This window comes from Hymenobacter daeguensis, from assembly GCF_054780555.1.
Genome location: NZ_BAAGWC010000028.1, coordinates 1 through 56,511, shown reverse-complemented (window position 1 = coordinate 56,511; position 56,511 = coordinate 1). Strand labels below are relative to the sequence as shown.

The following is a 56,511-nucleotide window of genomic DNA, read 5'->3' as shown; positions in this document are numbered from 1 at the left end:
GTGCCCAGCGGCTCGCACATTACCCTGAACTACAGCGACCCCGCCGCGCCCGTGCTGGCCGTGAAGCTGCAGGAGCTGTTTGGCCTCACCGAAACGCCCACCGTGGCCGCCGGCCGCGTGCCGCTGCTGCTGCACCTGCTCTCGCCGGGCGGCCGGGCTGCGCAGGTCACGCGCGACCTGCGCAGCTTTTGGGAGAAAGGCTATTTCGACGTGCGGAAGGATTTGAAGGGCCGCTACCCCAAGCACCCCTGGCCCGACAAGCCGATGGAGCACATTCCCACCAAGCTCACCAAGAAGCGGTTGGGCCAGTAGCCCGGGCTGGCTGGCCAGCCCGGGCAGTCCAATGTTAAGTTTTGCTTTGCGGAGGTAACAATTACGTAATCTGGCCTACCGATTACGTAACTTCAGGGAGTGAAACACTTCTTCCCGCTGCTACTGCTCCTCGCTTCCTGCCTGGCCGCCCACGGCCAGGGCGGCGGCGCGCCCGTGGGCTGGCTCAAGCTCAGCGCCGACCTGCCCCTGCGCAACCGCTGGAGCCTGTATTCGGAAGTAGAAAGCCGCCAGGGCAATGCCCAGCTGGGCGGCCAGCAGCTGGGCCGCGTGGGCCTGCGCCTGCACGTAGCGCCCAGCTTCAGCCTCACTACCGGCTACGTGCTGGCCGCCAACGACTGCGGCCCGGCCAATGCGCCCAAAGCCCCCGAGCACCGCTTCTACCAGGAAGTGATGCTGACCGATGTGAGCGGGCCGGTGCGCGCCAGCCACCGCCTGCGGGCCGAGGAGCGGTGGCTCCGCCCCACGCCGGAAGCGGCCTTCCGGTTTGCACCGCGCCTGCGCTACCAGCTGCGGCTGGTGCTGCCGCTGCACGCGGGCGGCCGGCTGCCGGTGGGCGGCATCTACGCCGTGGCGGCCGATGAAGTATTTGCCGGCCTGGGCGTGCACAGCCGCAGCAGTTTTCTCGAAGAAAACCGGCTGAGCGCCGGGCTGGGCTACCGCGCCAGCCGCCGCACCACCGTGGAGCTGGCCTACCTGCACCAAAGCCAGGCCGGCACGGCCGGGTATGCGCTGGCTCGGAATGCGGTGCAGCTTGGCGTGGCGGTGGCGGCGCCCACCCGCGTGGCGCTGGTGCGGCGCCCGGCGGAGTAAGGTCCCGGCCCGGCCGGCCTTAACGCATCTCGTTGTCGTCCAGAAAGTTCTTGCCGTCGGTGCGGGGCGAGTAGTGGCGGTGCAGCCAGCGGCTGAGGCCCCCGAGCCCCGGCAGCAGCACCCGCTCCGTAATGTTGGCCTGGTCGAGCTTGTCGCGCACTTCCCACTTGAGCCGGGCCGGCAGCATGATGCGGAAGTAGAGGTCGGGCCGGTCGGCCAGCCAGTCGTGCAGCACGCTCTGGGCCGTGCTCATCAGCGAAAACAGCGCGTACTGGTGCACAATGCGGGCATCGAGGCTGGGCGGCTCCAGAAACAGCACGTAGGGCTCGGCTTGCAGCTCTTCCAGCTCGCGCAGGCTGCTGCTCACGGGCTGAAGCAGCTCGGAGGTGAAGACGTTGGAGCCTTCGGCCTGCAGGGCCTGGCGCAGGCGCTGGGGCAGGTGCTCGGCGGCCTTCACGTAGTTCAGGGCCCAGATAATGCCGTCTTCGTGGTAGGCCGACAGGTCGTCGGTAGCAAAATGCAGGGCCACGTAGGGCGAGTACGTCCAGTCGAGCAGGCGGGTGGGCAGGCCGTGGTGCTGGGCCAGGGCCAGCCAGTCCCAGGTGCTGGCCGTGGTGCCCGGCAGGCCGGTTTCGCGGGCATACTTGCGGAAGTTGCGCAGCAGGTGGTGCTCCAGCTTGTGGTATTCGCCCCCCAGGCGCTGCAAGCTGGTTTCGAGCTGGAAGTGGCGCGAGCGACCACCCCGGTACACAAACGGCGAGCGAAACCGCCCGATGCGCGCATCCCAGGTGTCCTGAAACAGCAACCGCTGCAGGTCTTCCCAGGAAGTGGCTTCGTAGTCGTTGGCTGAAAGTGGCATGGGGCGAAGATACGCCGGGCCGGCAGCAGCTGCGGTTTTAAGAATTCGTTAAAAAAGAACGGTCATACTGCGCGCAGTATGACCGTTCCGGGTCCGCTTAATCAAACCAACCGCTTACTCACCGGCCGGAAAATCGGCCGCGTCGCCCATGGCGGCGTATTGCTCCAGCTCTTTGCTGAGGGTGGCAAACTTCTCGCGCGCGCCTTTCACGGCGGCTTTGCCCAGGGGCAGGTGCAGGGGCGGGTTTTCCATCTGCACTACCTCGTACATGGCATGGGCGGCGCGCACGGGGTCGCCGGGCTGGCGGCCGCTGTAGCCCTCAATGCCGCGGATGTTTTCGCCCACCGTGGGCTGGTAGTCATCGATTTTGGTGTTGGCAATGGTGGCCGACTCGCCGGCCCATTTCGTGCGGAAGCCGCTGGGCTCGATGTTGGTCACCTTAATGCCCAGCGGGCCCACCTGCTGGCTCAGGCTCTCGCCAATGGCTTCCAGGGCAAACTTCGAGGCGTTGTAGATGCCCACGCCGGGGAAGGTTTTCAGCCCGCCGATGCTGGTGATGTTCAGCACGTGGCCCGAGCGCTGCCGGCGCAGCTGCGGCAGCACGGCCCGCAGCACGTGCAGCGCCCCAAACACGTTCACGTCGAACTGGCGCTGCACTTCCTCGGCGGGCACTTCTTCAATGCTGCCCATCGAGCCGTAGCCGGCGTTGTTCACCACCACATCGAGCTGGCCGAATCGGGCAATGGCATCGGCAATGGCGCTCTTGACGGTGGCCTCGTCGGTCACGTCGCACACCAGGCCGAGGGTGCGGCCATCGGCTTTTTTGGTAAAGGCATCGGCCTGCTCAGGCTTGCGGAACGTAGCGGCCACGCGGCCTCCTTTTTCGAGCACATAGTCGGCCAGGGCTTCGCCGAAGCCGGACGAAGCGCCGGTAATAAACCAGGTTTGGTTGGTGGAATCAGGCATAAAATTTCAAGCGGTAAAATGGGGAGTGCTTAAGACGGGCTGAGACGGCGAATTGTTTGCGCCGGCCCCTGTGACGGGCGCGGGCCAGAACCGGCGATTGATTTTTCTGGCCGCAACCCAATTCCCCGCCGTATCTTTGACTGGCAAAAGGCACCAAACCCCAACTCCTTTTGCCATGGCGGATTCCGCAACCCCCAAAATTGCCTTCGAGGCCCTCACCTACGACGACGTACTGCTGCTGCCCGCGTACTCCGAGGTTTTGCCCCGCGACTGCGACACCGGCACCCGCCTCACCCCCAACATCCGGCTGCAAACCCCGCTGATTTCGGCGGCCATGGACACCGTCACGGAGTCGGACATGGCCATTGCGCTGGCGCAGGAAGGCGGCCTGGGCATCATTCACAAGAACATGTCCATCAAGGCGCAGGCCGAGCAGGTGCGCCGCGTCAAGCGCAGCGAGTCGGCCCTGATTCAAGACCCCTTCACCCTGCCGCCTACCGCCACCCTGGCCGATGCCCGCCAGCTCATGCGCAAGCACAACATCGGCGGCATTCCGGTGGTGAACGGCGGCCACGTCCTCGAAGGCATCCTCACCAGCCGCGACCTGCGCTTCGAGAAAGACATGAACCAGCCCGTCACGACGGTGATGGTGCCCCTGGCCCGCCTCGTCACGGCTCCCGCCGGCATCACGCAGGCCGCCGCCGAGCAGCTGCTCACCGATAGCAAAGTCGATAAGCTGCCGCTGGTAGATGCCGAAGGCCGCCTCGCCGGCCTGATGACCTACAAGGACATCCGCAAGCGCCGCCGCGCGCCCAACGCCAGCAAAGACCACCTCGGGCGCCTGCGCGTAGGGGCCGCCGTGGGCGTCACCGCCGATTTGCTCCAGCGCGTAGCCGCCCTGGTCGAAGCCGGCGTGGACCTGGTGAGCCTCGACACCGCCCACGGCCACTCCAAAGGCGTGATGGACGCCGTGCGCGCCATCAAGGCGGCCCACCCCGGCCTCGACGTGATGGCCGGCAACGTGGCCACCGAAGCCGGTGCCCGCGCCCTGGCCGAAGCCGGCGCCGATGTGGTGAAGGTGGGCGTTGGCCCCGGCTCCATCTGCACCACGCGCATCATTGCCGGCATCGGCGTGCCGCAGCTCTCGGCCGTGCTGGAAGCCGCAAAAGGCCTGGCTGGCACCGGCGTGACGCTGGTGGCCGATGGGGGCATCAAATTCTCCGGCGATGTGGTGAAAGCCCTGGCCGGGGGTGCCGCCGCCGTCATGGTGGGCTCGCTCCTGGCCGGCACCGAGGAAGCCCCCGGCGACCTCATCATCTACGAAGGCCGCAAGTACAAGTCCTACCGCGGCATGGGCTCCGTCGAGGCCATGGAGGACGGCAGCAAGGACCGGTACTTCCAGGACGCCGAAGACGACGTGAAGAAGCTGGTGCCCGAAGGCATTGTGGGCCGCGTGCCCTTCAAGGGCAACGTGGCGGAAGTTATTTATCAGCTGGCGGGCGGGCTGCGCGCCGGCATGGGCTACGTAGGGGCCGCCAACATTGAGGCGCTGCAGGCTGCGCAGTTTGTCCGCATCACCGGGGCCGGCCTGCGCGAAAGCCACCCGCACGACGTGCAGATTACCCGCGAAGCGCCAAATTATTCGAGCCGCTAGTCTGGCCTTGGCAGGCGCTATTTTTCAGGCAGAAGCGTTGGCGCAGGCTGATGCTTCTGCTTAAAAACGGACAAAAGCCATTATTATTGGGTTTAGGCAAGGGATTGTATCTTGCAACCCAGTTGAGCGTTTGTAAAGACGCAACGGGCTGGTAGACTTGTGTTTTTCCTGGTTTTTGTCTGTGCGTCATCCGCTACTATATCTTGTTTTTCTGCTCGCGCTACTAAGCGGTGGCTTGGTGATGTTCAGCCTCTTAGGCGCTGCTGCGACCGGCCCACACGCCTGGACCGCCTGGCTGCTGCTGGCGGCCGACCTGGGCGTTGTGCTGCTGCTGGCCGCGCTTTTCTTCAGGGCCCCGGCCGGGCGGGCCGATAACTCGGCCTCGCTGCGCCAAAACGAGATTCAGAACCTGCAGCACCTGGTGCAAATCATCCAGCGCGGCCAGACCTCGGCCGATGTTTACCGCATCCTGCTCGAATCGGCGGTGGAAACCGTGCAGGCCGATGCCGCCTGGCTCGACCTCGAACCGGGCCACGCAGCCCCCGACGCCGGAGCCATTACCCAATACCACAACACGTCGGCCGAGTACACCGACGACCTGCGCGCCCGGCTGCAACGCCATAATTTGCCGGAAGGCGAGTTCATTACCAACGACCTCAATATCCGGTCCGGGTTCGAAGGCATCCCCCAGCGCTTTCGCTCGCTCATCCAGCTGCCGTTGCGCGGCCTGCATTTCAACTACGGCACGCTCTACCTGCTCAAGCTGGAGCCTCATAGGTTCAGCCAAGCCGATTTAAGCATTCTTCAAACCTTCACCAGCCAGGCGGTGCTCAGCATCGAAAACCTGGAACTGGTGCGCACCTCGCTCGATACGCAACGCACCCAGGAGGAACTGAAAATTTCCTTTCAGGTGCAGGACAGCCTCATCCCGAAGAACCTGCCAACGGACAACTGGTTCGAAATCAGCTCCCATTCGCTGGCGGCCCGCGAAGTAGGCGGCGACTTCTACGATTTTCTGCACCTGCCGGGCCGGCGGCTGGCCGTCATCATCGGCGATGTGAGCGGCAAGGGCGTAACCGCCGCCTTTCACATGGCCCAGATGAAGGGGATTTTCCACTCCCTGATGCAGGAAAACCCGCTGGCCAAGAATGAGCGCGACAAGTTCCCGGTGCCCAGCAAGTTCATGGCCCAGGCCAACATGGCCCTCGTCCACTGCCTCGAAAAGTCTTCTTTCATCACCTCCTCGCTCTACATCATTGACTACGAGCAGGGCGGCTTTGTGTTTGCTCGCGCCGGGCATTGCCACACGCTGTACTACCACGCCCTGCGCGAAGAGGTTTTCTACTTCGACTCAGCGGGCCTGGGCCTGGGCATTATTCGGAACGAGAGCTACGAGAAACACATCAAAAACCAGTTTTACGACTATAGCCCCGGCGATGTGATGGTGATTTACACCGACGGCATTGTGGAAGCCCGGGGCGGCAACGGCACCGACGAATACGGCGAGGACCGCCTGAAGCTGCGCCTCGAAGAAAGTTATTTCCAGAATGCCGAAGACATCAAAAGATACATCCTCGACGACCTCAACGCGTTTACTTCCGGCTTCCCCATTCACGACGACCAGACCCTGCTCGTCATTAAATTCAAGTCGGCCCAACCCCTGCCCGGGGCCTGACGTATCGCCCTCACTATGAAAGTTACCGCGCAACCCTCCGCTGATACGCTCACCCTCCTGCTCGACGGTGAGCTGGACGCTAGCTCTGCCATTGTTCTTGATACTGAGCTGGCTAAACCCGACATTCTGAATTTCCGCAAAGTCCTGATTGACTGCGCCAAGCTGAGCTACATCTCGTCGGCGGGCCTGGGCGTGTTCATCTCGCACCTGCAGCGCTTTCAGGATGCCAACGTAAAGCTCGTATTCTTCAACATGCAGGAAAAAGTATTCAACGTATTTGAGATTCTGGGGCTGGATGCGCTGATGACCATCGTGCCCAGCGCCACCGAAGCCGAAGCCGCCTAGTGAAGTGTTAAGTTTTGAATGCAGAGGGTTAAGTTGATGAATGGCCTATGCCCTTTTGCTCAATACCAACCACTCAAAACTTAACCCTCAACATTCAAAACTTCTACTTCTAAAGTGAAATCTGTCCTCCGCGTTGCCTGCTCGCGCACCCACCTGCAAGAGGTGCGTGATTTCGTGCGCAACTACCTCAGCAGCCGGCAGCTGTCGGATGTGACGGTGAACCAGGTGGTACTGGCCGTGGACGAAGTGGTGGCCAACTTCATCATTCACGCCAACGGCGAGGACGAAAACCAGTTTCTGGACCTCACGCTTGCCATCGACCAGCACGACCTGAACGTGGAGATTGCCGACAACGGCGACACCATTTTTCTGCCCGGCCCGCACCAGAGCCCCGATCTGCGTGCCTACATTCAGCAAGGCCGCAAGGGTGGAATGGGCATGGCCCTGGTGAACCGCCTGATGGACCGGGTGGAATTCTTCACCCGCGGCAACCACACGGTGTGCCACCTCAGCAAGCACCTGGCCTAACCAACAGCTTTCTTATGACAGCAGGCCGCCCTGCTGAGCCGGCCGAAGCCGCTCAGCAGGGCGGCCTGCTTTTTGCACACGGCCGGTCCGATGCCAATGCTGTTTCCGACCGGAAATTACTTAATTTCGCATCGGTAATTTTATGCCCGCTCCGCTGGCTTCCTGATAAGCCAGCTTTTTTGTCTCCTTTCTTTTAATATGCACAAACGCATTCTGTATGCCAGCGCGGCCGTTGCTACGCTGCTGGCTGGTTGCCAGGCTTCCAAGCCAGCGGCCTCGACCGCTACGGCGGCTACGGCTACCGGTCCTGCCGTCGAAACCCTGGGCACGTACCCGGTGCCAGCCAACGAGTTTGCCTACGTATATCGCAAGAACAACAGCTCGGCTCCCGATTATGGCACGCGCCAGAGCGTGACCGATTACCTGGACCTCTACACCAATTTCCGCCTTAAGGTACTGGAGGCCGAGCAGCGCGGCCTCGACACCACGCAGGCCTTCAAGCGCGAGTTGGACGGCTACCGCCAACAGCTGGCCCAGCCCTACCTCACCGAAAAAAGCGTGACCGACCAGCTGGTGCGCGAAGCCTACGACCGCATGGGCCAGGAGGTAAATGCTTCGCATATCCTCATTCGCGTAGCGCCCGATGCCACGCCGCAGGACACGCTGGCCGCTTACCAGAAGATTGAGAAAATTCGCCAGCAGGCGCAGTCGGGGGCCGATTTTGGCCAGCTGGCCCGCACCGAAAGCGAAGACCCTTCGGCGAAGGAAAACAGCGGCAAGCTGGGCTACTTCACGGCCATGCAGATGGTGTACCCGTTTGAAACGGCGGCCTACAAAACGCCGGTTGGGCAGGTGTCGCAGCCGGTGCGTACGCGCTTCGGCTACCACATCATCAAGGTGAACGACAAGCGCACGGCGCAGGGCGAAATCAAGGTGGCCCACCTCATGATTCGGTCCAATGCCAATGCGCCCAAAGCCGACTCGCTCACTGCCAAAAAGAAAATTGACGAGCTCTACAGCCGCCTGAAAAAGGGCGAGAACTGGGACAAGCTCGTGGCGCAGTTCTCGGAAGATGCCGGCTCAGCCGCCAACGGGGGCGAGCTACCGCCCTTCGGCACGGGCCGCATGATTCCGTCGTTTGAGGAAGTGGCGTTTAAGCTGCAAAAGCCCGGCGACATCTCGGCTCCGGTGCAAACGCCCTACGGCTGGCACGTCATCAAGCTGATTGAGAAGCAGCCGCTGACCAAGTTTACCGACCTGGAATCGGGCCTGAGAAGCAAGGTGGCCAAGGACTCGCGCTCGGAACTCAACAAAGCCGCCTTCCTGAAGCGGATTCGGCAGGAAGACCAGTTTTCGGAACTGGCTGTTGCCAAGGCCTACGCCTTCAGCAAAGCCGATACGGCGCTGGTGGCTGGCCGCTACAAGTATGTGGCTCCTACCACGATGGCCAAGGCTGCCAAAGGCACTGCCAACGACAATTCCACCCTGTTCACTATCAAGGGCAAGCCATATCTGGTGAAGGACTTCCTGGCTTACGTGCAGCAAAACCAGCGGCCCCGCACGGGTGCGCAGCCGGCTTTTGCCATGCAGCAGCTCTACGACCAGTACGTGGAGCAGTCGCTCACCGACTTTGAGAAAAACAGCCTCGACACCAAGTATGAGGACTACCGCATGCTGGTGAAGGAATACCGCGACGGCATCCTGCTCTTCCAGCTCATGGATGAGAAAGTGTGGAGCAAGGCCATTGAGGACACCGTGGGCCTGAAAAAATACTTCTCCGAGAATCAGGCCAAGTACCAGTGGGACCAGCGCGTGCAGGGCACGGTCATCAGCGCGGCCACGCCGGTACTGCTGGCCCGCGTGCAGAAAGAGCTGAAAGGCGGCCGGTTTGCCCTTACCAAAAATGTACCCAAGCAAATCGTGTTTGCAGGGGGCGCTTCGCTGCCGAAAGTGGGCACGATGGCCATCGATGACATTGCCAAGCGCATGGCGCAGGACCCCACGATGGCCGTGACCCTGACGGGCCGCGTGAAGAAGGGCGAAAAAGCCTCGCTGGCCAGCGCCCGCGCCGATACGGCCGCCATCAACCTGAAGCGCCGCGGCATTGAGGCCAGCCGTATTCGCAAGGTGGTGCAGAAAGCTCCGGCTGCCGAAGCGACTGTGCTGGTGGCCCTGACCAGCGGCAGCCCCGCCGCCATTGAGGCCGACCTGAACGAGCAAAATCCGCTGTCGGTGCAAATCAGCCAGCGCATCTTCCAGAAAGGCGACAACAAGGTGATGGACGACCTGATGAGCAAGGGCCCCGGTACCTACACCGTGCAGAAAGACGGCCGCTACTACGCTGCTACCATCGACAAAATTCTGCCGGCTGGGCCCAAAACCCTGGCCGAAGCCCGTGGCCAGGCTACCTCCGACTATCAGACCTACCTCGAAAAGGAGTGGATTGCCCAGATGCGCGCCGCCAAGCCCGTGAAGGTGAACGAGGCCGAAGTGAGCAAGCTGGTTACGAAGTAGCCAATGGGTGAATGAGCGAATGGCTGAATGGGTGAATGGCTCCTGAACATTCACCCATTCAGCCATTCGCTCATTCACCTGTTTACGAAACCCTGCAACCATCCGGCAGGCGCGCGGCTCCTTGTTTTTGTCTGCCGACGGATTTATCATGAAATTTGTGCGCCCGTTTGCGTGTTAGCTGCTCACGGCTATGGCGCTGGCACCTTGCCAACGGGCGTTAATTACTCTTCTATGCTTGTTAAAGTGAATCGCGCAGTGGCATCGGCCCTGCTTACGGTGGCGTTATTGCTGGGCCTCGCGCCCGCTTCCCAGGCGCAGCTGGGCATCAGCCGGCCCAAGGGCCAGCAGCTGCTCGACGGCATTATTGTGAAAGTGGATAACCAGATTGTGCTCCGCTCCGAAGTCGAGCTCATCTACGCACAGGAAGTGGCCCGCGCCGAAGGCAAGCCCCTGCCGCCGGATTTGAAATGCAAAATCCTGCAAAGCCTGGTGCTGAACAAGCTGATGCTGGCCCGCGCCGAGGTGGATTCCGTGACCGTGACCGACCAGCAGGTGAACAATGAAGTGGACCGCCGCATGGCCTACTTCGTGCAGCAGATTGGCTCCGAAAAACGCCTCGAAGAGCAGTACAACAAGCCCATCAAGGCGCTGAAAGACGACCTGCGGCCCCAGATTAAGGACCAGCTCACGCAGCAGAAAATGCAGGAAACCATCACGGGCAAAGTGGCCGTGACCCCGCGCGAGGTGTCGCAGTACTTCACCAAAGTGCCCAAAGACAGCCTGCCTTACTTCAGCACGGAGGTGGAGGTGGGCCAGATTGTGATTCCGGCCCAGGTGAACGAGAAGGCCAAGCAGGCCGCTATTGCCAAGCTGAACGACATTCGGGCGCAGGTGCTGGCCGGGGCCGACTTTGCCACGCTGGCCAAGCAATATTCCGAAGACCCGGGCTCGGCCAAGGAGGGCGGCTACCTGGGCTTCTTCAAGCCCGGCGAGCTGGTGCCCGAATACGAAGCGGCATCGAAAAAGCTGGAGCCGGGGCAGATGTCGCCGGTGGTGCAGTCGCAGTTTGGGTTTCACCTCATCCAGTTCATTGAGCGCAAGGGCACGTCTTATTCTACGCGCCATATTCTACTGAAGCCCGAAACCGGCACGGCCGACGCGGGCGCTTCGGCAGCCATGCTCACCAAGCTGCGCCGCCAGATTCTGAGCGACAGCATCAGCTTTGCCAAAGCGGCCAAGGACAACTCGTCGGACAAGAACAGCAGCGGCAACGGCGGCCTGATTCAGAACCGGCAGGATGGCAGCACGCGCCTGCCGCTCGACAAGCTCGACCCCGCCATCTTCTTCACCATCGACACCATGAAGGTGGGCCACATCACCCCGCCCCTGCCCTACCGCACCGACGACGGCAAGGACGCCATGCGGATTCTCTACCTGAAGTCGAACACCCCGCCCCACCAGGCCAACCTGCAGGACGACTACCAGAAAATTGCCGCCGCCGCCCTCAACGAGAAGAAAAACAAAGCCCTCGACGAGTGGTTCCTCAAAAACCGGGGCACGGTGTACCTGGAAATTGCGCCGGAGTACGCGCAGTGCAAGGTGCTGGACGTGGCGGAGAAGTAACTTAATTCCACATCTGTCATCCTGAGCGCAGCGAAGGACCTTCTCACGGAAGCGCGATGTGCAGTAACTACTGCCGCAAGCGTGACAAGGTCCTTCGCTGCGCTCAGGATGACAGCTTTTTTAGCTTAGCTCATTTCTATCAATGGCTCAATTCCAAAACGACAAAGAAGCCGCTGATGCCCTGGCCGCCTCCTTCCAGAAGCTGCGCCAGGAAATCGGCAAGGTCATCGTGGGGCAGGATGAAGTGGTGCGGCTGGTGCTCACGGCCGTGTTTTCGCAGGGCCACAGCCTGCTGGTGGGCGTGCCCGGCCTGGCCAAAACCCTGCTGATTCAGACCATTGCCGACTCGCTGGACCTGTCGTTCAACCGCATCCAGTTCACGCCCGATTTGATGCCCAGCGACATCGTGGGCTCGGAGACGATGAACCAGCAGCGGGATTTTCACTTCGTGAAAGGCCCCATTTTCGCCAACATCATTCTGGCCGACGAAATCAACCGGACCCCGCCCAAAACCCAGGCCGCTCTGCTCGAAAGCATGCAGGAGTATGCCGTGACCGTGGCCGGCCAGCGCTATCCGCTCAGCCGCCCGTTCTTTGTGCTGGCCACGCAAAACCCCATCGAGCAGGAAGGCACCTACCCCCTGCCCGAAGCGCAGCTCGACCGGTTCATGTTCAACATCGAGCTGGGCTACCCCAGCTACGCCGAGGAGCTGAACATCGTGAAGAATACGACTTCCAACATCAGGCACACGGTGAATAAAGTGCTCCACGCGGCCGATATTCAGGCCTTTCAGGAGCTGGTGCGCCGCGTGCCGGTGGCCGACAACGTGGTGGAATACGCCGTGGGCCTCGTGCACAAAACCCGCCCCAACACCGAGCGCGCCCACGCCCGCACCAACCAGCTGCTGGAATGGGGCGCCGGCCCCCGCGCCTCGCAGCACCTCATTGTGGGGGCCAAGTGCAACGCCCTGCTCAACGGAAAATATTCGCCCGACATTGAGGACGTACGCGCCGTGGCCGTGCCGATATTGCGCCACCGTCTCGTGCGCAACTTCAAAGCCGAAGCCGAAGGCATCGGCGTGGAGCAGATTGTGAAAGAACTTCTTTAGAAATGTTGAGTTTTGAATATTGAGGGTTGAATGCACCAAAACGCACCTCCCCAAACTCAAAACTCAACCCTCAACATTCAACACTTTAAAAGTGGAAGCCCAAGCCTACTATCAGCAATTTGAGCGCAATGTGCGCATCATCCTCGACGCCCTGGCCGCCGGCCTCGACCTGCGCACCACGGCCCTCGAAACCAGCCTGCCCATCGAAGTGTACGTGCTGTGCGAGGTGCTGAACCAGGGTGCCGGCGAGCATTTCACGCTCTCGGCCAGCGGCGTGGCCCGGCTGGCCGAATTTCAGCAGCAGTTCATGAAGCACGAGGGCCAGACGCTGGCCGCCATGCAGCACGTGCTGGCCGACAAGCGCAGCACCATGCGTACGCCCGAGGGCCGCGTGCTGACCAAGGAGATGCTCATCCGCCGCCTCGAATTCTTCAACGAAGCCGCCCGTCAGGTGAACGTGATGCGGACCCAGCAGGCGCTCGGCAGCCCCAGCCAGTACGTGGGCGTAAACAAGTAGCCGACCAGGCCATTCTGCGAAAGGCCGCTTCTGGGCTCAGAGGCGGCCTTTTTTATTTTTTTCCGCATTGAGCGGCTCTGTTTCGGGGCTTTCGCCGTATTTCGCTGCCATGCTGTCCCGCGCTCCGCTCCTCACTGCCCGCCTCTGCCTGCGCCCCTACGAGGCGGCCGATGCCGACGCCTTCTTCGCCCTGCTCCACGCCGACCGGCCCCGGTTTCAGCCCTCCTTTCCCGACCGGCTGCAGGCGGTGCGCTCCGTGGCCGACGCGCAGGTGGCCCTGCGCGCCTTCGCCGACGACTGGCGCACGGGCCGCTTCTACGTATTCGGCATCTGGCACCGCGCCACGGAGGCGTACATCGGCGATATCTGCATCATGCCCCAGCAAAAGGGCCAGGCCGAAATCGGCTACTACCTGGCTGCGGCGGCCGAGGGCCAGGGCTTCGCCCGTGAGGCACTGGCGGCCATCATCGACTTTGGTTTCGGGCCGCTGGGCAGCCAGCGCCTGCTGGTGCGCTGCTTCCTGAGCAACGAGCGGGGCCAGGCCGTGGCCCGCGCCGTGGGCTTTGTGCCCGAGCCCCCGCCCAAGCGCCCGCTCTGGTTCCGCAACGCCGATGCCATGAGCCGCATCTGCCGCCTGTGGCTGGAGCGTGTGTAGCACATGCGTATGCCACGTCTTATTGCCCGACTCGAAGGTGCCGCCTCACGTTGGCCAGCCACCATTCCTGCCGGAAATTTAAATATACTCCGAAGGAAAAATCTAGCAGCCGCGCGTTGAAATCGTAGAGCGGCTCGACGCGTACGGTGAGAGCGGCGGCATCCGAGATACGGAAGTCGCGCATGAGCCGCACCAGCAAAATCTGCCGGTTACGGTCGATAAAATCCGGGTTCGACACCGTGCGCGAGATACTCTGATACAGGTCACCCCCCAGCGGCGACACGAAACGCGAGCCCTGCCAGTAGCTCAGCATCACGTCGGCGTAGTGGGTTTCGAGCGTGCCGTTCAGGTACAGGCCCCGGCCGTAGCTGAACGGCAGTTGGCCGTTGGTAATGGAGTTGTCCTGGAAGCCGAGCACGTAGCCGTTGAAGCGAAAAGTCTGCACTTTGGCCCCCGTGACGGTGCGCCGGGCCTCAATCCCGATGGCTTCATTGAAGAGCGTCTGCAACGGCTTATTCAGCGTATCAATCTGCCCGCCGTGGTGCGTGGCCGTGAACTGGAACGGCACGGAAACCTGCCAGGGGCTGGTGGCCTGGCTCAGAGTGTAGCGACTGACGAGGCCACCGGCTATTTCCTCCTGATAGTCGCTGTAGCGGTACTGCTGGCGCTGCCAGTCCACCCACACTTCCAGGGCCAATTTATTAGTAACGTAGCGGTATTGCAGGCCTTCCTCCAGCGGATTGAGCATAACCCGCTCAAAATTGAACAGCGGCTCGATGTAGCCATGATTGAGCTGCGCCTTGATATTACCCAGAATAAACTGGTGGTACGCCTCATCTTTCCCCACCGTCCAGGTAGCCCGAAAAGTTGGGCGCACTTGCTTCAATTGCGGATTGCCAAAGTCCTTCCACAGAAAAACGCCGCCTTCCAGCCGAAAGCCCTGGGCCGGATAGTAAACCAGTTGCGGATTGAACTGCGTACCAAAAAGCGTGTACCCATCGACAATTTTATTGAAATACTCGTTGTCTTTGAAGAAAGTGAATGAGCTGGCTGAAAACCGGATATCGCCTGGATTATAGGAAAACAACTGCGAACGATGAAACGACACATCGGCCGCCAGCTGCGGAGGCTGCCAGGCGTGAGACGTGTCAGCAGGGGCATTTTGGGCATCTCGCTCCAACTGTCTGCGCCCTGGCTCGGGGCTGGTAAACGCCGAATTATCCAGCTGCGCCCGGGCATCTTCCACTCTAATTAGCACAGCCACAAGGCCAACTAAAATTTTTAGATAATTCCTCATATATTTCCGCTTTCTACGGCACGTTTCCGGTAGGCAGTGTGTTAGAAAAAGCCGCCGCAAAACGGCCCGATTAGGTCTTTTAACAAGAATAGATTTATTCGATTGCGACCCGGCCAAAACCGTTAACTTTACCAAACCTAACCCGTTTTTCTTAAACACCCCCACATGGCACTAGCTACCAAAGCGGCTCCGAAAGCCGAAAAAGCAGAGAAGGGCGAAGTGAACACCGCCGCCGAAAAAATGAAAGCCCTCCAGCTCACGCTGGACAAGCTGGATAAAGCCTATGGCAAAGGCACGGTGATGAAGCTCTCCGACAACAAGGTGGGCGACATTCCGAGCATCAGCACGGGTTCGCTTTCGCTGGATATTGCCCTCGGCATTGGCGGTGTGCCCCGCGGCCGCGTGATTGAAATCTACGGTCCGGAATCGTCGGGTAAGACCACCCTCACGATGCACATGATTGCCGAGGCGCAGAAGAAGGGCGGCATGGCCGCGTTCATCGACGCCGAGCACGCCTTCGACAAATCGTACGCCGAGAAGCTGGGCATCGACACCAGCAACCTGCTCATCGCCCAGCCCGACAACGGCGAGCAAGCCCTCGAAATCGCCGACCAGCTGATTTCCTCGGGTGCCATCGACATCATCGTGATTGACTCCGTGGCCGCCCTCGTGCCGAAAGGCGAACTCGAAGGAGACATGGGCGACTCGAAAGTGGGCCTGCACGCCCGCCTCATGAGCCAGGCCCTGCGCAAGCTCACCGGCACCATCAACAAAACCGGCTGCTGCTGCATTTTCATCAACCAGCTGCGCGAGAAAATCGGCGTGATGTTCGGTTCGCCCGAAACCACTACCGGCGGTAATGCCCTGAAATTCTACGCCTCGGTGCGCCTCGACATCCGTCGTATTGGCCAAATCAAAGAGGACAAGGACAACGTGACCGGCAACCGCACCAAGGTGAAGGTGGTGAAGAACAAAGTGGCGCCGCCCTTCAAGGTGGTCGAGTTCGACATCATCTACGGCCAGGGCATCAGCAAAGTCGGTGAGATTGTGGACCTGGGCGTCGACATGGGCATCATCGGCAAATCGGGCTCGTGGTTCAACTACGGCGACACCAAAATCGGCCAGGGCCGCGAGGCCGTGAAGACGCTGCTGCTCGACAACCCCGAGTTGGCCGGCGAAATCGAGGGCAAAATCCGCGACATGGCCAAGGGCGATGAGGACGTGATTCCCGTGGACATGACCATCGCCGACGACGGCGAAGACACGCTGTAAGGCAAGCTAAGAGTGAAAGGGTAGAAGTGACGAGTTGGCAAAGTGTCAACTTTTCACGCTCGACCCCTAACTCTTCACTGATGTACAAAGCCCGTTGTCCCTGGCAACGGGCTTTTTCTATGTCCGTATCTTTGATAGCCTTATTGGACTGGCATTACGTTTGTCAAGGCTGGTCCGCGTTACTTTCTGTTATAATTTATGAATCGCCGCTGGCTCATCCTTACCCCTGCTATTTTATTTCTGCTGGCATCGGCGCAGCTGACGCTGGGCCCCGGCGATGCCGTACGCAGCATTCCACAGTCCAGCTTCGGGCGGGGCGAAACCATTAAATACACCGTGCACTACGGCCTCATCAACGGCGGCGAGGCCACCGTGGAAACCAGCGGCAGCCTGGAGCGCGTGAATGACCGGCCCTGCTACAAGGCCACCGTGAGCGGCAAAACCACCGGCTCGTTCGACTTTTTCCTGCGCATCCGCGACCAGTGGCGGGCCTACATCGACACCACCAGCATTCTGCCTATTCGGGCGCAGCGCGAGATTGCCGAGAAAAACTACCGCAAAAAGGAAACCGTCGAGTTTGACCACCTGCGCGACCTGGCCGAGGTGACCGACCACACCCACAACAACGCCCGCTCCACCGTGAAGGTGGCCAACAACTCGCTGGAGCTGGTGAGCGGCTTCTACTACCTGCGCACCCTCAATTTCGAGCGCATGAAGGTGGGCGACGTGGTGCGCGTGCCGGGGTATTTCGACGGCGACAATTTCATGCTGGAAGTCGTCTTCAAAGGGCGCGAGGTGGTAGAAACCAAGGCCGGCGATGTGCGCGCCTTCAAGCTGGTGCCCCGCATGCCGAACAACAAATTATTTCGCGGGGAAAACGCTATTTCAGTGTATTTTTCCGACGACCGAAACAAGATTCCGGTGCTTTTCCAGGCCGAGATGTTTGTGGGAACCGTGAAAGTGGACATGGTGGGCTATAAAGGCCTGAAATGGAAGCTGAACATGGCCAACTAGCATCCCGGCAATCCTTACTGGGCGCCGGCATGGCTATTTCAATCCAACGCTTCATACTCGATTTCTCAGTAGCCTCCGTAGCGGCGGCTTGCCTCGTCGGGGTGGTGCGCTACCGGCGGCTCGACCTGGCGCGGCGCTACCTGGTGTGGCTGTCGCTGCTGGCCCTTGTGGTTTCTGCAGGGGCAATGTGGCTACAGACTCACAAGCGCCCAAACCTGTTTCTGGCCCCCATCGATACCGCCATCGAGTTCACGCTGCTGGCCCTGATATACCGGCAAGTCCTGCAGCCGCTGAAGGTTGTAAGATACCTGCCAGCTGTCGTCGGGGTATTTCTGGCCGGCACGGCGCTTAGCTACCAGCCGCGCCTCGACACGGTGGAATTCAGTCCTGTGCAGCACTTTATCGAAGGCGTGCTGGTGCTCGCCCTGGTATTTCTGTACTTCCGCCACAAGCTGATGCGCCCCATGTCGATGGCGCCGTTGGAACGCAAACCCATGTTCTGGGTATCGGCCGGCCTGCTGCTCTACTTCTCCGGCAACATTTTTATTTTTCTCAGCAGCAACGCCGTGCTCAATCTATCGCATGAGCTGAGCCGGAACGTGTGGACCATTCATGCCATGCTCTACACCTTCCTGAACGGCTTTTACGTGGTGGCGCTGAGCGTGGACCCACAGCGGGCAGCCAACGTCACACAATCGTAACACAGGGCCCGCCCCGCGAGGCGGTACTTTTGCGGAAACATTGTCTCGCTTCACATTAAGCCCAACGCCCGTGACTGCTGCTAAATCGCCCGTGTACAAGATTCTCGTGGTTGACGACGACCCGGACATTGTCGAGCTGCTGGAGTTCAATCTGAAGAAGGAGGGCTACCAGACCGCCGCCGCCGCCGATGGCCGCAAGGCCCTGGAGATTGCCGCCGATTTCAACCCCGACATCATCCTGCTCGACGTGATGATGCCCAACCTCGACGGCATTGCCACCTGCCGCCTGCTGCGCGAGCAGCCCAAGTTCAAGGACACCTACATCCTGTTTCTGACGGCCCGCGCCGAGGAATTTTCCGAAGTAGCTGCCTTCGAAGCCGGGGCCGACGACTTCATCGCCAAGCCCATCAAGCCGCGCGCCCTGCTGGGCCGCCTGGCCGCCGTGAAGCGCCGCGACCAGGACCCGCACGCCGCCGTCGATGCCATCGACATCAACGGCCTGCGCATCGACCGCACGGCCTTCGCCGTGTACCAGGACGGCAAAAAAATCACCTTGCCCAAGAAAGAATTCGAGCTGCTGGCTTTCCTGGCCTCCACGCCCCACAAGGTGTTCAACCGCGAAGAGCTGCTCCAGAATATCTGGGGCAACGACGTATTCGTGCTGGCCCGCACCGTGGACGTGCACGTGCGCAAAGTGCGCGAAAAAGTGGGCGACCACCACATCCAGACCATCAAGGGCGTGGGCTACAAGTTCAACGCCGATTAAATTCTTCGTTCCGTCTGTCATCCTGAGCGCCGCGCAGGACCTTACCACGCCCGAATTACTTGGTGCGAGGTAATTAGGTCCTGCGCGGCGCTCAGGATGACTTATTTTTACCCCATAAGCCTTACGTCATGAACCTCTCCTCCCGCACCATCGCCATTCTCATTGCGCTGCTGGTGGCGGGCGTGCTCACCACCTACGCCCGCATTGGCCCCACGCTGGCATTTCGGGAGGCCTTTCTGGCGGCGGGCGTCACGGTGGCGGCCTGCTTTCTGCTGGTGTATCTGTCGTTTGAAGCCCTGATTTTTCGGGAAATCAACGGCATTTACGCGGGCCTGGAGCACATCAAGCGCAAGGAATTCAAGAAGCTGAGCAACAAGTTTTTGTTTCGCCCCGAGCCGGTGAAACGGGTGCGCGATGAAATCCTGCTCATGGCCGAGCGCCGCCAGCAGGAGCTGGACGAGCTGGTGCGCCTGCAGGCCCTGCGCCGCGAGTTTCTGGCCGATGTATCGCACGAGCTGAAGACGCCGCTTTTTGCCGCTCAGGGCTTCGTGCACACCATTCTCGACGATGAGGACGACGACATTGACCTCGCCACCCGCCGCAAGTTTCTGCGCAAAGCTGCCGCCAGCCTCGACACCCTCGATGCCCTGGTGCAGGACCTCGTCACCATTGCCCAGCTCGAAAAGGGCGTGATGCGGATGCGCCGCCAGCGCTTCGATTTGGTAGCGCTGGTGCTCGACATTTTCGAGCTGCTTGAGCAGCAGGCTGCCCGGCGCGGCACCACCGTCGAGCTGTTTCCGCCGACGCTGCCCGAAACCGGCCTGATGGTGGTGGCCGACCGCAACCGCATCCGCCAGGTGCTGGTGAACCTGATTGACAACGCCATCAAGTATGGCCGCGACCACGGCCGGGTGGTGGTGTCGCTGGTAGAGGGCAGCCGCTCGGTGCGCATTGCCGTGCGCGACGACGGGGCCGGCATCGCCGCCGAGCACCAGGCCCGCATCTTCGAGCGGTTTTATCGGATTGACAAAAGCCGCTCCCGCGAGTCGGGCGGCTCGGGACTGGGCCTGGCCATCAGCAAGCACATTGTGGAGGCTCACAAGTCCACCATCAAGGTAAAAAGCGCGGTGGGCGAAGGCACTACCCTCGAATTCAAGCTGAATAAGCCCAAAGGGGCGTTGGGCGGAAAATAACCGGCCGCTGTGCCATGTGCAGCAAAGCAGACCGGCCCGTTAGCCGGGCGCCCAAGTCCCCGCTATCTACCTTTGCAGCTTCCTATGAAGCTTCCCAATTTTTCCGACCTCGTTATTTTCGAAAACGACGACTACCTCGTCGTCAACAAGCCGCCGTTTCTGGCTACGCTCGATGAGCGGGTGGGCGGCGCGCCCAATATGCTGCGCCTGGCCCGCCAGCACCACGACGATATTCAGGCCGCCCACCGCCTCGACCGCGAAACCAGCGGCGCGCTGGCCTTTGCCAAAAACCCGGCCGCCTACCGCCACCTCGCCATGCAGTTCGAAAACCGCGAGGTAAAAAAGCAGTACCACGCCGTGGTGTGGGGCACTCCGCAGCTCACCGATGAAGTGGTGGAGCGCAGCATCGAAACCACCAGCCGGGGCAAAGCCCGCCTCGCCTACAAGGGCAAGCCCGCCGAAACCCACTTCACCACCCTCGAAACCTTTGCCCGTCACGCCCTCATGCTGTGCGAGCCCGTGACCGGGCGCATGCACCAGATTCGCTTGCACCTCATGTACTTGCAGGCCCCCATTGTGGGCGACAAAGACTACGGCGGGGAGGATTTCTACCTGTCCTCGCTCAAGAAGAAATTCAACATGAAGGAGGGCGAGGAAGAGCAGCCCTTCATCAAGCGCTTTGCGCTGCACGCGCTGCGCCTCCAGTTCACGGGGCTGAATGGAGAAGAAATTTCAGTAGAGGCGCCGTACCCGAAAGACTTTCGGGTGCTGGTTGATGTGCTGAGCCAGAACCGCTAAGCGCAGCGCTAGCGCACCCGCTCAAACACCACCGCCCGCGTGCTGTCGCCCTCCGGATGGTAGGGGTCGCGGGGCAGGGCTTCCTGCCAGCGCTGCCGAAACCGGGCATCGGCGCGCAGCTCGGCCAACGGCACCCGGGCCTCGGTACGGGCAAACCAGTCGTCCCAAACCAGCAGCGTGCCCACCGGAATCAGCTCCAGGCGCGGCCCCGTCATCAGGACAAAAATGGGATGCACCCGGGGGTTGAAGGGGTCGTTGTGGGCGGCCAAGGCCACGTAGGGGAACTCGTAGGCCAGCGGCGGCGGGGCCGCGCCATAAGTTTTTTGTATCCAGGCGGCGGCATGGTCCACCACGCGCTGGTCGGCGGGCTGCACGAAGTCGCGCTGCCAGCGCAACGCACTGCGGGCCCCCGTGAACACAAATGCCACCGCCGCCACCGCGCCCCCCAGCCGAATGCGCCGCCGGGCTTTGGGCGTGCGGCCCAGCGCGGCAGCCCAAGCCAGGCCATTGAGGGCCACCACGGCCAGCAGCGGCACCATGCCATCGAGCACCCGCGTGAGGCCGAAGGAATGAAACAAGCCTTTGGCCCAGAAGATGGTATGCGCCAGCACAAACACCGTGACGCTGCCATACACCAGCAGTAGCTCGGCGCCGAACCACGCCTCCTGCCGCCGCTCGGCGGCCAGGCCATTCAGCACCATACGGGTGCCGCCCAGCACTATCAGCACCACCAATACCCAGCCCACCACGCCCGGCATGGCCCGCAGAAAGTGATTCCATTCGCCGTGGCCGTAGGCTGGCACCGTGGCGTAAGGATTGCGGCCGAACACCCAGCCCAGCTCACCCAGCACTAGCCCACCCACCAGGCTATACGCCACAAAACCCAGCGCCAGCAGCGGCAAAAACCGCCATTGCCGCTGCCAGGCCAGATACACCACCCACACCCCCAGGAGGATAAATCCTTCGGAGCGCACAAACGGCAGCCACGAAACCAACGCCGCCGACCAGCCGGGCCGCCCGGCAAACACCAGCGCCACCGCGCCCACCAGCACCAGTCCAAACAAGGGCTCGGTAAGGCCCGAAAACTGAATCAGGAAATAGTCGGGAGCGGCGTAAGCAAACAGGATGGCCAGCTCCGGGGCCGGCAGGCGCAAGGCTCGCGCCACCACGTAGGCGCACCACGCCGACGCAGCAGCCACTGCGCACTGAAACAGCTTCATACCCATGAAACCGGCCTGCGCCGGCCCGGCCGATAGCAGCGTAAACACGGGCTTGGCCCAGGAATCCAGAAAATTCAGCGGATACTGAAAGGCATAGCGGGCGTAGAGGAAGTGCTTGATGCTGTCGCCCGAGTCATAGGTCCCCTTCGTGACGAAGGCCATGATGACGGACAGCGTCAGCAAACCGGCCAGCAGGAGCCGGGCGCGGCGGTCAGCAGCGGCAGTATCTAAAAATCCGGCGGGGACACTCATGAGCAGCAATAAGCTTCAAAAGTACGCTGACAGCTGCGTGAACGCGCCCCCGCCCCCTGGCAGGAATTGCCCGCCAACGAGCGGGCTTAGAAAAACTACTGGGCCATGCTTTGCTATTTCGCGACAAATCAGTACCTTTGTGTCCGTTTTTCCCGAAGCCTTCCGGGCTCCGAACTCATATTCAATAGTTTAGCATACCTTTTTTTCGACTCATGGACCACCTGAGCTTCAAGACGACCCACGTCAATAAGGCCAACGCCCAGAAGAGCTGGGTTATCGTAGACGCCAGCGTGGCCCCGCTGGGCCGCGTTGCCAGCCAAATTGCCAACATCCTGCGTGGCAAGCACAAGCCTTCGTTCACCCCCAACTCCGACTGCGGCGACAACGTTATCGTGCTCAACGCTGACAAGCTGCGCGTGACCGGCAAAAAACTGACCGAGAAGGTTTACATCACCCACTCGGGCTACCCCGGCGGCCAGAAGCGCCGCACCGTGCGCGAGCAGATGAACCGCGACTCGCGCCGCGTGATTGAGCACGCTGTGAAAGGCATGCTGCAAGACAACCGCCTCGGCGCCGCTCAGTACCGCAACCTGTACGTGTACGCCGGCACCGAGCATCCCCACGAGGCCCAGCAGCCCGTGGCCATCGAACTGAAAAACCTGTAATTCTTTTGAATGTGCTAAATGTGGCCTGATGTGAAAATATGGAGAATTTCTCCGCCTTTTCATATCCTCACATTTTCCACATTCAGCACATTTTCACATTTTTTTAACCTAATGGCAATTACCAACACCTCTGGTAGAAGAAAAACCTCGGTGGCCCGCATCTACATGCAGGCCGGGCAAGGGAATATCACTATCAATGACCGGGACATGAAATCGTACTTCAGCAACGAATTGCTGGAGAACGTAGTGAATCAGCCCCTGGCAATTCTTGAGCAAGTCGGCCAGTACGACATCAAGGTGAACGTGAAAGGCGGCGGCATTTCGGCTCAGGCCGAGGCTATCCGTCTGGCTATCACTAAGGCTCTGGTTAGCGACAACGAAGAAGTTCGTCCTGCTTTGAAAAAGGAAGGCTTCATGACCCGCGACCCGCGCATGGTGGAACGCAAGAAATTCGGCAAGCGCAAGGCTCGTCGTTCGTTCCAGTTCTCGAAACGCTAATCCAGGAGGAAATACATCATGGCTCAGACGACTTATAAGGACCTGCTCGACGCAGGTGCCCACTTTGGTCACCTCACCCGCAAGTGGGACCCCAAAATGGCGCCGTACATCTTCATGGAGAAGAACGGCATCCACATCATTGACCTCAACAAAACGCTGGTTTCGCTTGACTACGCAGCCCAGGCTATTCGCAACATTGCGAAGAGCGGCCGCAAAATCATGTTCGTAGCCACGAAAAAGCAGGCGCAGGAAATCGTTACGACGGAAGCCGAGCGCTTGAAAATGCCTTTCGTAACTGACCGGTGGTTGGGTGGCATGCTCACCAACTTCGCCACGGTTCGCAAGAGCCTGAAGAAGATGGCCACCATCGACAAGATGGTGAAAGAAAACACCGCCTACGCCGCACTGGCCAAGCGCGAGAAGCTGATGATGTCGCGTGAGCGGGAGAAGCTCGGCCGTGTGCTGGGTGGTATCGCCGACCTCGGCCGTCTGCCCGCCGCCCTGTTCGTCGTGGACGTGAAGCGCGAGCACATTGCCGTGAAAGAGGCAGCTAAACTGGGCATTCCGGTTTTCGCCATCTGCGACACGAACTCGAACCCCGAGCTGGTGCAGTTCCCGATTCCTGCCAACGACGATGCTTCGAAATCCATCCAACTGATTGTTGGCGTGATTGGCAAAGCCATCGAAGAAGGCCTGTCGGAGCGCAAAGTTGACAAAGAAGATGCCGACCGCAAGGAAGCCGACGAAGCCGCCATTGCTGAGAAAACGGCTGCTGACGAAGAATAGTCTCTTCTTAGCTCTTTGAAAGAAGGGAACCTTCGAGTAGTCTAGGCTCCGGAGGTTCCCTTTTTCTTTTCGTAGCGCGGACTTTTAGTCCGCGCCCCCATTGTAAAAACAACCATTCACTTAATTCGCGGACTAAAAGTCCGCGCTACTTCCAATGGCCGCTATTACCGCCGCAGACGTAAACAAGCTCCGCACCATGACCGGTGCCGGCATGATGGATTGCAAAAAAGCCCTGACCGAAGCCGATGGCGACTTCGAAGCTGCGCGCGACATTCTGCGCAAGGCGGGTCAGAAAATCGCTGACAAGCGCGCCGAGAACACCACGTCGGAAGGCTTTGTGGCTGTGAGCGTGAGCGAGGACGGCACCAACGGCAAGCTGGTGGCCCTGGCCTGCGAAACGGAGTCGGTAGCCAAAGTGGCTAACTTCCGTGAGCTGGTGCAGCGCATTCTGGACGCCGCCGTGCGTACCAACGCCGCTACCAAAGAAGACCTGCTGGCCGTGAAAGAGGACGATGGCCTGACCATTCAGGAGCACATCACCGACCTGACCGGCAAAATCGGCGAGAAGCTGGACCTGACCTACGTGACCCTGACCGGTGAGAAAGTGGCTTCGTACATCCACTCCGACAGCAAGAAAGGCGTGCTCGTGGCGCTGAAAAACGTGGGCTCGGCCGACGCTGCTGCCGTGGGCCGCGACGTAGCCATGCAAATCGTGGCCATGAAGCCTGTAGCCGTTGACAAAGACGGCGTGGACTCGGCTACGGTGGAGCGCGAAATCGAAATCGGCAAAGAGCAGGCGCGTGCCGAAGGCAAGCCCGAAGCCATGCTGGAGAAAATTGCCCAGGGCAAGCTGAACAAGTTCTACAAAGAGCAGACCCTGCTGAACCAGGAGTTCGTGAAAGACGGCTCGATGACCATCGCCCAGCTGCTCGACAGCAAGTCGAAAGGCATGACCGTGACGGACTTCAAGCGCGTAGCTATCGGCGCTTAATTGCGGCTGACTGCTACCTTAAAAGCCCCGCTGGCAGTGTGCCGGCGGGGCTTTTTTATTGACAATGCCGGTGGCTGAATCGGCTTGACGACCGGTAATTATTGCCGCTATCAGCAAAAAGCCCGCCCATGGTCGATATTGTTCGCCTTTCGGGCGGGAAAATGGCTGCCGGCATTTAGCTGGCTGGTAATTTGCCTAAGCTGGTCGCCAAAGGCCGAACGATGAAAGAAATTCGGCCCGTAATGGCAATCAGGGCCCTTGTCAGGGCTTTACCTCCTACTCCTTCTTTGGAATAAATGAAAGCGTTTTCAAATCGAATAGCCGGGGCGCTGGTGTTGCTGGCGGCAACCGGCAGCCTTGCGTTTCTGCCTCATAAGGCGAACAAGGTTTATGTTTCTGACTATGAGAATGTGCTGGGCACATCCATGGAAATTAAAACGACGGCCGATGCCGAGCAGCACGCCGCGACGGCTGAGCATGCCGCCCTGCGGGAGGTGGACCGCTTGAATAAAATTCTCAGCGGCTACGATGCCGGCAGTGAGTTCAGCCGCTGGATGAAGGCGGGGAAAGCGCCGGTGGCCGTTTCGGCGGAGCTGTATGAAGTGCTGGCGTTGTTTGAGCAGTGGCGGGTGCAGAGCGGCGGCGCGCTGGATGCCTCGGCCGAAACGGTGAGCAAGCTGTGGCGCGAGGCCGCCAGGCAGAACCGGCAGCCGACGGAAGCGGAAATTGCCACGGCCGTGGCGGCCGTGCACCAGCAGCATTACGTGCTGAATGCGCAAAACCACACGGCCCGGCATACGAGCGACGCGCCGCTGATGCTCAACTCCTTCGCCAAAAGCTACATCATGAACAAGGCGGCGGCGGCGGCCCTGGCCACGCCCGGCGTGGATGGCGTGGTGCTGAATATTGGCGGCGACATTCTGGTGCGGGGCGCGCACACGGAGCAAATCAACGTGAGCAACCCGAAGGCTGACGCGGAGAACGATGCGCCGGTGGCGCAGCTTCAGCTTCATGACAAGACCATTGCGACCAGCGGCAACTACCGGCGCGGCGTAAGCATTGGCGGCAAGTGGTACTCGCACATCGTGGACCCGCGCACGGGCCTGCCGGTGAGCGAGGTAATCAGCGCCACGGTGGTGGCCGATAAGGCGACGGATGCCGGCGCGCTGGCCACGGCCCTGAACGTGCTGCCAACTGACGAGGGCAAGGCGCTGGTAGCAGCCGTGCCCGGGGCCGAATACATGCTCATCACCGCCGACGGCAAACGGCTGGAAAGCGCCGGCTGGAAAAAGCTGGAGCTGCCCGCGGCCAAAAGCAGTGCGGAGAAGCCGGCTTCGGCTACGAAAGATAAGCCCTGGGATGCCAAGTACGAAGTGGCCATCAACCTGGAGCTGGCCACGATTGAGGGCATGCGGGTGCACCGGCCTTTTGTAGCGGTGTGGGTGGTGGACGCCCAGAATGCGCCGGTGCGGCAGGTGGCGCTGTGGTACAACAAGCCGCGCTGGCTCAACGACATGCGCTCGTGGTACTCGACGTATTACGAGCAGTTTGCAGCCGGAAACAATAGCATCAGCTCGACTACCAGCGCCACCCGCTCGCCGGGCAAATACACGCTGAAATGGGACGGCAAGGACGACAAAGGAAACCCGGTGAGCCAGGGCACCTACACCGTGTACATTGAGGTGGCCCGCGAGCACGGCACGCACCAGCTGCTGAAGCAGGAAATCAGCACGAAGAAGGCCCAGCGCTTCGACCTGCCTGCCAACACCGAAGTAGCCTCGTCGTCAGTAGATTACCGAAAGAAAACGGATGAAAAGTAGCGACGAGGCGCCCAAGGTCGGGCCCGGCGTGCCCGGCAAAGCAAAACAGGTGTGGCGAAAGCGCACGGCCTCGGCTTCGCGCTGGCTGCACCTGTACCTGTCGATGCTCAGCTTCTTCGTGGTGCTGTTTTTCTCGGTGACGGGCATTACCCTGAACCACGCCGAGTGGTTTGACGGGCAGCAGGTGGAGAAAAAGCTCAGCGGCACGATGCCAGCCGCGTGGGTAAACGTGCCGGACACGGCCAAAATCAATAAGCTGGCCGTCGTGGAATTTCTGCGCAACAAGTACGCCATCAAGGGCGCGGTGAGTGACTTTGTGGCGGAGGACGACCAATGCTCGCTCTCCTTCAAAGGCCCCGGCTACAGCGCCGATGCCTTCATCAAGCGCAAGGACGGCAGCTTCGAGCTGACGGAGGTGCGCCTGGGGCTGGTGGCCGTGCTGAACGACCTGCACAAGGGCCGCGACAGTGGCTCGGGCTGGAGCTGGCTGATTGATGTATCGGCCGGCTTCCTGGTCATCGTGTCATTGAGCGGCCTGGCGATGCTTTTTTTCCTGAAGAACAAGCGGGTAAAAGGGATTCTGGTTGCTGTTGTGGGCGCGGCGCTTTGCTACCTGGTGTATGGGCTATGGGTGCCGTAGCGGATATCCGGCTGCTTGATAATTCCGGCATGCCACGCGTGGCCGAGGCATGACGTTTTTCATCAACAGGCTGTCTGTTATTTCTGCTCCTGCCACGCCTGCACCCGCGCCCTGACGTTCTCGCGGATGTTCATGTAAAACAATGCATAATCGGCAATGTGGCGGGAGTAGCGCAGCTGCTTTTTGCCGGAGGGCGGGAAGTGCGGGAAGCCCTTGAGCCGGGGGGCATTCACCCACAGCTGGCCGTGGTGAATCTGGGCGTCGGTGATGTGCGGATGGACGTGCTTGAAGCGAATGCTGACCCCGCCCCGGTTGAGGCTGGCCGGGGCCAGAGCAGAATCGAGCGTCCAGGTCAGCGGATTGACGACGACGCTGGGCTGAAACAGGGACGATTCATGGCCGGCATCGGAGCTATTGTAGGCAATGAAGCAATCCGTCGCCAGCGAATCGGGGCAGGGCTTGATGGTTTGAAACTCGTTGGGTTTCACCTGGAAGCCGATGAGGTAGGCCGCGACCAGCTGACGGCGCAGCTTCGTGTCTTTATCCAAAAACTCGTGCAGCAGGCGCGTGGCGTGGTCGGTGCCTTGGCTGTGGCCGGCGATGATGAACGGCCGCCCCTGGTTGTAGTGCGCGAGGTAGTATTGGAAAGCCGTCCGAACGTCGGAGTAGGCCAGTTCCAGGGCTTTCTGGCCGTTGGGCTCTTTGTCGAGAAACGAATAAAGCGTGGCTTGGCGGTAGCGCGGCGCGTAGATGCGGGCCGTGGCATTGAACACGCTGGCCTGCTGCTTGATGGTGGTGCGGTCGGTGTACTTGTTCAGCCCCTTTTTGCGCACGTCGCCGTTCCAGTGCCGGGGCGAGTAATAGGTGGTGGGGTGCACGAAGAAGACATCGACGGCGGCTGTAGCCTGGGCATCGCGCAGGCTGGAATGCCGGGGCACGGCATCGGCCGAATCGCGCCGCGTGGGCAGGGCTGCCCAGCTACCGGCCTGCGCATAATCGGGCGCGGGCGGGGGGGTATACTTCTCAAACGCCCGGCCCGGCTTGAGCAGCAGCCTGATGCAGCCATTCAGCGGCAGGAGCAACAGCGCAAGCAACGCGGTGCGGAGGAAGGAAGGGAGCACAAGCATGCTGTAATACCGTGCGTCAGGCTGAGCGCAGCCGGAGCATTGCTGCCGCAATAGTAACTGAATTACTTGCGCGGCCGCGATGCTCCGGCTGCGCTCAGCCTGACGCTCTTTTTTAAGTCAATGTGACTGGCCAGTGCGTCAGCTGCCGGGGCTCGCCGGCGGCGTCGTAAAGCAGCGTGAGGGGCTCGGCAGGCTTGGCCACCACATCGGCCAGGGTAATATTCCAGCGGTGCCACATTTCGGCCAGGGCCTGGGTGTAGGCGCTGTTTTCCCAGGGGTTGAAGATGGAGCCGGCCACGTCGTCCAGCAGCGCATCGAATACCAAGTGGGTATCGCCCGCCCGGGGGTAGCGGGGGTAGATGTCGGGCACGATGTTGAGCAGGTGCGCGGCGTAGTACACGCGGGCCTTGAACTCGGCAATCTGCACGGGATGCAGCGGGCGCTGGGCGTCGGCGTACACTTTGCGCATGGCCTGGCCCACGAGGCCGATATCGACGAGGCACGCTACCAGCACGGCTTTATCGAGCTTGATGCTGAAAACGAGCGTATTCAGGTCGTCGTCGTACTCGAAGGGAATAACGTCTTCGGTGGGGTCGGCTTCGAGCACGAACACGGAGCCGGGCACAAAGTCGGCGTACTCGGTGGGCACGCGCAGGCCCTGCAGCAGCTGGTAGAAGGCTTGGAAGCGGCGCACCAGCGCGGCGTTTTCGGCCAGCGGGTACCTGGGTTTTATCAGCGGCTCCTGCTCGTTCAGCAGCTCGGTGATGAAAATGCCGTAGAACATTTTGCCCATCCACAGAAACAGCGTGTCGTCGCCGAGGGCGCGTAGCGCGGCGGGGCCCTGCAGGCTGGCCGCCTCTACCCTGCTTTCCAGCTCTTCGATGCGCTGGCGGGCGGCGGCAGTGGCGGGAATCTGCAGGTCGGCCATGCGCACGATGCGCTGGTCGAGCAGCTGAATGGGGCGGTCGGCCAGGTGGTAGCGGGCTTGCAGCCACTCGGCAAAGACGGGCACGGTATCGGCAGGGCGCACGGGCTGGCCGCTGAGGAAGCAGGTTTCGGGGCCGAACCGCATGCCGTCGAAGGGGTCGTAGGGCAGCAGGTCGGCGGGGGTAAGCTGGGTCATATAAAAGCAGGTAGCGCGAGCCTTGTGGTTCGCGTCCCCACGCCGGCCGGAATATCCGGGCGGCGTGGGGACGCGAACTACAAAGTTCGCGCTACAATGGTTACGAACCCGGGCGGTTAGCGCGAGAGCGTGTTGCCAGCCTTGATGAGCAGCTTGCTCAGGTTGGTGAGCGGAGCGGCGTAGTCGCCGCCGGCTTCGTCGGCCACCTTGGCGGTTTCGGCCCCGAGGCTGGCCAGGACTTCGGCAATGTCGTGGGCGGGGGTTTTGCTGTCGGCCAGCAGCTCGCTGAGCTGGTTGAGCTCCTGCTTGATTTTGGCCAGGCCCGGGCGGTCCGAAGCCGCCAGCACGGCGGCCCAGCGCTCAACTTCGCTGCGGCCCTGCGGGCCGGAATTGGTGGGCGTGCTGGCCGTGAGGAAGGTGAGGGTGTCGTCGAGCAGCGCGGTATTTTGCTGGTCGCTCACGGCCATGGGCACTTCGGGCGTGGCGGGCGTTTGCGGCGTGGTGGCGGTGGAATCCATGAGAATGCGAAAAAAAGAAAAAGGCGTAAGGGGCTATACTCATGCCGGCCCCGAAAAGTTAGCGGGACGGTTGGCGCAAGGTAGCGGGTTACCTTTTGGCAAGGCGATAATTAAGGTCATCATCTCACCCTCATTTTCACAGTTACCATGAAATTTTCCGTTAAAACCCTGTTTGTAGCTGCCGCCGTTGCCTTCGCCGCCACCGCCTGCGAGCAAACCAAAACCACCGAAACCGTAACCACGCCCGAAGGCACCACCGCCACCGTCACCACGGATTCGACCACCGCCATGTCGGCCGAAGAAGCCGGTGCTAAAATGGACGCCGCCGGCGACAAGATGGAAGGCAAGATGGAAGAAGCCGGTGCCAAGATGGATGCCAAGATGGAAGAAGCCGGCGCTAAGATGGACGCTGCCGGTGCCAAGATGGACGCCAAGATGGAAGCCGCTGGCAACAAGATGGAAGCCATGGGCGAAGCCGCCAAAAAATCGGCCGAGCAAACCAAGGAGAACATGAAAGAAGCCGCCAAGAAGTAATTCACCTACTTCCATTAAGTGGCCCGGCCCGGACGTTGCAGCGTCCGGGCCTTTTTGTTTCTGAGGGGGTGAAGGAGCCTTCGCCTTCGCCCTGCCCTCGGCCTAAGCATTGGCTATTTCCAGCAGCACCTCGTAGTACGAGCGCCCCAGCGTGCGGGCGCGCAGCCACGAATAGAAGCTGATAACCTGCAGGTCTTCCCGCTCTTCGGAGATGAAGTGCGGCAGGTGCGAAACCCGGTTGGCGAAGTCCCGGTTGTGCTCGGCAATGGGGTTTTCCAGGAGCTCGCGCACCATGGCCAGGTAGGTGAGCACGGGCACGTAGGGGCCGCCGGCGGGCACGGCCACCGTGCCCGCCACGGCATCGGCCGGCACGGCGGGAAACTGCTCGCGAATGGTGCGCTCGATGGCTTTGATGCGCGCCAGCGCCAGCTCGGGGTTGTTGAGCTCGGCCTGGATAAGGGCTTCGCCAATGTTGCGGTTCAGCATCCATTCCAGGCCCAGGTGCTGCTCCAGCCAGTGGTCGGTGCGGGCCAGGCTGAGCAGGGCCTGGTTGGCTTTGGCAAATTTGCCTTCGGCGAAATAGTGGAAGGTGAGCTGGAAGCGCAGCGTGAGGTCGTCGGCGGTGCTGAGGGATTTGGCGTCGCGCAGCACCTTTTCGAGCAGCTGAATGCTCTCGGCATTGCGGCGCAGGAAGGCGTAGTTGGCCGCCAGCAGAAACGTGAAGCGCGGACTGTGCTCCCCAGACTGCCGGCCCGGCGCGGCGGCCAGCAGCGCCTGGGCCTTTTCCAGGTACGCCACCGAATCGGCGAAGCGGCGCGAGCGGTAGAGGGCGTGCGCCAGCATGTACAGCAGCTTGAGCTGGTGCCCGCGCTGGGCCGGCGCAAAGCCATGCCGACGCTCCATGAGGTTGTAGCACCGCTCGATGAAGATGGCGAACGACGAAAAATCGCGCCGCACCAGCATGGCATTGCGGGCGATGGACATAAGCCGGCTCAGCAGCGAGGGCGAGCGGGCAAAGGCTTCCTGCAGGTCGTACTCGGCCAGAATGTTCTGCAAAATGCCATCGACCGACACGGCGGCGCGGCCGCGCACGCGGGCTTCGCGCAGGCGCTGGCGCAGCAGGCTGTCGGCAATGTTGGCGCGCTCTTCTTCGTCGGCGGCCTTTTTGTTGGCGCGGTAGCGGGGCAGAATCTCGGCGAGCGGCTCGGCGTGGGGCGAGTCGGCGTGCTGAATCTGAAGGTTGTATACGGCATTCAGCAGCTCGTACTGCTCGCTTTCGCGGCCCAGCTTTTCGGCCTTGCGCAGCGTGTTCCAGGCCAGGCGCGGAATGCCGGCCTCGAACAGGTACTGCGCCAGCGTGAGGTGGCCGCGCACAGTGGCGGCGGCGGTGGTATCGAGCTGGCGCTGGCGCAGGAGCAGGTAATCGGTGAGATGCCGCATGAGGCGCTTGCGCAGCGCGTAGTAGGCCACGGGGTTGGGCTCGTCGGGGTAGAGCTGGGCCACCAGCTGCTCGGGCTTCAGGGCCTTGGCGCGCACCAGCAGCTCGTAGAGGCGCGAGTCGAGGCGGCCGGCCACCTTGCGGCGCTGCCGCTGAATGAAGCGGCCGAAGTCGCGCCGGTCGTCGGGGCTGAGGGTCAGGAGCGTGGTGCGGAGGTCGTCCATAGGTAGAGCTGAATATTACGGGCTGGTTGAAATATCCTTTTATTGCCGGATTACAAATTATGAATCAGCCGATTGCACCACGCAAGTACATTTAAGCAACGTCTGACAAGTCGCAAAATACGGTTGAAACCGGACTATGCAGCTGCGCACCTTTGGGCATCATTCACCCTTCGCCCTTGCCTCATGCTCACACGCTTACTATTGCTGCTCCCCTTCCTGCTGTTGCTGGCCGGCGCGGCCCGCGCCCAGGACCTACTCACCAAGCGCAACGGCGAGGAAATTGCCGTGAAGGTGGTGGAAATAACTCCCGCCGAGGTGCGCTACCGCCGCACCGACAACCCCGACGGCCCGCTCATCAGCGTCTGGAAATCGGAGGTATTCATGGTGCGCTATGCCAACGGCACGAAGGAGGTTTTCGGCAGCGCGGTGGCTTCTCCCGGTGGCCGCTTGGTGCCGCGGGCAGAAGTCAGCGCGCCTTTTCCCGGCGAGGTGCCGACGGTGAGCAACCAGTCGCCCGACGATGCCATCCTCGACGAGCCCATTCACCTCGACGGGCCGCGCGTGGGCTTCACGGTCTTGTCGGGCGGGGTGCTGGACAAAGCCCGCGAAAACATTTCCGACCTCAACCCCTTCCTGACGCAGTTTGGCTGGCAGTTCGAGAGCCGCCTGTTTCGAATGCCCAACGGGGTGAGCGGGCTGGTGGAGCTGGTGCCGCTGGTGGGCGGCCTGGAGCAGGGCAAGTTTATTCCCAGCGTGAGCGGGCTGCTGGGCATTCGCGGGGCCAAGGGCTTCGAATTCGGCCTCGGGCCCAACGTGACGCCGCTGGGCGCCAACCTGGTGCTGGCCGTGGGCTCGTCGTTCAAGTCCAACGGCATCAACTTTCCGGTGAACGTGGCCGTGGTGCCCGGCAATGGCGGGGCCCGCGTCAGCCTCATGCTGGGGTTCAATGCCCGGCATCGGTAGCAGTGGTTGCATTACTTAGTTATTCGCCACCGCCCATGCACCGCATCCTGATTTTTCTGTTTCTGACGGGTTTCCAGCAGGTACACGCCCAACACACGCCAACGGATGTAATCCTGTGCACCGACGGCAACGAGCTGGCCGGCCATGTGCTCACGATTTCGCCGCTGGAGGTGCGCTACCTGCCGCCGGCCAGCGCCGATACCCTGCGCCTGGCAGCGGCCGATGTGTTTCTGATACGCTACGCCAACGGCACCCGCGAAGTGCTTCACCCGCGCACTGCAACCGGCTCCGGCAAGAACGACCTGCTGCCAGAGCTGACCGGCCTGCAACGGCAAACGCTGGGCCAGCAGGATGCGCGCCGAAACTACCGCAGCCGCTCACCGCTCTGGGGCTCGCTGGGCGCAACCCTCTACGGCGGGCCGCTGGTGGGGCTGCTGGCACCAGCCATCATAGCCCCGCATCGGGTAGCGGAGCGCAACCTGAATGCGCCGCGCCCGGAGTTGCTGCAAGACCCCGTGTACAACCACGCCTACCGGCAGGAGGCGCACCGGTGCAAGCGGGGCCGTGCCTGGACGGGCTATGGCATAGGGGCCGGGGCATGGCTGCTATTGATTGGAGCCCTATCGGTTTCGGCGCAGTAGCGGCCGACGTGCAAAATTTCGGCATTCCGGCGGCCCGGTTCAACACTGCCCAAAAGCCCTGCGTACAAGCCCTACAAACGCTCCATCTCCCACCCACATTTCTCTTAACTTCTTTCAATCATGGATATCAACAACAATAACATCGGCGACAGCACCGAGCTCAAGGCTCGCGGCAACTGGAACGACATCAAAGGCCAGGCCAAGCAGAAATGGGCCAACCTGACCGACGACGACCTGACCTACGACGAAGGCCGCCAGGATGAATGGTTCGGTAACCTCCAGAAGAAGACCGGCGAAACCATCGACAACATCAAAAACTGGTTCAACGAGAAAACCGACAACGCCACGGCTTCCACCACCGGCACCGAGTGGCGCGCCCGCGGCAACTGGGACCAGGTGAAAGGCCAGGCTAAGCAGAAGTGGGGCAACCTCACCGACGATGACCTGACCTACGAAGAAGGCAAGCAGGACGAGTGGTTCGGCCGCCTGCAGGAAAAAACCGGCGAAGCCGTCGACGACATCAAAGCCTGGTTTCAGCGCACCTTCTAATTCCGAATTACCCCCCCCGATGAAGTAGCACCGCCTTCCAGCCCCACACGTAGCTGCTTCGTCGTCGAAAGCCCCTCCTGATTTCAGGAGGGGCTTTTTTGTTGGTTGTTTTTTGTATTAAGCTCGTCTTAAATCTCATATACGGCTTCATTATTGCTTTTCGGGCAGTGTACTCAATGCCTGCTCTATGAAAGCAAACCGTTTACGCTTACCACGCTGGAGTCTGTTTTTGATGGTGCTGATTTTCAGCCGAAACCTGGCAACTGCGCAGGGCACTGCTATTGACCCAACCTTTCTGCCGGCGGTGGTATACAAGCCGGCTTCCCTGGAGCAGGCCATTCAGCAGGCCGATGGCAAGCGGGTGCTGCTCGGCGACATGGTGCGGGCCAGCGGCAGCAGTGCAACCAGCCTTGTGCGGCTGCTGGCCAACAGCACCCAGCCCGACCCTGTGTTCCGCGCAAATGTGCAGGGGCTGCAAGGGCGTGTCTTGTTCATCAAGCTGCTGGCCAACGACAAGTTTCTGCTGGTAAGCGACGGGGCGCTGACGCTGGGCAACGTGACCCGGCAGCACCTGCTACGCCTTAATTCAGATGGAACTCCCGACGCCGGGTTTGATGCCGGCACCGGGGCAAGTGTCGTCAATGGCTTCTATCGTGCCAATATTGCCTATGCCGTGGGCCAGCCCGATGGCAAGCTCTTGGTAACGGGCCTGTTTACGCGTTTCAACGGCCAGACGGTAGGCGGGCTGGTGCGGCTCAACGTGGATGGCAGCCTCGACACCTCTTTTCAGCAGGCGCTGGGCAGCGGCCTCGACGGCAATGGACAAGCCGTTGCTTTACAGGCCGATGGCAAAATTGTGGTGGTGGGCTACTTCGAATATGTGAGCGGCATCAGCCGGATATCGGCGGTGCGGCTGATGCCCTCGGGTGCAATTGATTCCAGCTTCGTTGTTCCCATTCCCGGCGTCGCCAATTTCAATGGCGTAGCTATCCAGCCCGACGGCAAGCTACTGATAACGGGTGGCTTAGGCTCGACTTGGCCCACACTGGTCCGCCTGGAAACAACCGGCGCGGTTGATGCCAGCTTCCAGACTGGTAGTGGCTTCCAGACCGTGACAGGCAGCCGCTATTGCCCCACCGTCATTCCACAGCCCGACGGCAAGCTGTTGGTTCGCACGTATTCAAGCACTTACAATGGCACGCCAGTGGGCAGGCTGGTACGCCTGCTCCCTACCGGTGCGCTCGACCCGAGTTTTAACAATCTGACGACCGTACCCGCTCGCGATGCCCTGACCTCGGTGCAATTGCTGCCCAACGGCCAGTTGCTGGTTACCACCGCCGGCACCACGCACTACGCCCCAGCCGGCAGCCTCACCACCGGCATTGCCCTGCTCAATGCCGATGGCACGCACGATACGTCTTTCTTGCCCTTGCTACAGGCCCCCGGGCTGGTGCAGGACATCGTGCGGCAGCCCGATGGCAAGTACATCATAGGTGGGCACTTCACGGAATTCAACGGCGCGACCGTGGGCAACCTGGCCCGCCTGAATGCGGACGGGTCCCTCGATGCGTCGTTCATAGCCACTGCTTCGGATGAAGTCAATTGCCTGCTGCGCCAGCCCGATGGCAAGTTGTTGGTGGGCGGCTGGTTTACGCAGATTGCAGGCAATGCACGCCAGGGACTGGTTCGGCTGCTGCCCACCGGCGCGCTTGATACCAGCTTTGCACCACCATTCATTGCCTCAGAATTTACCCACATCGACAAAGTTGCCTTGCTGAATGATGGCCGGATTATCACGGCTGGCACAAAGGCCTTAGTAGGCGCTACTCAGAATACCAGTTCCAACCTTTTCTGCTTCGATGCGGCTACCGGGCAAGTGGACCCTACTTTTCCCACTTCCTATTACGCCTATGATATGCTGGTGCAGCCCGATGGCAACATTGTGATAGCCGGCCAAACTACCATCAACGCAATCCCGCGCTTTCTTTTCCGCCTTTTGCCCAGCGGTGCCATCGACCCTGCGTTTGTGCTGACCAGTGGCGCGTCTACTGCTTTGGAGCTCGCTCGGGATGCCAGCGGGCGGTTGTATGTGTTTGGCACATTCGTGTCTTTCGGCGGCTCGCCCGTTACCAATGTCGCACGCCTGCTGTCCACCGGCAGCCGTGACCCCAGCTTTGCGGCCGTAACGCAAATTCCTTACATCTACGACATCGCCGCCCAGCCCAACGGCCGCCTGCTGCTGGGCATCAGCAGCACCAGCACTGGCACACTGCGCCTGCTGCCCACCGGCGTACCTGATGCCAGCTATGCAGCTACTGCCGGCCCGGCTACTAGTGTGCGCCATCTACTCATTCAGCCCGACGGAGCCATCATGGCGGTTGGCGATTTTACTTCCGTAGGCGGCCAGGCAATCAGCGGCGTGGTGCGGCTGCTCGATGCCAATGTGCTGAGCGTTTCCAACCAAAAACTGGCGACCCTTACCCAAGCCTGGCCCGTGCCCGCCCACAGCCAGCTCCACCTGAAGCTAGATGCCGCCAGCCGCCCCCAGCGCGTGGAGCTGCTTGATGCCTTAGGCCGCGTTGTCCTCGCTCAATCAGTGGCCCAGCCCGAACTCACCTTCGATACCACCCCGCTGCGCGCCGGAGCTTACGTGCTGCGGGTGCAGTACGCCAGCGGCCCTGTCACGCGGCGCGTGGCGGTGGAATAGAGGGGCAAGCATCCAGTTGCTTCTGTTCAGAAAAACGGCCCCGTAGCTAATGTTACGGGGCCGTTTTTCTGAACAGAAGGCAGGCGCTACACGGTAGCTGTTTCGGCCACATAATCGGCCAGGTACTGGTACCGCTCCGTGAGTTTACCTCCCTTCGCGATAGTAGCGCGCGCAATCACGCCCTCTACGTCGTCGCCCACCAGGTGCGGCAGCACGTTGTCGAGCAGCTGGCGGCCGAAGTCGCGGCTGGCGTTGCGGGGCAGCTCGCAGGGCAGGTTGTCCACGGCCATTTCGGTGATGTTTTCGGGGCGTGAGTAGGGCGGCTCCAGCTCACCGGTGGCGGGGTTGTAGTCGAACGCCGGGTCGGCAATGCTGCTGCTACGCTTGGTGGTGGGAATGGAGCCGTTCACGTCGCAGGTCACGTCGGCAATGGTGTTGATGCGGAAATCCGGCCGCCGGGTATCGGCTTCGGTGAAGAGCAGGGGCGCGGCCGGGTGCCAGTAGGCGCAGGCAATGAGCAGGTCGGTGACGGGCAGGAAGTTGCCGAACGTCGATTCGTACTCCTCGGGCTGCTGGTGGAAATTTCGGGTATCCCACACGCGGCCGTCGCGGCGGCGGTTGTAGTCGGAGCTGCGCAGCTGCGTGTACACCGGCTCGTTGAAGTTCAGGTACAGGTAGTCGTACACGCTCACCCGCCGGATGCCCATGCGGTCGAGCACTTCCAGCGCGCCCTGCGCCACGCGCCCCGAGCCGGTCACGGCCATCTTGATGGGCGGCAGCTTCTTCACCTTAAAAAACTCCTCCTGCATGTCGTCCATGTCCACGCACTGGTAGGCGGGCTTCAGGTCATACAGCCCGTGCTTGCGGCCGTAGGTGAGCAGGCCGTTGTAGGCCCCCACAATGCCGGCGTAGCGCCCGAAAGCCACGATGCGCTCGCCGCGCTCGTTGGTCAGCAGCTCGTAGTCGATGAGGGTGATGTTCTTCTGCAGCACGGCTTGCAGCAGCTTGCGGTTGGCGGGCTGCTTCTTCACGGTGTGCGAGAAGAAGAGGTAGGTTTTGTTGGGAATGAGCTGGTCGATGGGCACTTCCTTCACGCCCATCAGCACATCGCAGTCGCTCACATCGTCGCGCACCTCAATGCCGAGGTCGCGGTATTCCTGGTCCTTGTAGCTGCGCACGGCGCTGCTCTGGGCCACTACGTGCAGGCCGGAAAAGGTGGCCTGCGCTTCGACGCACTTTTTGGGCGTGAGGGGCACGCGCTTGTCGGGCGGGGTTTTGCCTTCGCGAATGAGGCCAATGGTAAACGGCATACGGGTGGGATTGGGGGTGAGTTTGGGTGGGGCAAAGCTATTGGTTTTGCCAGTAGGGGCGGGGCCTGCCCCCACCCGGACGCCGGACGATGCATCCCGGCTTCGCTCACACGCAGGCGGGGGCAAGCGCCTCCCCTTACTGCATTTGCCGGGCAAATCCTACCGGTGGCAATCCTTTCGACCGTACCTTTGTTGTCCCGGAATACCAGCCCCCTCCCCCATCTTTTTTTTGTGTTTATGTCGTTGAAATTCTCGCCAGTCGATGTTTTTGAGGCCCGCCACAATGCGCCCGGCACCGACGCCCAGGCCGCCATGCTCCGCACCATCGGAGTCGAGAGCATTGAGCAGCTGATTGCTGAAACTGTGCCGCCCGCCATCCGCCTGAAAAAGCCCCTCGACTTGCCCGCCGCCCTCAGCGAACGGGCTTTTTTGGCGAAATTCAAGCAGATTGCCAGCCAGAACCAGGTCTTCAAGTCCTACATCGGCCTCGGCTACCACGACACCACCCTGCCCCCCGTCATCCAGCGCAACATTCTGGAAAACCCGGGCTGGTACACCGCCTACACGCCCTACCAGGCCGAAATTGCTCAGGGCCGCCTCGAAGCCCTCATCAATTACCAGACCGTGGTCATTGACCTCACCGGCCTCGAAATCGCCAACGCCAGCCTGCTCGACGAAGGCACCGCCGCCGCCGAGGCCATGCACATGCTGCACAGCCAGACCAAGAAAAAAGGCGCCAACCAGTACTTCGTGTCGGAGCAGGTGCTGCCCCAGACCATCGACCTGCTGCGCACCCGCGCCACGCCGGTCGGCATCGAGCTGGTGGTGGGCGACCACCGCCAGGTGGACCTCAGCAATGAGGGCTTCTTCGGGGCCATGGTGCAATATCCCGCCGCCGATGGCGAGGTATTCGACTACTCAGCCTTCATCGCCGACGCGCAGAAAAACAACGTTTTCGTGGTGATGGCCGCCGATTTGCTGGCCCTCACGCTCCTCACCTCGCCCGGTGAGCTGGGCGCTGATGTGTGTGTGGGCAACTCGCAGCGCTTCGGCGTGCCGATGGGCTACGGCGGCCCGCACGCCGGCTTCTTCTCCTGCAAAGAGCAGTTCAAGCGCGTGATTCCCGGCCGCCTCATCGGCCAGAGCGTAGACGCCGCCGGCAACAAGGCCTACCGCATGGCCCTGCAAACCCGCGAGCAGCACATCCGCCGCGAAAAAGCCACCAGCAACATCTGCACCGCCCAGGTGCTGCTGAGCGTGCTGGCCGGCATGTACGCCGTGTACCACGGCCCGCAGCGCCTCCAGCAGTTTGCCACCAACACCCACCTGCTGGCCCAGACCCTGGAAGCCGGCCTGAAGAAGCTGGGCGTGGAGCAAACCAACGAGTTCTACTTCGACACCCTGAACCTGCGCCTCGAAAGCACCGAGATGCAGCAAGCCCTCAGGAAAGAGGCCGAAGCCGCCCGCCTCAACTTCCGCTACTTCGACGAGGTGCGCGTGGGCATCTCGCTGAACCAGAACACCGAGCTGCACGACGTGGCCGACATTCTGGACGTCTTCGCCAAAGTGCTGGGCAAGGAGGCCGACCAGCTGGCCGAAGAAATCGAAGCCGACGACCTGCGCCTGCCCGCCGCCCTGGTGCGCAGCAGCGAGTACCTCACGCACCCCGTCTTCAACACGCACCACGCCGAGCACGAGATGCTGCGCTACATGAAGCAGCTCGAAAACAAGGACTTGAGCCTCGCTCACTCCATGATTGCGCTCGGCTCCTGCACCATGAAGCTGAACGCCACCGCCGAGATGATTCCGGTGACCTGGCCCGAAATCGGCGGCCTGCACCCCTTCGCCCCCATTGAGCAGGCCAAGGGCTACGAGCAGATTTTCTCGGACCTGCAAGCCTGGCTGTGTGAGGTGACCGGCTTCGCGGCCGTGAGCCTGCAGCCCAACTCGGGCGCGCAGGGCGAATACGCCGGCCTGCTGGCCATCAAAGGCTACCACGACGCGCGCGGCGACCACCACCGCAACGTGGCCCTGATTCCGGCCTCGGCCCACGGCACCAACCCCGCTTCGGCCGTGATGGCCGGCATGCAGGTAGTGGTGGTGAAAAGCACCGAAGACGGCAACATCGACGTGGCCGACCTCAAGGCCAAGGCCGAGCAGTACGCCGCCAACCTGAGCTGCCTGATGGTGACCTACCCCAGCACGCACGGCGTGTACGAGGAAACCATTGTGGACATCTGCCAGACCATCCACCACCACGGCGGCCGCGTGTACATGGACGGCGCCAATATGAATGCCCAGGTGGGCCTCACCTCCCCCGCCACCATCGGGGCCGACGTGTGCCACCTCAACCTGCACAAAACCTTCTGCATCCCGCACGGCGGCGGCGGCCCCGGCGTGGGCCCCATCGGCGTGGTGGAGGACCTCGTGCCCTACCTGCCCGGCCACGCCGTGGTGCCCGTCGAGGGCCGCGACCACGGCTCGGTATCGGCCGCGCCGTGGGGTTCGGCCAGCATTCTGCCCATCAGCTACGCCTACATCTCGATGATGGGCGGCGACGGCCTGCAGCGCGCTACCGAAACCGCCATCCTCAACGCCAACTACATCAAGGCGCGCCTCGAACCGCACTACCCTGTGCTCTACACCGGCAGCCACGGCCGCTGCGCCCACGAGATGATTCTGGAATGCCGCCACTTCAAGAAGGCCGGCATCGAGGTCGAAGACATTGCCAAGCGCCTGATGGACTATGGGTTCCACGCGCCTACGGTGAGCTTCCCCGTAGCCGGCACGCTCATGATTGAGCCCACCGAAAGCGAAAGCAAAGCCGAGCTTGACCGCTTCTGCGACGCCATGATTTCCATTCGCAAGGAAATTGCCGAAGTAGAGTCCGGCAAGGCCGACGCCAAGGAGAACGTGCTCAAGCACGCGCCCCACACCGCCGCCACCGTTCTCGTGCACGAGTGGACCCGCCCCTACACCCGCGAAAAAGCCGTGTACCCCATGGAGTACGTGCGCGCCAACAAGTTCTGGCCCGCCGTGGCCCGCATCGACTCGGCCTACGGCGACCGCAACCTGATTTGCAGCTGCACGCCCATTGAGGAATACGCCGACCAGGAAGAGCATCTCGTGCAAGCCGACAAAGGCCCGTCGTATTAAGAGTCAGGAGTTAAGCGTCAAAAAGGCCCGTCTGACATTTCAGACGGGCCTTTTTGACGCTTAACTCCTGACTCTTAACCTATTTACTGCCCCGCTCGCCGAAGCAGCGGCGGTCCATGTAGCCGGTCAGGGTCTGGCCGTTCTTCTCCAGCCGGACGCGGACGAAGTAAGCGTTGATGGTATCGGTCACCTGAACCTCGTTGCCGGCGGTGGTTTGCGAGAGGATGGCTGAGGTTTTGGTCATGCCGTCGTACACGGGGCAATCCACAATAGTGTTGTGCGCCACCGGCGCATGGTTGCCAATTGGTTTGCGCATTTCGTCACGCGATGAGGAGCAGGCGGTAAGCAGGCTGGCGATTGACAAAACCAAAAGGGCAGTGCTTTTCATTGAGCGAACAAAAATGTATAGTGGGAATTCGGGGGTAAGGTAGGATAAAATCCGGTTATCTCAAGCCCCGCCCCCCGGAAAGTAGTCGCTTAAATTCCTACTTCGGCCGACCAAAAGATGAACGACGGGCTGTCGTTTTTCGTTAGCATCATAGCCTCCGAAACCATTCTGGCTCTTCCACCACGCCATTGTTTCAGGCCCTCCTATCACCCTGTCTTTTTTTGCTTTATATGAATCGCATCACCCGTTTTCTGGCTGGTCCTGCTACGCTGGTAGCCGCCAGCCTTGTTCTGCTCCTGAGCGGTTGCACCGCCGCCTCGCGCGTGGGCGTCACCAACGATTTTGACCATGCCGTAAACTTCCGCGCCTTCAAAACCTGGGCCTGGTACCCGCAGCAGCCCAAGGATGTTGAAGGTGGCCCGGCGAAAGGCTATGAGTCTTTTCTGGATAAGCGAATGCGCGCATCGGTAGCCGCCGAAATGGCAGCCAAGGGCCTGACCGAGGTAACCTCCTCGCCCGACATCTACGTGGCCTACAGCGCCCGCGTCGAAGACAAGCAGCAGGTATCGCCCTACTATAACGGCCTGGGCTACCCCTACGGCTATGGCTACGGCTACTATGGCCGCAGCTACGCCCCCGTGACGCAGTACAAGGCCGGTACCGTGGTGATTGACATCATCGACGCCAAGCGCAAAGAGCTGGCCTGGCGCGGCACCGGCCAGGCCCAGGTCAACCAGAACACCATCGACGAGGCCGAAACCCACCGCATCGTCAACGGTATTCTGAGCACCTACCCGCCGCAGGACAACAACGCCCGGCGGTAGTACCACAGGCGGCTTGCAACTTATTGCTTTCCCCAAAGCCTCTTCCGGTGGAAGAGGCTTTTTCGTGCGCTCCTTTTAGAGCGGTTTTCAGGTCCGTGCACCGTTGCTGGTGCCGCTCGACTGCAGCGCGAACTTTGTAGTTCGCGCTACGTGTACACGGAACTGAAAACCGCTCTAAATCCTGCTGTGCATACTTTCCACTTTATTCTTCTGGCGGTCAGCCTGCTACTGAGCAGTTGCCAGGCTGTTTTTACGGGCATTTACGGCATTCGCCAGCCTAAACCACTGGAAGAAAACTGCTTACCTAAACTGGCTGAAGCCTACGGCATCCCGGCAGGCAGCTGCAACGCGGTGCTTGATACCAGCTTTCGGCGTGTGCTACGTCGGATGCACCGGCGAGACTCCAGCGCAGCCAAAAATCACTGGCAGTTTCTGCAGGCCGTGTACTATGATGCGGCGGGCCGGCAGCAGTCTTTCCACATCAACTGCTACGCTGGTGGCTTTCCCAATCTGAACTGGGAGAGAGCAGGCAGCATGGCGCAGTTTCCGCCGGCTCAGCAGGCCCCGCGCGACTCAGCCCTGTCGTTGGCAGAGCATTTGCGGCACGTGTACACCGCAGGCCTGCCAACGCCGATGCCCGCCGCCCACTATACTGTAGTGGTGCATTGGAGTCGCTTCATGACGCGGCAAAGCCGCCGACTCATCCGGGCAGTGCGCCGCAACGTGGCCCTGGCACCTATGGGTACACGGGTTGCTTTGGTGTTCGTAAATACTGATGATTTCTACTACCTCACGTACAAACGCGAGGAAGAGCGACTCACAGCAAATCAACAGAAAAGCCCAGCCAATTAGTCGGCCGGGCTTTTTTGTTAGAATCGATTCGGTAAGCTTACACCGGCACGTTTACGTGGCGCTCGGCGTGGTAGGAGCTGCGCACCAGCGGGCCGCTTTCCACGTATTTCAGGCCGCGGCGCAGGCCTTCTTCCTTGTAGTGGGCAAATTGGTCGGGGGTGATGAACTCGGCCACGTCGAGGTGGCGCTTGGTGGGCTGCAGGTATTGGCCCAGGGTGAGAATGTCGAGGCCGTTGGCCACGAGGTCATCCATGGCCTGGTACAACTCGTCGGGCTTCTCGCCGAGGCCCAGCATGATGCCCGACTTGGTGCGGTGGCCGGCCAGCTTGGTGCGCCGGATTTGCTCCAGGCTGCGGTCGTAGCGGGCCTGCGGGCGCACGAGGCGGTAGAGGCTGCCCACGGTTTCGATGTTGTGCGAAATCACTTCCTGGCCGCCCGAAATCATCACCTCCAGCGCGTCCCAGTTGGCTTTCACGTCTGGAATCAGGGTTTCGATGGTGGTGCCGGGCGAGAGCTGCTTGGTGAGCACCACGGTGTCGCGCCACACGCTGGCGCCCCGGTCCTTTAGCTCGTCGCGGTTCACCGAGGTGATGACGGCGTGCTTCACTTTCATGAGGGCAATGGCTTCGGCCACGCGGCGGGGCTCGTCGAGGTCGTATTCGGTGGGGCGGCCGGTGGCCACGGCGCAGAACGAGCACGAGCGGGTGCAGATGTTGCCCAGAATCATGAACGTGGCCGTGCCGGCGCCCCAGCACTCGCCCATGTTGGGGCAGTTGCCGCTCTCGCAGATGGTGTGCAGCTTGTGCTCGTCCACGAGGCGGCGCACGGCGGCGTACTCTTCGCCCACGGGCAGCTTCACACGCAGCCAGTCGGGCTTGCGGGGGCGGGCGGGGGCGGCCGTTTCGGGCTGGATAACCGGCAAATCAATCATAAATCAATTACGAATTATAAACTATGCGTTATGAATTTCCTCAATCTGAATTAAAACCTGAGCACAACAAAATTACTGATGAAATGTCCCGCGGTGCTCTATTGGCCTAAACCCATCGTTCACAATTCAGAACTCATTGTTCATTACGAGCGGTGCCCGAAATACAGCGTCAGGTACACCGAGGGGAAGAACTGACGGTTCAGGTTATCGGTTTCGGAGTAAGGACTCAGGATAACCATTTTCTTCGTGAAGGCTTCGACCAGGAACCCTGCCTCCAGGCCCGTGACGGCATCGCGGTAGCGCCCGTACTCGAAGCTGAGGCCCCCGCGAAAGTGAAAGCCGGGCACCACCTGCGTCTGGCCAATGCCGCTGAACAGCGGGCCATGGTCGAGAATAGCGGCCGGATATACGTGCTTGCGCGGGTCATACTGCTCATTCACAATGTCATCGGTCGAGAGGTTGATGACTTGCGTCACGGGGGCCGTGCGGTCGTAAGTGATGTAGTAGGGCATGAGCAGGCCCAACGACGGGCCCGCGCTCAGCAGGCCGTTTACCTGCACCCCGGCATCGGCCGCCTTGCGAAACAGGATGCGCTGAAAGCCAAACGACGGCCGCAGCACGAAGGCGTAGTTGGTTTTCTGGTCGATGTAGGTGCCGCCCACCAGCGTGGTGATGCGGTCTTCCTTGCTGATGTTTTTCAGCATCACGCCTTCGAGGCTCCAGAAGCGCAGCAGCCGGTCGTCGAGCACCCGCGACGAACGCACGGAGGCCCCGCCGATGAGGCCGCCCTGGGTGTTGAAGTTGATGCCGAAGACAAATTCCTTGCGAAAGGACTGCTCGTCTGAGGGCGCATCGGGCACGGCCGCGGGCCGTGCTGGCGCCTGGGCGTGGGCGGTGGCCCCAGCGAGCAAACCGGCCACCAGCAAGCTTGAGAAGCGAAAAACAGAGCGCTGCATAATTAACCAGAAGTAAGGCCTGCCCCACCGCCACCGGCGCGGCGCACCACGTAATACGTAAATTAGCTAAAGAAAAACAACTTTGTAAAGGTAACTCCCTGACTCAATGAGCACCGCCACCGCCCGCTATGCCGGCCACCTCCGCACCGAAGCCACGCACGTGGCCTCGGGCACCACTATTCAGACCGATGCCCCCGTGGACAACCACGGCCGCGGCGAAGCTTTCTCGCCCACCGACCTGGTGAGCACCGCCCTCGGGGCCTGCATCGTGACCACGATGGCCATTGTGGCCGAGCGCCACAACTGGGACCTGACCAGCTGCACCTTCGACGTGACCAAGCACATGAGTACCGAAGGCCCGCGCCGCATTGTGCAGATTGACGTGACGATTGTGATGCCCGCCGCGCTGGCGCCCAACGAGCGTGCCCTGCTGGAGCGCGTGGCCCACACCTGCCCGGTTTCGCTGAGCCTGCACCCCGATTTGGTGCAGAATGTAGTGTTTGAGTATAAGTAAGCAGCCCAGGCCCCGGTCATGCTGAGCGCAGCGAAGGACCTTGTTCCTGCCGAACGAAAATTGTTCAGGCCTGACAAGGTTCTTCGCTGCGCTCACGATGGCCGGTGGCTCTGCATGACTGGTTTACTTCACGGCCGTTTTCACATCGGCCAGGCGAATGCCCATGTGGGAAGCGTCGTAGGTGCACTCGCCGTCCTGAATAAGCAGAAGCTGCGGCGACTCGTGGCGGATGCCGAACTGCTCGGCAACCTGGGCCGATAGCGGGCGGAAGCGCAGCAAATCAAGGTAATAGATGGGCAGCTCGAGGCCGCTGTCGGCCCATTGGCGCTCAATCTTGCCTTTGGCCGCCGCGCTGATGGAGCAGGTGGTGCTGTGCTTGAAAATGAGCACCGGCTGCTCGTGCGAGGCCTGGGCGAGGTCGGTAATCTGTTCGGGTTGGGTGAGGGGAAGCCAGGGAGTGGACATCGGGGAAGGGGTTAAAAACGAAAGGGATGGACGCCGGAATACGTGGATATCAGGTATAACAGTTTTCCGGCTACTTGATTCCCCGACGGCTAGTCATTTTTTCCGGCGCTCAGCTCTGGCCGGCGGCTTTTCTGGCGCTGCTCCTTGCGCACGAGGGTGGTGGTTTTGTCGCGGCGCAGGCCCAGGAAGCCTGGCGGCTTCACGTTGGGCGCGGTGCCTTTTTTGTAGTCCACGGCTTTGCTGGCTTCGGCAGGCGGCTGGGCGCTCTGGCCGCGCTTGAGCTGGTCGCGGGTTACGTCGAGGTGGCTGTCCTTGTAGGGCGAATCGGTTTTCCTGGCTTCGCGCAGGGCGCGGCGGTTGGCGGCTTTTATTTTGCCGGGCTTCTCCTTCACAATCTGGCCGTGGGCCAGCGGGCCGCTCAGCAGGCCCAGCACGGCCATCAGCACAAGCAGCAGCGCGCTACGGCTTGCCATCAGGCGCGGGCGTGGGCATGGGCTCGTCGGGCAGTTCCTCCGAAGCGTCTTTGGGCTGCTTGGGCGCCGGCCGGTGGTCGGGGCTGTAGTCTGGTTTTTTGTGAAGGCCATATTTGAAGAAGTTGCGGATAGACTCGATGGGATGGAAGCCTTTGCCTCCTTTGTTGTGGCGCCGCCGACGCATCAGCTTCGGCTTCTTCATCATCTGGTGCTTGTCGTACTTCACCGTGGAGCGCTCCGGGTACACGCTGCTTTTGATGTCGGACGAGTTATTGCTGGCCGAGGCCCCGTCGCCGTTGCTGGGCATCGAAACATCGGTGGCCGCTTCTTCGGTGCCGCCGCCCGACTTTTTCTTGGCCGAAGCCGCCGACTTGGCCAGGTCGTTGCGCAGCTTTTCCTGCTCCTTCTTCTTTTTCAGCTCTGCCAAATACTCCGGCGAGGGCTTGGGCGTGGGCAGCCGGTACGGATGGTGCACCTTATGCCACAAGCTGCAGCCGCCCAGCGCCACCGCCAACAGCACGCCCAGCAAAGACCGAAAAACAACGGAAGGTAGACTGTGTTTCACCGGCGGGGTTTAGTTGTTAATGGTCCGTTCAAAATCGTTGTCCTCCTGAGCTTGCGAAGGACCTGCTCACGTCCGCGCTGCTTTAAAATTACGGCTAATTGTTCTTACGTCAGCAGGTCCTTCGCAAGCTCAGGATGACAGCCATTTTAAGCCCGCAATCATTCTAATAATTGCGCAGGGCCTGCACCTGCTCGCGCAGGCGCTGCTGGGGCAGAAAAGCCGCCTCCAGCGGCGGCGCAAACGGGATGGCGGTATCGAGCGAAGCCACGCGGCGCACGGGCGCATCGAGGTGCTCGAAGCAGTTTTCGCCAATCCAGGCCGCGATTTCGCCGCCGATGCCGCCCGTCATCGTGTCTTCGTGCAGAATGAGGACGCGGCCATTTTTCGCCACCGTTTTGCGCACGGCCTCCTGGTCCCAGGGCAGCAGGGTGCGCAGGTCCAGAATGTCGGCCGACACGCCCAGGTCCTGGCACACCTGCAGGGCCCAGCGCACGCCCATGCCGTAGGTGATGATGCTCAGCTCGTCGCCCTGCGCCGCCAGCGCGGCCTGCCCGATGGGCGTGGTGTAATACGCCTCCGGCACCGGGCCGGTGAGGCTGCGGTACAGCATCTTGTGTTCGAAATACAGCACCGGGTTGGGGTCTTCGAAGGCGGCGCAGAGCAGGCCTTTGGCGTCGTGCGGGTTGCTGGGGTACACCACTTTCAGGCCGGGCGTGTGCGTGAACCACGCCTCGTTGCTCTGGCTGTGAAACGGACCGGCGGCCGAGCCCGCGCCGGTGGGCATGCGCACCACCACGTCGGCGTTCTGGCCCCAGCGGTAGTGGCTCTTGGCCAGGTTGTTCACAATCTGGTTGAAGCCGCAGGTCACGAAATCGGCAAACTGCATCTCAACCATGGCCTTTTTGCGCTTGATGCTCAGCCCCAGGCCGATGCCCACAATGGCCGACTCGCACAACGGCGTATTGCGCACCCGCGCCTTGCCGAATTCGGCCACAAAGCCTTCCGTGATTTTGAACACGCCGCCGTAGTCGGCAATGTCCTGGCCCATGAGCACCAGCTCCGGGTAGCGCTCCATGCTCTGCTTCATGCCTTCGGAAATGGCGTCGATGAAGCGTTTTTCGGGAGCCGGGCCGTCCTTCGGCGCATCCGTCACGGGCGCGTTGAAGGGCTGGTACATGTCGGCTATTTCCTCTTGGATATCAGCCGTAGGCATGGGCTCGGCGTCGGCTTCCTGGAGGCCGGCCTCAATGGCAGCTTTGATTTTCTCGCGGATGCCGTGCCTGGCGGTTTCGGTGAGGATGCCTTCGGCCAGCAGCCACTTCTCGTAGTTTTCGACGGGGTCTTTGGCGGCCCACTCTTCCATCAGGCTCTGGGGCACGTACTTGGTGCCGCTGGCCTCTTCGTGGCCGCGCATCCGGAACGTGAGAGCTTCGACCAACACAGGGCGCGGGTTCTGGCGCAGGTCTTCGGCCAGGCGTTTCACGGTGGTGTACACTTCGAGCACGTTGTTGCCGTCCACCTGCACGGCTTCCATGCCGTAGGCGGGGCCCTTATCGACGAAGGACTTGAAGCGGAACTGCTCGTTGCTGGGCGTGCTGAGGCCGTAGCCGTTGTTTTCAATCATGAAAATGACCGGCAGCTGCCACACGGCGGCCACGTTCAGGGCCTCGTGGAAGTCGCCTTCCGAGGCGCCGCCGTCGCCGCTGTAGGTCAGGGTCACTTTGGGCTTTTTGTCGAGCAAATCGGCCAGGGCAATGCCGCCGGCCACGGCCAGCTGCGGGCCGAGGTGCGAAATCATGCCCACGATGTTGTGCTCGTTGGTGCCGAAGTGGAAGCTGCGGTCGCGGCCCTTGGTGTAGCCGGTGCGCTTGCCCTGCCACTGCGCAAACAGGCGGCCCAGCGGCACCTCGCGGCCCGTGAACACGCCCAGGTTGCGGTGCAGCGGGAGGATGTACTCGTCGGCCTCCAGGGCCAGGGTGCTGCCCACCGAAATGGCTTCCTGGCCGATGCCCGAAAACCACTTGCTCACCTTGCCCTGGCGCAGCAGAATCAGCATTTTTTCCTCAATCAGCCGCGGGCGGAGCAGGTGCTGGTAGAGGTGCAGCAGGGTTTCGTTGGAGAGGTCCTGGCGGTCGAATTGCAGGGCGGTGGCGACGGGGGTCATGGGGCAAAAGGGGTGGGTTGGGAAGGGCAAAGGTAACGGCGGCAGCGGCTGTATGCGGTTATATGCGGCGGCGTCCCGACTTCCTTTTCCAGTGCCGATGCAGTTCGTTCTGCATTAGGCGGCGCATCGCAGCACGCCCCCCGCAACCCATGTGCAATGAGGGCATGCGCGGCATCTATCTTCGCAATCCTTCTTTTCCATTTTTGCTCATGATTCGACTTTTACCCCTTGGCTTTCTGGCGCTGGCAGTCGTGGCTACTGCTCAAGCCCAGCAAGCAGCTCCCACGGCTACACCGGCTGCTCCCGACACATTGCGTCCGCACTTTCGCGGCACTTGGCCCGACTCGCTGGCCGCTACACCTACGCCCGCCGGCACTTTCCGGCTGCAAGGCCAAGAGCAGCCGGCCCGGCCTTTCCTCACCATTCAGGACCAGCTGCGCACCGTGGCCGGCGTGCAGGTGACGCCCTATGACGGCAGCCCCGGCAGCGGCAACGTGGTGCGCATCCGCGGGGCCAGCGTGGCCACCGGCCTGGCCCAGCCGCTCTATGTGATTGACGGCCTGCCCGCACTGAACGACGACCTGACCCCGGGCCAGAGCTACGGAATTACGGCTCCCATGGCTCCTTACGAGCCTTCCAACACCTATTCGTACCAGCCCACTGTGGCCGAGCGCAATGCCGAAGCAGGGGCCAGCCCCTTGCAGCTGCTGCCGCCCGATGCCATTGCCAGCATTGAAGTGTTGGCCGGGCCGGCCGCGGTGGCCCGCTACGGGCCGCTGGCCGCCAACGGCGTGGTCAACATCCAAACCCGAACCGGCCAAGCCAACCGGCCGCTGCGGGTGCGCTACGCGGCCTACCTGGGCGTGCAGCAGGTGCGCCAGCGCTACTCCCTGCTCGATGCTTCGCAGTACGCGCAAGTGGCGAACGAGGCCGTGCTAAATGCCGGTTCGGCTGCCATTCCCTTTGCCAGCACCAACCTGGGCACGGGCACCGACTGGCAGGCCGAAACCTACCGCACCGCTGGCTTGCAGCAGCACCTCGTCAGCCTGGAAGGCGGCCGAAACAACACGGCCTTTCTGCTCAGCTTTGACTACCGCAAGCAGAACGGCGTGCTGCAGCACGCCGACCTCACCCGCCTGGGCCTGCGGCTGGCCCTCGACCAGCGCGTGGGCCAGCGCCTGCACCTGCGCGGCACGGCTACCTTAGGCCAGACCAGCCAGCAACTGCCCTACACCACGGGCAATGGCGGAGCCACCCGCGCCGCGCTCCTAGCCCCGCCCACCCAGCCGGTGCGCAACCCCGATGGCACGTACAGCGGCTACGGCAACTTCAACAATAATGGCGCTTCGCGGGCGCTGACCAACCCATTGGCCGTGGCCGACTACACCTACCGCACCCCGCGCACCCGCCGCCTGCTCGCGCAGCTGGCGGCCGACTACCAAGTACTGCCGCACCTGACGGCCCACGCGGCGGTCAACTTCCAGCGCACCTTGCTCGAGGCTGGGAGCAACCGCCTGTTCACATACTACAACGGCACCGACTACGTGCCGCCCATCAGCCAGAACTACGCGACGCAGATTTACCGCACCAGCCAGTGGGGGGCGCAGCTGGCGTTGCGCTACCAGCAGCAGCTGGGCACGCGGCACGCCATTGGGGCCGAAATTGACTATCAGTACCAAGGCACCAACCTGATTAATCGCACCGATTACTCGTTCGACTCCGGCACCTTTGGCCGAAGCTGGGGCTACTACGAGCAAGCGGCGGAGCTGCGCCTGCACCGCCCCTGGGCCCGCCTGCACTACACGCTCGACAGCGCCCTGACCGTGGAAGCAGGCCTGAGTTACGCTCACTACCGCGATGCCAATCGCACCGAATACTACCCCAACGCCCAAGTGAGCTGGCAGGCCCGCGCCGACCGGCCCACTGCCCTGCGTCTGTGGCTGGGCGCGGGCCGCACCAGTACTCTGGGAGCCAATTACTCACTCTTTGGGCCGGCACTGCTGGTGGGCTCGTCTTTTGGCTTTGGGACTCCGCCGAATGCCCGCATCCAGTCGCCGCTCTACGCCGACCAACTGGAAGCCGGCCTGCACCTGGGCCGTCGCCATGGCCATCTCACCGGCCAGTTGGTGGCCTACCAGCGCACCAGCTACCACGCCTTGCTCAGCCAAGTGGTGCCGGTATCGACGAGCGGCGGCACCTATTCCTATTTCTCCGCTTCTGACGAAGCTACTATCCACAACCAAGGCTTGGAAGTGACGCTGACCGCCGACTGGCAGCGCGGCCGCTTGCAAGGCACCACCCGCCTGACCGGCAGTCTCAACCGCAACCGGGTGCGCGAGCAGCAGGATATTTCGCCGCTGAGCCCAGCCTTCGATAACCAGCCGCTGGGTACGTTCTACGGCATCCGGCAAGATGGGGTGGATGCCAACGGGGTGCGGCGCTTTGTGCGGGTTAGTAGCAACGCGCCGCTCCTGGCGCAAGGTGTGCTTGGCACGGGTATTCCGGCGCAATTGGCCAGCCTGAGCCAGCAGCTCCGCCGGGGCCGCCTGGCCCTCGATGCGCAGGTAGATGGCATGTTTGGCTACCAGGTCCTGAACCAGCAGCTCGACCTGCTCGACTCGCCCACCGGCAGCAGCAACAGCGCCACTAGTGTAAATGACCGGTGGACGCGCACCAACCCAAACACCTCCATCCCAGCGGCCGGCACCCGCTCTTACGATGCTTCTTCGCAGTCGTTTCTCAGCCCTTCGACTACCATTGCCGACCGCCTGCTCGAAAACGGCGCCAACGTGCGCCTCTCGTCCCTCACCCTCACCTACCGCCTGCGCCAAACCGAAACCCAGGACATCAGCGTGTGGGTGGGCGGCCAAAACTTAGTGGTGCTGACTGGCTACCGTGGCTACGACCCCAACGTGAGCAGCGGCGGCAACACGGCCACCTCCGCCGGCATCGACTACGGCGCCGTGCCGGTGCCCCGCACCTGGCTGCTGGGCGTGAAAGCCGAATTTTAACACCTGACCTGTATGCAGAATGCGAGGCTCGGTGCATCATGTTTTTATGACACCCTTCGCTCTTTTCCGTGGGCTCATCTGGTTAGGCTTTCTGAGTCCCGCTGCCTAGGCCCAAACGCCGCCGCCGGTATCCAAGCTCCGGTTCCGAACAGTAGCCTTGCTCCGGCCAGCACCCAGCACTATTCCTTTTTCGCTACCGAATATCGGCCGCCGGCCCAGCTACAGTGTGTTGACATGGTGGACCGCGTGGAACCGGGCACAAGCGGAAATCCGTAACCGCAAGGACCCTGACGTACTTTTACTCCGGGTCTGGCTGGGTGTTCCAACAGCCTTTCATTGAAACGGCCAGCACTCGGTTTTTCTACACCTTTGCGCCACAAAAGGCTATGCTCGTTTGTTTAGCGCTTACTGACATTTAATACCCCGTTTCATGATTCACTTTCAGGAATTCACCCTCGATAACGGCCTGCGCTGCATTGTGCACGAAGATTTCAGCACGCCCATGGCGGTGCTCAACGTGATGTATGACGTGGGCTCGCGCGATGAGGACGCCGAGCACACCGGCTTCGCGCACCTGTTTGAGCACCTCATGTTCTCGGGCTCGGTCAACATTCCCAGCTACGACGAGCCGCTGCAGCGCGTGGGCGGCGAAAACAACGCCTTCACCTCGGCCGACGTGACCAACTACTACCTCTCGCTGCCGGCCGCCAACCTCGAAACCGGCTTCTGGCTCGAAAGCGACCGGATGCTGAACCTGGCCTTTTCCGAAAACGGCCTGGAGGTGCAGCGCAAAGTGGTGGTGGAAGAGTTCAAGCAGAGCTACCTCAACCAGCCCTACGGCGACGTGTGGCTGCAGCTCAAGCCCCTTGCCTACCACACCCACCCCTACCAGTGGAACACCATCGGCAAGGAGATTTCGCACATCGAAAATGCCGTGATGGATGACGTGCGCGGCTTTTTCCAGAAGCACTACGCCCCGCAGAACGCCGTGCTGGTGGTGGCCGGCGCGGCCAGCCTGGCCACCGTGCGCCAGTTGGCCGAGAAGTGGTTCGGCCCCATTCCCGGCGGCCCGGCCTACCAGCGCCAGCTTCCGCAGGAGCCGGCCCAGACCGAAGCCCGGCACCTCACGGCCCGGGCCGCCGTGCCCCTGCCGGCACTCTACAAGGCCTACCACATGCCCGCCCGCGGCGATGCCCGCTACCACGCCGTGGACCTGCTCAGCGACATGCTGGGCCACGGCAAATCGGCGCGCCTGCACCAGCGCCTGGTGAAGGAGCTGGCCCTGTTCAACAACATTTCCTCGTCGCTCACCGGCTCGCTCGACCCCGGCCTGCTTGTCATCAGCGGCAAGCTGAACGAGGGCGTGGACCTCAAAGAAGCCGATGCCGCCGTGGAAGCCGTGGTGGCCGAGTTCCTGACCACCGACGTGGACGCCCACGAGCTGGAGAAAGTAAAAAACCAGGCCGAGAGCAGCCTCGTTTTTGGCGAAATCGACCTGCTGCACCGCGCCCTCAACCTGGCCTACAGCAAGCTGCAGGGCGATGCCAACCTGGTGAATACCGAAAGCCAGCGCATCCAGGCCGTGACCGTAGCCGACGTGCGCGCCATGGCCAACCTAGTGCTGCGCCCCGAAAACTGCAGCACGCTCTACTACGAAGCCGTGGCCACGCCCGAGCTGGCCGCCGCCGGGTAGCGCGCAGCTGGCCGCCCCCAAAAGGAACGCCCCGCAACAGTGTTGCGGGGCGTTCCTTTTGGGGCCTCAGGGGTTTGCAACGCTATTTCGCCTTGCTCTTCACCTTGGTTTTGCTGGCGGCGGCCGGCACGTTGGCATCGCGGCTGAGGCTGCTGTTGGCGGGCTTCACGTAGCGCGGGCGCGGGGTGCGGTTGTCGTTGTACTGGCCGTTGGCCCGGTAGCCTTCCTGCTTGCGCATGGGCACGCCGGGCGCCAGGTAGGCCGTGCCGTCCTTGATGTCCTGCGACACGCCGTAGCCGTAGGGCTTGCCCGTGTGCGGGTTGATTTTGACAGCAGGTTTCCGGGTGGTTTTGCGGCTGGAATAAGGTGCAAGCTTCTTGCGGGTCTGGGCACTGGCATCGGCGGCCGAAAGAGCCATGAGCAGCATTGCAGCGAAAATGTAGCGGAGCATATCGAAAAAAGGTGAGGGGGATGGAGAAATAGTTGAGCGACCGGGCAATTGCCCGGCAAGTACCGAAACGCAGAACGGCCATGCCGGGCTTCCCGCACATGACCGTTCTGTTTACTTGTCTATCCGGCGATTAGTTGCCCAGCGTATTGTCGCTGGCGGGCTTGCGGGCCGGGCGCACGCTGTAGGGCGTGAGGCCGTTGCTGGTGCGCACGTGCACCGGCATGCCGGGCGCGGCCGAGATGCTGTGGTTGTCGAGCTCGCCGCGCGAGGTAGTGGCGGGCGTTTCGGCGGGCCAGCCGCCATCGGTGGTAGTGGCCGAGGCCACGGCCGTTTGGGGCGCATCGAGGGCGGGCCAGCCGTCGTTTACGACCGTCGTCTTCGGCGTGGTTTTGAGCGCGACGCGGCGGGCTTTTTTGGCTTTGCGGGTAGCTGCCTTGGTGGCTTTGGCCGTGGCTTTCTTGCTGGCGGCGGGCGTGGTCTGGGCGCTGGCTTCAGCCAGCAGGAACACCGAAAGAGCGAGGGTGAGGAAGGTGCGAATCATGACCGAAGAAGTTGACAGTGAGGTTGAAAAGTTGGTTTCCATTACTGAATAGGGTACTATTCGAAAAGCGTGCCAACTTCCACTTCACCGGCTCCAGCCCACGCAAAACGGCCCGGCCGGTGCGAAAACGCATACCAACCGGGCCGTTTTATCGACAAACTCCCTGCTAGCGCGGCGAGAGCGTGGTGCCAGTGCGCGGCCTGGTGGGAGCCGGGCCGTTGTAGCCCTCTACTTTCTTCGGGTTGCTCACGTTGATGGGTTCCCCGGGCGCGGCGTAGATGTTCTGCCCTTTGCTGTCGGCATTGTCCGTCGCGTTTGCGGCGCTGCTGCCGGCGGCCGGCTTGGCTTGCATGGTTGAGTTGGCAGAGCGGGGGGTGGCAGTGGTGCGGCGGGTGGTGGTGGTTTTTCTGGCGGGAGTGGTCTGGGCAGTGGCGCTGGCCACGGTTGCCAGCAGGAGCAGGGCGGAGAAAGCGGAACGCAACAACATAAGGCGAAGGGGGAAGAAGTGGGAGAAAGCTGACAACGCCAGCACGGGCGCATTTCCGGCATACGCTAAACGCGCGGAATAGGTCGCCGGCCGCTGCCGAAATGCGCAGCGGTGCGTTCCGGCACTGCCCCAGCAAAAAGCCCGTCCGACCAGCAGCAGCTGATTCGGACGGGCTTTCCCTTCGTTGTTGCTTATTACTATAAGGCTACCAGCCCGCGGGCTCAGGCGCTTTCTTTTTGGCAGGAGCGGCTTTGGGGGTCGTTTTGGCTTTGGGGGCGGCAGCGGGAGCCGCTTTGGCCGTGGCGGTTTCGGCACCGCCGGCGGCATTGCCGGCGCCGGCTTCTTCGGTAGCCGCCGGGGCGGGGGCCGCAGCCGGAGCCGGGGCGGGCGCTGCCGCCGTCGGGGC

Annotated in this window: 54 protein-coding genes (1 of these 54 only partly in view); 34 read left to right on the top strand and 20 right to left on the bottom strand. The window is 61.7% G+C overall.

Annotation, left to right across the window (positions count from 1 at the left end):
• Nucleotides 1-312, top strand: part of the annotated coding region (locus tag ACYVHT_RS20115) for an ATP-dependent helicase C-terminal domain-containing protein (RefSeq protein ID WP_460556330.1) (this coding region is incomplete at its 5' end). 897 nt of the annotated region lie to the left of the window's left edge; 312 of its 1,209 annotated nt are in view.
• A gap of 99 nt (nt 313-411) precedes the next feature.
• On the top strand, nt 412-1,143 hold the full coding sequence (locus ACYVHT_RS20110) for a DUF2490 domain-containing protein (protein WP_460556328.1): 732 nt from the start codon (nt 412-414) through the stop codon (nt 1,141-1,143).
• Nucleotides 1,144-1,162: 19 nt separating this feature from the next.
• Here the strand turns inward: ACYVHT_RS20110 and ACYVHT_RS20105 are convergent, their stop codons facing one another.
• Entirely contained in the window at nt 1,163-2,002 is an 840-nt protein-coding gene (locus ACYVHT_RS20105) for an FRG domain-containing protein (RefSeq protein WP_460556326.1), read from the bottom strand.
• A gap of 114 nt (nt 2,003-2,116) precedes the next feature.
• On the bottom strand, nt 2,117-2,968 hold the full coding sequence (locus ACYVHT_RS20100; RefSeq protein WP_460556324.1) for a Rossmann-fold NAD(P)-binding domain-containing protein: 852 nt from the start codon (nt 2,966-2,968) through the stop codon (nt 2,117-2,119).
• 175 nt (nt 2,969-3,143) lie between these two features.
• On the opposite strand from ACYVHT_RS20100, the gene guaB reads away from it, so the two are divergent.
• The 9 genes from guaB to ACYVHT_RS20055 all read left to right on the top strand — a co-directional run bounded on the left by guaB (nt 3,144) and on the right by ACYVHT_RS20055 (nt 13,587).
• On the top strand, nt 3,144-4,622 hold the full coding sequence (gene guaB, locus ACYVHT_RS20095; RefSeq protein ID WP_460556322.1) for an IMP dehydrogenase: 1,479 nt from the start codon (nt 3,144-3,146) through the stop codon (nt 4,620-4,622).
• A gap of 241 nt (nt 4,623-4,863) precedes the next feature.
• A complete protein-coding gene (locus ACYVHT_RS20090; protein WP_460556320.1) occupies nt 4,864-6,297 on the top strand; it encodes a PP2C family protein-serine/threonine phosphatase in 1,434 nt (477 codons plus the stop codon).
• A 15-nt stretch (nt 6,298-6,312) separates the two neighbouring features.
• Entirely contained in the window at nt 6,313-6,642 is a 330-nt protein-coding gene (locus tag ACYVHT_RS20085) for an STAS domain-containing protein (protein ID WP_208176131.1), read from the top strand.
• Nucleotides 6,643-6,756: 114 nt separating this feature from the next.
• Nucleotides 6,757-7,170 carry an ATP-binding protein gene (locus ACYVHT_RS20080; protein ID WP_460556317.1) on the top strand — a complete coding sequence of 138 codons (414 nt, stop codon included), beginning with the start codon at nt 6,757-6,759 and terminating at the stop codon, nt 7,168-7,170.
• A gap of 198 nt (nt 7,171-7,368) precedes the next feature.
• On the top strand, nt 7,369-9,684 hold the full coding sequence (locus ACYVHT_RS20075; protein ID WP_460556314.1) for a peptidylprolyl isomerase: 2,316 nt from the start codon (nt 7,369-7,371) through the stop codon (nt 9,682-9,684).
• A gap of 243 nt (nt 9,685-9,927) precedes the next feature.
• On the top strand, nt 9,928-11,307 hold the full coding sequence (locus ACYVHT_RS20070; RefSeq protein WP_460556311.1) for a peptidylprolyl isomerase: 1,380 nt from the start codon (nt 9,928-9,930) through the stop codon (nt 11,305-11,307).
• 142 nt (nt 11,308-11,449) lie between these two features.
• Nucleotides 11,450-12,415 (top strand): AAA family ATPase, encoded by a 966-nt coding sequence (locus ACYVHT_RS20065; RefSeq protein WP_460556309.1) that lies wholly within the window; start codon nt 11,450-11,452, stop codon nt 12,413-12,415.
• Between the two features lie 91 nt (nt 12,416-12,506).
• Nucleotides 12,507-12,932, top strand: a complete 426-nt coding sequence (locus tag ACYVHT_RS20060) for a hypothetical protein (protein WP_460556306.1) — start codon at nt 12,507-12,509, stop codon at nt 12,930-12,932.
• Between the two features lie 109 nt (nt 12,933-13,041).
• Nucleotides 13,042-13,587, top strand: coding sequence for a GNAT family N-acetyltransferase (locus ACYVHT_RS20055; RefSeq protein WP_460556303.1), 546 nt, complete (start codon nt 13,042-13,044; stop codon nt 13,585-13,587).
• Between the two features lie 19 nt (nt 13,588-13,606).
• Here ACYVHT_RS20055 and ACYVHT_RS20050 read toward each other — a convergent pair whose 3' ends face one another.
• Nucleotides 13,607-14,674, bottom strand: coding sequence for a hypothetical protein (locus ACYVHT_RS20050; RefSeq protein WP_460556300.1), 1,068 nt, complete (start codon nt 14,672-14,674; stop codon nt 13,607-13,609).
• Nucleotides 14,675-15,124: 450 nt separating this feature from the next.
• Between ACYVHT_RS20050 and recA the strand changes: the two genes are divergently transcribed.
• The 6 genes from recA to ACYVHT_RS20020 all read left to right on the top strand — a co-directional run bounded on the left by recA (nt 15,125) and on the right by ACYVHT_RS20020 (nt 20,628).
• Nucleotides 15,125-16,156 (top strand): recombinase RecA, encoded by a 1,032-nt coding sequence (gene recA / locus ACYVHT_RS20045; RefSeq protein WP_460556332.1) that lies wholly within the window; start codon nt 15,125-15,127, stop codon nt 16,154-16,156.
• 198 nt (nt 16,157-16,354) lie between these two features.
• Nucleotides 16,355-17,170 carry a DUF3108 domain-containing protein gene (locus tag ACYVHT_RS20040; RefSeq protein WP_460556297.1) on the top strand — a complete coding sequence of 272 codons (816 nt, stop codon included), beginning with the start codon at nt 16,355-16,357 and terminating at the stop codon, nt 17,168-17,170.
• A gap of 29 nt (nt 17,171-17,199) precedes the next feature.
• Nucleotides 17,200-17,871 (top strand): hypothetical protein, encoded by a 672-nt coding sequence (locus ACYVHT_RS20035; protein ID WP_460556294.1) that lies wholly within the window; start codon nt 17,200-17,202, stop codon nt 17,869-17,871.
• 70 nt (nt 17,872-17,941) lie between these two features.
• The gene (locus tag ACYVHT_RS20030) at nt 17,942-18,637 is read left to right on the top strand and encodes a response regulator transcription factor (protein WP_460556291.1); all 696 of its coding nucleotides are present in this window, start codon (nt 17,942-17,944) and stop codon (nt 18,635-18,637) included.
• 128 nt (nt 18,638-18,765) lie between these two features.
• Nucleotides 18,766-19,830, top strand: coding sequence for a sensor histidine kinase (locus ACYVHT_RS20025; protein WP_460556288.1), 1,065 nt, complete (start codon nt 18,766-18,768; stop codon nt 19,828-19,830).
• An 84-nt stretch (nt 19,831-19,914) separates the two neighbouring features.
• Nucleotides 19,915-20,628 carry an RluA family pseudouridine synthase gene (locus ACYVHT_RS20020; protein WP_460556285.1) on the top strand — a complete coding sequence of 238 codons (714 nt, stop codon included), beginning with the start codon at nt 19,915-19,917 and terminating at the stop codon, nt 20,626-20,628.
• 8 nt (nt 20,629-20,636) lie between these two features.
• On the opposite strand, the gene ACYVHT_RS20015 is transcribed toward ACYVHT_RS20020, so the two are convergent.
• The gene (locus ACYVHT_RS20015; RefSeq protein ID WP_460556282.1) at nt 20,637-22,100 is read right to left on the bottom strand and encodes a hypothetical protein; all 1,464 of its coding nucleotides are present in this window, start codon (nt 22,098-22,100) and stop codon (nt 20,637-20,639) included.
• Nucleotides 22,101-22,312: 212 nt separating this feature from the next.
• Here ACYVHT_RS20015 and rplM point away from each other — a divergent pair, with 212 nt between their 5' ends.
• The 6 genes from rplM to ACYVHT_RS19985 all read left to right on the top strand — a co-directional run bounded on the left by rplM (nt 22,313) and on the right by ACYVHT_RS19985 (nt 27,500).
• Entirely contained in the window at nt 22,313-22,765 is a 453-nt protein-coding gene (gene rplM, locus ACYVHT_RS20010) for a large ribosomal subunit protein uL13 (protein WP_460556279.1), read from the top strand.
• Nucleotides 22,766-22,876: 111 nt separating this feature from the next.
• Nucleotides 22,877-23,263, top strand: coding sequence for a 30S ribosomal protein S9 (rpsI, locus tag ACYVHT_RS20005; RefSeq protein ID WP_460556276.1), 387 nt, complete (start codon nt 22,877-22,879; stop codon nt 23,261-23,263).
• Nucleotides 23,264-23,281: 18 nt separating this feature from the next.
• Nucleotides 23,282-24,049, top strand: coding sequence for a small ribosomal subunit protein uS2 (gene rpsB / locus ACYVHT_RS20000; protein WP_460556273.1), 768 nt, complete (start codon nt 23,282-23,284; stop codon nt 24,047-24,049).
• A 154-nt stretch (nt 24,050-24,203) separates the two neighbouring features.
• Nucleotides 24,204-25,040: a translation elongation factor Ts gene (gene tsf / locus ACYVHT_RS19995; RefSeq protein ID WP_460556270.1), complete on the top strand. Its 837-nt coding sequence runs from the start codon at nt 24,204-24,206 to the stop codon at nt 25,038-25,040.
• Nucleotides 25,041-25,465: 425 nt separating this feature from the next.
• Nucleotides 25,466-26,860, top strand: a complete 1,395-nt coding sequence (locus ACYVHT_RS19990) for a DUF2271 domain-containing protein (RefSeq protein WP_460556267.1) — start codon at nt 25,466-25,468, stop codon at nt 26,858-26,860.
• On the top strand, nt 26,850-27,500 hold the full coding sequence (locus ACYVHT_RS19985; protein ID WP_460556264.1) for a PepSY-associated TM helix domain-containing protein: 651 nt from the start codon (nt 26,850-26,852) through the stop codon (nt 27,498-27,500). The genes ACYVHT_RS19990 and ACYVHT_RS19985 overlap by 11 nt, the downstream gene beginning before the upstream one ends.
• Before the next feature lie 77 nt (nt 27,501-27,577).
• On the opposite strand, the gene ACYVHT_RS19980 is transcribed toward ACYVHT_RS19985, so the two are convergent.
• From ACYVHT_RS19980 to ACYVHT_RS19970, 3 genes are all read right to left on the bottom strand, one after another.
• Entirely contained in the window at nt 27,578-28,621 is a 1,044-nt protein-coding gene (locus tag ACYVHT_RS19980) for a DUF3089 domain-containing protein (RefSeq protein ID WP_460556261.1), read from the bottom strand.
• Between the two features lie 118 nt (nt 28,622-28,739).
• Nucleotides 28,740-29,750 carry a hypothetical protein gene (locus ACYVHT_RS19975; RefSeq protein WP_460556258.1) on the bottom strand — a complete coding sequence of 337 codons (1,011 nt, stop codon included), beginning with the start codon at nt 29,748-29,750 and terminating at the stop codon, nt 28,740-28,742.
• A gap of 116 nt (nt 29,751-29,866) precedes the next feature.
• The gene (locus ACYVHT_RS19970; protein ID WP_460556255.1) at nt 29,867-30,268 is read right to left on the bottom strand and encodes a hypothetical protein; all 402 of its coding nucleotides are present in this window, start codon (nt 30,266-30,268) and stop codon (nt 29,867-29,869) included.
• Between the two features lie 147 nt (nt 30,269-30,415).
• Here ACYVHT_RS19970 and ACYVHT_RS19965 point away from each other — a divergent pair, with 147 nt between their 5' ends.
• Entirely contained in the window at nt 30,416-30,802 is a 387-nt protein-coding gene (locus ACYVHT_RS19965; protein WP_460556252.1) for a hypothetical protein, read from the top strand.
• A 102-nt stretch (nt 30,803-30,904) separates the two neighbouring features.
• Here ACYVHT_RS19965 and ACYVHT_RS19960 read toward each other — a convergent pair whose 3' ends face one another.
• A complete protein-coding gene (locus ACYVHT_RS19960) occupies nt 30,905-32,464 on the bottom strand; it encodes a tetratricopeptide repeat protein (RefSeq protein WP_460556249.1) in 1,560 nt (519 codons plus the stop codon).
• A 183-nt stretch (nt 32,465-32,647) separates the two neighbouring features.
• Between ACYVHT_RS19960 and ACYVHT_RS19955 the strand changes: the two genes are divergently transcribed.
• From ACYVHT_RS19955 to ACYVHT_RS19940, 4 genes are all read left to right on the top strand, one after another.
• Nucleotides 32,648-33,427, top strand: coding sequence for a hypothetical protein (locus ACYVHT_RS19955; protein WP_460556246.1), 780 nt, complete (start codon nt 32,648-32,650; stop codon nt 33,425-33,427).
• Between the two features lie 35 nt (nt 33,428-33,462).
• A complete protein-coding gene (locus tag ACYVHT_RS19950) occupies nt 33,463-34,068 on the top strand; it encodes a hypothetical protein (protein WP_460556244.1) in 606 nt (201 codons plus the stop codon).
• 120 nt (nt 34,069-34,188) lie between these two features.
• On the top strand, nt 34,189-34,617 hold the full coding sequence (locus ACYVHT_RS19945) for a CsbD family protein (protein WP_460556241.1): 429 nt from the start codon (nt 34,189-34,191) through the stop codon (nt 34,615-34,617).
• A 187-nt stretch (nt 34,618-34,804) separates the two neighbouring features.
• A complete protein-coding gene (locus ACYVHT_RS19940; protein ID WP_460556238.1) occupies nt 34,805-37,324 on the top strand; it encodes a T9SS type A sorting domain-containing protein in 2,520 nt (839 codons plus the stop codon).
• 86 nt (nt 37,325-37,410) lie between these two features.
• On the opposite strand, the gene ACYVHT_RS19935 is transcribed toward ACYVHT_RS19940, so the two are convergent.
• Entirely contained in the window at nt 37,411-38,634 is a 1,224-nt protein-coding gene (locus tag ACYVHT_RS19935; protein WP_460556235.1) for an NAD(P)-dependent oxidoreductase, read from the bottom strand.
• Nucleotides 38,635-38,871: 237 nt separating this feature from the next.
• Between ACYVHT_RS19935 and gcvP the strand changes: the two genes are divergently transcribed.
• A complete protein-coding gene (gcvP, locus tag ACYVHT_RS19930) occupies nt 38,872-41,790 on the top strand; it encodes an aminomethyl-transferring glycine dehydrogenase (RefSeq protein ID WP_460556232.1) in 2,919 nt (972 codons plus the stop codon).
• A 79-nt stretch (nt 41,791-41,869) separates the two neighbouring features.
• On the opposite strand, the gene ACYVHT_RS19925 is transcribed toward gcvP, so the two are convergent.
• Nucleotides 41,870-42,106, bottom strand: a complete 237-nt coding sequence (locus ACYVHT_RS19925) for a hypothetical protein (protein ID WP_460556229.1) — start codon at nt 42,104-42,106, stop codon at nt 41,870-41,872.
• A gap of 302 nt (nt 42,107-42,408) precedes the next feature.
• On the opposite strand from ACYVHT_RS19925, the gene ACYVHT_RS19920 reads away from it, so the two are divergent.
• The gene (locus tag ACYVHT_RS19920; RefSeq protein ID WP_460556227.1) at nt 42,409-43,002 is read left to right on the top strand and encodes a DUF4136 domain-containing protein; all 594 of its coding nucleotides are present in this window, start codon (nt 42,409-42,411) and stop codon (nt 43,000-43,002) included.
• Between the two features lie 186 nt (nt 43,003-43,188).
• Nucleotides 43,189-43,854 carry a hypothetical protein gene (locus tag ACYVHT_RS19915; RefSeq protein ID WP_460556224.1) on the top strand — a complete coding sequence of 222 codons (666 nt, stop codon included), beginning with the start codon at nt 43,189-43,191 and terminating at the stop codon, nt 43,852-43,854.
• 37 nt (nt 43,855-43,891) lie between these two features.
• On the opposite strand, the gene lipA is transcribed toward ACYVHT_RS19915, so the two are convergent.
• On the bottom strand, nt 43,892-44,785 hold the full coding sequence (gene lipA / locus ACYVHT_RS19910) for a lipoyl synthase (RefSeq protein ID WP_460556221.1): 894 nt from the start codon (nt 44,783-44,785) through the stop codon (nt 43,892-43,894).
• A gap of 143 nt (nt 44,786-44,928) precedes the next feature.
• On the bottom strand, nt 44,929-45,741 hold the full coding sequence (locus tag ACYVHT_RS19905) for a hypothetical protein (RefSeq protein ID WP_460556218.1): 813 nt from the start codon (nt 45,739-45,741) through the stop codon (nt 44,929-44,931).
• A gap of 106 nt (nt 45,742-45,847) precedes the next feature.
• Here ACYVHT_RS19905 and ACYVHT_RS19900 point away from each other — a divergent pair, with 106 nt between their 5' ends.
• A complete protein-coding gene (locus ACYVHT_RS19900; RefSeq protein ID WP_460556215.1) occupies nt 45,848-46,255 on the top strand; it encodes an OsmC family protein in 408 nt (135 codons plus the stop codon).
• A gap of 123 nt (nt 46,256-46,378) precedes the next feature.
• Here the strand turns inward: ACYVHT_RS19900 and ytxJ are convergent, their stop codons facing one another.
• From ytxJ to ACYVHT_RS19880, 4 genes are all read right to left on the bottom strand, one after another.
• Complete coding sequence (gene ytxJ / locus ACYVHT_RS19895; protein WP_460556212.1) at nt 46,379-46,720, bottom strand: thioredoxin family protein; 342 nt, start codon at nt 46,718-46,720, stop codon at nt 46,379-46,381.
• An 89-nt stretch (nt 46,721-46,809) separates the two neighbouring features.
• Nucleotides 46,810-47,193, bottom strand: coding sequence for a hypothetical protein (locus ACYVHT_RS19890; RefSeq protein ID WP_460556209.1), 384 nt, complete (start codon nt 47,191-47,193; stop codon nt 46,810-46,812).
• Nucleotides 47,180-47,758, bottom strand: a complete 579-nt coding sequence (locus ACYVHT_RS19885; RefSeq protein ID WP_460556206.1) for a hypothetical protein — start codon at nt 47,756-47,758, stop codon at nt 47,180-47,182. The genes ACYVHT_RS19890 and ACYVHT_RS19885 overlap by 14 nt, the downstream gene beginning before the upstream one ends.
• 163 nt (nt 47,759-47,921) lie before the next feature.
• On the bottom strand, nt 47,922-49,922 hold the full coding sequence (locus ACYVHT_RS19880) for an alpha-ketoacid dehydrogenase subunit alpha/beta (RefSeq protein WP_460556203.1): 2,001 nt from the start codon (nt 49,920-49,922) through the stop codon (nt 47,922-47,924).
• A gap of 209 nt (nt 49,923-50,131) precedes the next feature.
• On the opposite strand from ACYVHT_RS19880, the gene ACYVHT_RS19875 reads away from it, so the two are divergent.
• Together ACYVHT_RS19875 and ACYVHT_RS19870 are read left to right on the top strand one after the other, a co-directional pair.
• Nucleotides 50,132-52,933: a TonB-dependent receptor plug domain-containing protein gene (locus ACYVHT_RS19875; RefSeq protein ID WP_460556200.1), complete on the top strand. Its 2,802-nt coding sequence runs from the start codon at nt 50,132-50,134 to the stop codon at nt 52,931-52,933.
• 430 nt (nt 52,934-53,363) lie between these two features.
• Nucleotides 53,364-54,626, top strand: a complete 1,263-nt coding sequence (locus ACYVHT_RS19870; protein WP_460556197.1) for a M16 family metallopeptidase — start codon at nt 53,364-53,366, stop codon at nt 54,624-54,626.
• 82 nt (nt 54,627-54,708) lie between these two features.
• On the opposite strand, the gene ACYVHT_RS19865 is transcribed toward ACYVHT_RS19870, so the two are convergent.
• From ACYVHT_RS19865 to ACYVHT_RS19850, 4 genes are all read right to left on the bottom strand, one after another.
• The gene (locus ACYVHT_RS19865) at nt 54,709-55,077 is read right to left on the bottom strand and encodes a hypothetical protein (protein WP_460556194.1); all 369 of its coding nucleotides are present in this window, start codon (nt 55,075-55,077) and stop codon (nt 54,709-54,711) included.
• A 130-nt stretch (nt 55,078-55,207) separates the two neighbouring features.
• Nucleotides 55,208-55,618: a hypothetical protein gene (locus tag ACYVHT_RS19860; protein WP_460556191.1), complete on the bottom strand. Its 411-nt coding sequence runs from the start codon at nt 55,616-55,618 to the stop codon at nt 55,208-55,210.
• Between the two features lie 166 nt (nt 55,619-55,784).
• On the bottom strand, nt 55,785-56,105 hold the full coding sequence (locus ACYVHT_RS19855; RefSeq protein ID WP_460556188.1) for a hypothetical protein: 321 nt from the start codon (nt 56,103-56,105) through the stop codon (nt 55,785-55,787).
• 205 nt (nt 56,106-56,310) lie between these two features.
• On the bottom strand, nt 56,311-56,511 hold a 201-nt coding region (locus ACYVHT_RS19850; protein WP_460556185.1), incomplete at its 5' end, for a hypothetical protein.

What these genes read in the sequence shown, in the direction of transcription:
- ACYVHT_RS19990 (WP_460556267.1), top strand. Translation starts at nt 25,466, where the DNA reads ATGGAAATTAAAACGACGGCCGATGCCGAGCAGCACGCCGCGACGGCT.
- ACYVHT_RS19890 (WP_460556209.1), bottom strand. Translation starts at nt 47,193, where the DNA reads ATGGCAAGCCGTAGCGCGCTGCTGCTTGTGCTGATGGCCGTGCTGGGC.
- rpsI (WP_460556276.1), top strand. Translation starts at nt 22,877, where the DNA reads ATGGCAATTACCAACACCTCTGGTAGAAGAAAAACCTCGGTGGCCCGC.
- ACYVHT_RS19960 (WP_460556249.1), bottom strand. Translation starts at nt 32,464, where the DNA reads ATGGACGACCTCCGCACCACGCTCCTGACCCTCAGCCCCGACGACCGG.
- ACYVHT_RS19945 (WP_460556241.1), top strand. Translation starts at nt 34,189, where the DNA reads ATGGATATCAACAACAATAACATCGGCGACAGCACCGAGCTCAAGGCT.
- ACYVHT_RS19880 (WP_460556203.1), bottom strand. Translation starts at nt 49,922, where the DNA reads ATGACCCCCGTCGCCACCGCCCTGCAATTCGACCGCCAGGACCTCTCC.
- ACYVHT_RS19855 (WP_460556188.1), bottom strand. Translation starts at nt 56,105, where the DNA reads ATGTTGTTGCGTTCCGCTTTCTCCGCCCTGCTCCTGCTGGCAACCGTG.
- ACYVHT_RS19905 (WP_460556218.1), bottom strand. Translation starts at nt 45,741, where the DNA reads ATGCAGCGCTCTGTTTTTCGCTTCTCAAGCTTGCTGGTGGCCGGTTTG.
- ACYVHT_RS19965 (WP_460556252.1), top strand. Translation starts at nt 30,416, where the DNA reads ATGAAATTTTCCGTTAAAACCCTGTTTGTAGCTGCCGCCGTTGCCTTC.
- recA (WP_460556332.1), top strand. Translation starts at nt 15,125, where the DNA reads ATGAAAGCCCTCCAGCTCACGCTGGACAAGCTGGATAAAGCCTATGGC.
- ACYVHT_RS19925 (WP_460556229.1), bottom strand. Translation starts at nt 42,106, where the DNA reads ATGCGCAAACCAATTGGCAACCATGCGCCGGTGGCGCACAACACTATT.
- guaB (WP_460556322.1), top strand. Translation starts at nt 3,144, where the DNA reads ATGGCGGATTCCGCAACCCCCAAAATTGCCTTCGAGGCCCTCACCTAC.
- ytxJ (WP_460556212.1), bottom strand. Translation starts at nt 46,720, where the DNA reads ATGTCCACTCCCTGGCTTCCCCTCACCCAACCCGAACAGATTACCGAC.
- ACYVHT_RS20020 (WP_460556285.1), top strand. Translation starts at nt 19,915, where the DNA reads ATGAAGCTTCCCAATTTTTCCGACCTCGTTATTTTCGAAAACGACGAC.
- rplM (WP_460556279.1), top strand. Translation starts at nt 22,313, where the DNA reads ATGGACCACCTGAGCTTCAAGACGACCCACGTCAATAAGGCCAACGCC.
- gcvP (WP_460556232.1), top strand. Translation starts at nt 38,872, where the DNA reads ATGTCGTTGAAATTCTCGCCAGTCGATGTTTTTGAGGCCCGCCACAAT.
- tsf (WP_460556270.1), top strand. Translation starts at nt 24,204, where the DNA reads ATGGCCGCTATTACCGCCGCAGACGTAAACAAGCTCCGCACCATGACC.
- ACYVHT_RS19920 (WP_460556227.1), top strand. Translation starts at nt 42,409, where the DNA reads ATGAATCGCATCACCCGTTTTCTGGCTGGTCCTGCTACGCTGGTAGCC.
- ACYVHT_RS19875 (WP_460556200.1), top strand. Translation starts at nt 50,132, where the DNA reads ATGATTCGACTTTTACCCCTTGGCTTTCTGGCGCTGGCAGTCGTGGCT.
- ACYVHT_RS20090 (WP_460556320.1), top strand. Translation starts at nt 4,864, where the DNA reads ATGTTCAGCCTCTTAGGCGCTGCTGCGACCGGCCCACACGCCTGGACC.
- ACYVHT_RS19970 (WP_460556255.1), bottom strand. Translation starts at nt 30,268, where the DNA reads ATGGATTCCACCGCCACCACGCCGCAAACGCCCGCCACGCCCGAAGTG.
- ACYVHT_RS19935 (WP_460556235.1), bottom strand. Translation starts at nt 38,634, where the DNA reads ATGCCGTTTACCATTGGCCTCATTCGCGAAGGCAAAACCCCGCCCGAC.
- ACYVHT_RS19870 (WP_460556197.1), top strand. Translation starts at nt 53,364, where the DNA reads ATGATTCACTTTCAGGAATTCACCCTCGATAACGGCCTGCGCTGCATT.
- ACYVHT_RS19865 (WP_460556194.1), bottom strand. Translation starts at nt 55,077, where the DNA reads ATGCTCCGCTACATTTTCGCTGCAATGCTGCTCATGGCTCTTTCGGCC.
- ACYVHT_RS19955 (WP_460556246.1), top strand. Translation starts at nt 32,648, where the DNA reads ATGCTCACACGCTTACTATTGCTGCTCCCCTTCCTGCTGTTGCTGGCC.
- ACYVHT_RS20040 (WP_460556297.1), top strand. Translation starts at nt 16,355, where the DNA reads ATGAATCGCCGCTGGCTCATCCTTACCCCTGCTATTTTATTTCTGCTG.
- ACYVHT_RS19985 (WP_460556264.1), top strand. Translation starts at nt 26,850, where the DNA reads ATGAAAAGTAGCGACGAGGCGCCCAAGGTCGGGCCCGGCGTGCCCGGC.
- ACYVHT_RS19860 (WP_460556191.1), bottom strand. Translation starts at nt 55,618, where the DNA reads ATGATTCGCACCTTCCTCACCCTCGCTCTTTCGGTGTTCCTGCTGGCT.
- ACYVHT_RS20025 (WP_460556288.1), top strand. Translation starts at nt 18,766, where the DNA reads ATGAACCTCTCCTCCCGCACCATCGCCATTCTCATTGCGCTGCTGGTG.
- ACYVHT_RS20105 (WP_460556326.1), bottom strand. Translation starts at nt 2,002, where the DNA reads ATGCCACTTTCAGCCAACGACTACGAAGCCACTTCCTGGGAAGACCTG.
- ACYVHT_RS20015 (WP_460556282.1), bottom strand. Translation starts at nt 22,100, where the DNA reads ATGAGTGTCCCCGCCGGATTTTTAGATACTGCCGCTGCTGACCGCCGC.
- ACYVHT_RS20035 (WP_460556294.1), top strand. Translation starts at nt 17,200, where the DNA reads ATGGCTATTTCAATCCAACGCTTCATACTCGATTTCTCAGTAGCCTCC.
- rpsB (WP_460556273.1), top strand. Translation starts at nt 23,282, where the DNA reads ATGGCTCAGACGACTTATAAGGACCTGCTCGACGCAGGTGCCCACTTT.
- ACYVHT_RS19975 (WP_460556258.1), bottom strand. Translation starts at nt 29,750, where the DNA reads ATGACCCAGCTTACCCCCGCCGACCTGCTGCCCTACGACCCCTTCGAC.
- ACYVHT_RS20055 (WP_460556303.1), top strand. Translation starts at nt 13,042, where the DNA reads ATGCTGTCCCGCGCTCCGCTCCTCACTGCCCGCCTCTGCCTGCGCCCC.
- ACYVHT_RS20085 (WP_208176131.1), top strand. Translation starts at nt 6,313, where the DNA reads ATGAAAGTTACCGCGCAACCCTCCGCTGATACGCTCACCCTCCTGCTC.
- ACYVHT_RS19940 (WP_460556238.1), top strand. Translation starts at nt 34,805, where the DNA reads ATGAAAGCAAACCGTTTACGCTTACCACGCTGGAGTCTGTTTTTGATG.
- ACYVHT_RS19950 (WP_460556244.1), top strand. Translation starts at nt 33,463, where the DNA reads ATGCACCGCATCCTGATTTTTCTGTTTCTGACGGGTTTCCAGCAGGTA.
- ACYVHT_RS20075 (WP_460556314.1), top strand. Translation starts at nt 7,369, where the DNA reads ATGCACAAACGCATTCTGTATGCCAGCGCGGCCGTTGCTACGCTGCTG.
- ACYVHT_RS19900 (WP_460556215.1), top strand. Translation starts at nt 45,848, where the DNA reads ATGAGCACCGCCACCGCCCGCTATGCCGGCCACCTCCGCACCGAAGCC.
- lipA (WP_460556221.1), bottom strand. Translation starts at nt 44,785, where the DNA reads ATGATTGATTTGCCGGTTATCCAGCCCGAAACGGCCGCCCCCGCCCGC.
- ACYVHT_RS20065 (WP_460556309.1), top strand. Translation starts at nt 11,450, where the DNA reads ATGGCTCAATTCCAAAACGACAAAGAAGCCGCTGATGCCCTGGCCGCC.
- ACYVHT_RS20100 (WP_460556324.1), bottom strand. Translation starts at nt 2,968, where the DNA reads ATGCCTGATTCCACCAACCAAACCTGGTTTATTACCGGCGCTTCGTCC.